The sequence below is a fragment of the Sanguibacter suarezii NBRC 16159 genome (genome assembly GCF_001552735.1).
In the GTDB taxonomy this organism is placed as follows: Bacteria; Actinomycetota; Actinomycetes; order Actinomycetales; family Cellulomonadaceae; genus Sanguibacter; species Sanguibacter suarezii.
On the sequence record NZ_BCRT01000016.1, the window covers coordinates 286403 to 344073 of the forward strand.

47 protein-coding genes and 2 riboswitches (2 of these 49 running past the window's edge) are annotated in these 57671 nt (G+C 70.1%); of the genes, 22 read left to right on the forward strand and 25 right to left on the reverse strand.

The features are described from left to right. Window positions 1–769, forward strand: the 3' portion of a protein-coding gene (locus tag SS2_RS11950) for an ABC transporter permease (RefSeq protein WP_245643543.1). 611 nt of this gene lie to the left of the window's left edge; only the last 769 of its 1380 coding nucleotides appear in the window; the start codon falls outside the window, past its left edge; it ends in the stop codon at window positions 767–769. A gap of 50 nt (window positions 770–819) precedes the next feature. On the opposite strand, the gene SS2_RS11955 is transcribed toward SS2_RS11950, so the two are convergent. The 7 genes from SS2_RS11955 to chvE form a co-directional block, all read right to left on the reverse strand. Continuing rightward, window positions 820–1620, reverse strand: a complete 801-nt coding sequence (locus SS2_RS11955) for an exodeoxyribonuclease III (RefSeq protein WP_066464338.1) — start codon at window positions 1618–1620, stop codon at window positions 820–822. Between the two features lie 46 nt (window positions 1621–1666). Beyond that, window positions 1667–2959 carry an MFS transporter gene (locus SS2_RS11960; RefSeq protein ID WP_066464339.1) on the reverse strand — a complete coding sequence of 431 codons (1293 nt, stop codon included), beginning with the start codon at window positions 2957–2959 and terminating at the stop codon, window positions 1667–1669. A gap of 99 nt (window positions 2960–3058) precedes the next feature. Continuing rightward, window positions 3059–3952, reverse strand: coding sequence for a bifunctional methylenetetrahydrofolate dehydrogenase/methenyltetrahydrofolate cyclohydrolase (locus SS2_RS11965; RefSeq protein WP_066464340.1), 894 nt, complete (start codon window positions 3950–3952; stop codon window positions 3059–3061). A gap of 68 nt (window positions 3953–4020) precedes the next feature. Continuing rightward, window positions 4021–5310, reverse strand: coding sequence for a serine hydroxymethyltransferase (gene glyA, locus SS2_RS11970; protein ID WP_066464342.1), 1290 nt, complete (start codon window positions 5308–5310; stop codon window positions 4021–4023). Window positions 5311–5427: 117 nt separating this feature from the next. Further along, a riboswitch (ZMP/ZTP riboswitch) is annotated at window positions 5428–5561 on the reverse strand. A gap of 101 nt (window positions 5562–5662) precedes the next feature. Beyond that, the gene (mmsB, locus tag SS2_RS11975) at window positions 5663–6835 is read right to left on the reverse strand and encodes a multiple monosaccharide ABC transporter permease (protein WP_066464344.1); all 1173 of its coding nucleotides are present in this window, start codon (window positions 6833–6835) and stop codon (window positions 5663–5665) included. After that, window positions 6835–8382: a multiple monosaccharide ABC transporter ATP-binding protein gene (gene mmsA / locus SS2_RS11980; RefSeq protein ID WP_066464346.1), complete on the reverse strand. Its 1548-nt coding sequence runs from the start codon at window positions 8380–8382 to the stop codon at window positions 6835–6837. Before mmsA ends, mmsB begins: the two co-directional genes overlap by 1 nt. Window positions 8383–8491: 109 nt before the next feature. Beyond that, window positions 8492–9619 carry a multiple monosaccharide ABC transporter substrate-binding protein gene (gene chvE / locus SS2_RS11985; RefSeq protein WP_066464348.1) on the reverse strand — a complete coding sequence of 376 codons (1128 nt, stop codon included), beginning with the start codon at window positions 9617–9619 and terminating at the stop codon, window positions 8492–8494. Window positions 9620–9839: 220 nt separating this feature from the next. Between chvE and SS2_RS11990 the strand changes: the two genes are divergently transcribed. Then, window positions 9840–11081 carry an ROK family transcriptional regulator gene (locus tag SS2_RS11990; RefSeq protein ID WP_439646309.1) on the forward strand — a complete coding sequence of 414 codons (1242 nt, stop codon included), beginning with the start codon at window positions 9840–9842 and terminating at the stop codon, window positions 11079–11081. Window position 11082: 1 nt separating this feature from the next. Further along, window positions 11083–11844 carry an ATP-binding cassette domain-containing protein gene (locus SS2_RS11995; protein ID WP_066464353.1) on the forward strand — a complete coding sequence of 254 codons (762 nt, stop codon included), beginning with the start codon at window positions 11083–11085 and terminating at the stop codon, window positions 11842–11844. Window positions 11845–11850: 6 nt separating this feature from the next. Here the strand turns inward: SS2_RS11995 and SS2_RS12000 are convergent, their stop codons facing one another. Next, window positions 11851–12390, reverse strand: coding sequence for a GNAT family N-acetyltransferase (locus SS2_RS12000; RefSeq protein ID WP_066464356.1), 540 nt, complete (start codon window positions 12388–12390; stop codon window positions 11851–11853). Between the two features lie 100 nt (window positions 12391–12490). On the opposite strand from SS2_RS12000, the gene purU reads away from it, so the two are divergent. From purU to SS2_RS12020, 4 genes are all read left to right on the forward strand, one after another. Beyond that, a complete protein-coding gene (purU, locus tag SS2_RS12005; protein ID WP_066464357.1) occupies window positions 12491–13372 on the forward strand; it encodes a formyltetrahydrofolate deformylase in 882 nt (293 codons plus the stop codon). A gap of 137 nt (window positions 13373–13509) precedes the next feature. Beyond that, a complete protein-coding gene (locus SS2_RS12010) occupies window positions 13510–14814 on the forward strand; it encodes an ABC transporter substrate-binding protein (RefSeq protein ID WP_066464358.1) in 1305 nt (434 codons plus the stop codon). A 45-nt stretch (window positions 14815–14859) separates the two neighbouring features. After that, complete coding sequence (locus SS2_RS12015; RefSeq protein WP_066464359.1) at window positions 14860–15762, forward strand: carbohydrate ABC transporter permease; 903 nt, start codon at window positions 14860–14862, stop codon at window positions 15760–15762. Further along, the gene (locus SS2_RS12020) at window positions 15759–16667 is read left to right on the forward strand and encodes a carbohydrate ABC transporter permease (RefSeq protein ID WP_066464362.1); all 909 of its coding nucleotides are present in this window, start codon (window positions 15759–15761) and stop codon (window positions 16665–16667) included. Before SS2_RS12015 ends, SS2_RS12020 begins: the two co-directional genes overlap by 4 nt. Window positions 16668–16674: 7 nt before the next feature. Here the strand turns inward: SS2_RS12020 and SS2_RS12025 are convergent, their stop codons facing one another. The 4 genes from SS2_RS12025 to SS2_RS12040 all read right to left on the reverse strand — a co-directional run bounded on the left by SS2_RS12025 (window position 16675) and on the right by SS2_RS12040 (window position 26007). Continuing rightward, window positions 16675–17151 carry a DUF2752 domain-containing protein gene (locus tag SS2_RS12025; protein ID WP_083942175.1) on the reverse strand — a complete coding sequence of 159 codons (477 nt, stop codon included), beginning with the start codon at window positions 17149–17151 and terminating at the stop codon, window positions 16675–16677. Window positions 17152–17156: 5 nt separating this feature from the next. Continuing rightward, window positions 17157–17630, reverse strand: coding sequence for a DUF4190 domain-containing protein (locus SS2_RS17775; protein ID WP_066464364.1), 474 nt, complete (start codon window positions 17628–17630; stop codon window positions 17157–17159). Window positions 17631–17747: 117 nt separating this feature from the next. Continuing rightward, window positions 17748–24503 carry a pullulanase-type alpha-1,6-glucosidase gene (gene pulA, locus SS2_RS17050; RefSeq protein WP_245643546.1) on the reverse strand — a complete coding sequence of 2252 codons (6756 nt, stop codon included), beginning with the start codon at window positions 24501–24503 and terminating at the stop codon, window positions 17748–17750. Window positions 24504–25020: 517 nt separating this feature from the next. Further along, window positions 25021–26007, reverse strand: coding sequence for a malate dehydrogenase (locus SS2_RS12040; RefSeq protein WP_066464366.1), 987 nt, complete (start codon window positions 26005–26007; stop codon window positions 25021–25023). Window positions 26008–26320: 313 nt separating this feature from the next. Between SS2_RS12040 and SS2_RS12045 the strand changes: the two genes are divergently transcribed. After that, window positions 26321–27433, forward strand: a complete 1113-nt coding sequence (locus SS2_RS12045; RefSeq protein WP_066464368.1) for an MIP/aquaporin family protein — start codon at window positions 26321–26323, stop codon at window positions 27431–27433. A 130-nt stretch (window positions 27434–27563) separates the two neighbouring features. On the opposite strand, the gene SS2_RS12050 is transcribed toward SS2_RS12045, so the two are convergent. Beyond that, entirely contained in the window at window positions 27564–27923 is a 360-nt protein-coding gene (locus SS2_RS12050) for a DUF3017 domain-containing protein (protein WP_157607320.1), read from the reverse strand. Between the two features lie 41 nt (window positions 27924–27964). Here SS2_RS12050 and SS2_RS12055 point away from each other — a divergent pair, with 41 nt between their 5' ends. Then, window positions 27965–29263 (forward strand): NAD(P)/FAD-dependent oxidoreductase, encoded by a 1299-nt coding sequence (locus tag SS2_RS12055; protein ID WP_066464371.1) that lies wholly within the window; start codon window positions 27965–27967, stop codon window positions 29261–29263. A 42-nt stretch (window positions 29264–29305) separates the two neighbouring features. On the opposite strand, the gene purH is transcribed toward SS2_RS12055, so the two are convergent. Continuing rightward, entirely contained in the window at window positions 29306–30973 is a 1668-nt protein-coding gene (gene purH / locus SS2_RS12060) for a bifunctional phosphoribosylaminoimidazolecarboxamide formyltransferase/IMP cyclohydrolase (RefSeq protein WP_083942178.1), read from the reverse strand. Window positions 30974–31039: 66 nt separating this feature from the next. After that, a riboswitch (ZMP/ZTP riboswitch) is annotated at window positions 31040–31156 on the reverse strand. Window positions 31157–31188: 32 nt separating this feature from the next. Next, window positions 31189–31878, reverse strand: a complete 690-nt coding sequence (gene purN / locus SS2_RS12065; RefSeq protein WP_083942179.1) for a phosphoribosylglycinamide formyltransferase — start codon at window positions 31876–31878, stop codon at window positions 31189–31191. Window positions 31879–31967: 89 nt separating this feature from the next. On the opposite strand from purN, the gene SS2_RS12070 reads away from it, so the two are divergent. Next, window positions 31968–32519 carry a hypothetical protein gene (locus tag SS2_RS12070; RefSeq protein WP_066464375.1) on the forward strand — a complete coding sequence of 184 codons (552 nt, stop codon included), beginning with the start codon at window positions 31968–31970 and terminating at the stop codon, window positions 32517–32519. A gap of 42 nt (window positions 32520–32561) precedes the next feature. Here SS2_RS12070 and SS2_RS12075 read toward each other — a convergent pair whose 3' ends face one another. The 4 genes from SS2_RS12075 to SS2_RS12090 form a co-directional block, all read right to left on the reverse strand. Then, window positions 32562–33872: a cell division protein PerM gene (locus SS2_RS12075; RefSeq protein ID WP_066464377.1), complete on the reverse strand. Its 1311-nt coding sequence runs from the start codon at window positions 33870–33872 to the stop codon at window positions 32562–32564. Between the two features lie 164 nt (window positions 33873–34036). Further along, window positions 34037–34927 (reverse strand): succinate--CoA ligase subunit alpha, encoded by an 891-nt coding sequence (sucD, locus tag SS2_RS12080; RefSeq protein ID WP_066464380.1) that lies wholly within the window; start codon window positions 34925–34927, stop codon window positions 34037–34039. 31 nt (window positions 34928–34958) lie between these two features. Beyond that, a complete protein-coding gene (gene sucC / locus SS2_RS12085) occupies window positions 34959–36131 on the reverse strand; it encodes an ADP-forming succinate--CoA ligase subunit beta (protein WP_066464382.1) in 1173 nt (390 codons plus the stop codon). A gap of 159 nt (window positions 36132–36290) precedes the next feature. Then, on the reverse strand, window positions 36291–36938 hold the full coding sequence (locus SS2_RS12090) for an AIM24 family protein (protein WP_066464506.1): 648 nt from the start codon (window positions 36936–36938) through the stop codon (window positions 36291–36293). Window positions 36939–37019: 81 nt separating this feature from the next. On the opposite strand from SS2_RS12090, the gene SS2_RS12095 reads away from it, so the two are divergent. Beyond that, complete coding sequence (locus SS2_RS12095) at window positions 37020–37535, forward strand: GNAT family N-acetyltransferase (protein ID WP_169796300.1); 516 nt, start codon at window positions 37020–37022, stop codon at window positions 37533–37535. A 13-nt stretch (window positions 37536–37548) separates the two neighbouring features. Here the strand turns inward: SS2_RS12095 and SS2_RS12100 are convergent, their stop codons facing one another. The 5 genes from SS2_RS12100 to SS2_RS12120 form a co-directional block, all read right to left on the reverse strand. After that, entirely contained in the window at window positions 37549–39189 is a 1641-nt protein-coding gene (locus SS2_RS12100; RefSeq protein ID WP_157607321.1) for an HNH endonuclease signature motif containing protein, read from the reverse strand. 509 nt (window positions 39190–39698) lie between these two features. Beyond that, on the reverse strand, window positions 39699–42347 hold the full coding sequence (gene pcrA, locus SS2_RS12105; protein WP_066464388.1) for a DNA helicase PcrA: 2649 nt from the start codon (window positions 42345–42347) through the stop codon (window positions 39699–39701). 59 nt (window positions 42348–42406) lie between these two features. Continuing rightward, window positions 42407–43990: a methyl-accepting chemotaxis protein gene (locus SS2_RS12110; protein WP_083942180.1), complete on the reverse strand. Its 1584-nt coding sequence runs from the start codon at window positions 43988–43990 to the stop codon at window positions 42407–42409. A 124-nt stretch (window positions 43991–44114) separates the two neighbouring features. Further along, window positions 44115–44597, reverse strand: a complete 483-nt coding sequence (locus SS2_RS12115; protein WP_066464390.1) for a DUF456 domain-containing protein — start codon at window positions 44595–44597, stop codon at window positions 44115–44117. Between the two features lie 28 nt (window positions 44598–44625). Then, window positions 44626–44976, reverse strand: a complete 351-nt coding sequence (locus SS2_RS12120; protein WP_066464391.1) for a hypothetical protein — start codon at window positions 44974–44976, stop codon at window positions 44626–44628. 377 nt (window positions 44977–45353) lie between these two features. Between SS2_RS12120 and SS2_RS12125 the strand changes: the two genes are divergently transcribed. The 7 genes from SS2_RS12125 (at window position 45354) to SS2_RS12155 (ending at window position 53049) form a co-directional block, all read left to right on the forward strand. Further along, on the forward strand, window positions 45354–47111 hold the full coding sequence (locus SS2_RS12125) for a nitrite/sulfite reductase (protein ID WP_066464392.1): 1758 nt from the start codon (window positions 45354–45356) through the stop codon (window positions 47109–47111). Window positions 47112–47245: 134 nt separating this feature from the next. Next, the gene (locus tag SS2_RS12130) at window positions 47246–47944 is read left to right on the forward strand and encodes a phosphoadenylyl-sulfate reductase (protein WP_439646310.1); all 699 of its coding nucleotides are present in this window, start codon (window positions 47246–47248) and stop codon (window positions 47942–47944) included. Next, entirely contained in the window at window positions 47941–48894 is a 954-nt protein-coding gene (gene cysD, locus SS2_RS12135; protein WP_083942181.1) for a sulfate adenylyltransferase subunit CysD, read from the forward strand. Before SS2_RS12130 ends, cysD begins: the two co-directional genes overlap by 4 nt. Further along, the gene (locus tag SS2_RS12140) at window positions 48894–50234 is read left to right on the forward strand and encodes a sulfate adenylyltransferase subunit 1 (protein ID WP_066464395.1); all 1341 of its coding nucleotides are present in this window, start codon (window positions 48894–48896) and stop codon (window positions 50232–50234) included. The genes cysD and SS2_RS12140 overlap by 1 nt, the downstream gene beginning before the upstream one ends. 7 nt (window positions 50235–50241) lie before the next feature. Then, window positions 50242–51345: an ABC transporter substrate-binding protein gene (locus SS2_RS12145; RefSeq protein ID WP_066464397.1), complete on the forward strand. Its 1104-nt coding sequence runs from the start codon at window positions 50242–50244 to the stop codon at window positions 51343–51345. Window positions 51346–51350: 5 nt separating this feature from the next. Then, window positions 51351–52163 carry an ABC transporter ATP-binding protein gene (locus SS2_RS12150; RefSeq protein ID WP_083942182.1) on the forward strand — a complete coding sequence of 271 codons (813 nt, stop codon included), beginning with the start codon at window positions 51351–51353 and terminating at the stop codon, window positions 52161–52163. After that, window positions 52153–53049, forward strand: a complete 897-nt coding sequence (locus SS2_RS12155) for an ABC transporter permease (RefSeq protein ID WP_066464400.1) — start codon at window positions 52153–52155, stop codon at window positions 53047–53049. The genes SS2_RS12150 and SS2_RS12155 overlap by 11 nt, the downstream gene beginning before the upstream one ends. A gap of 11 nt (window positions 53050–53060) precedes the next feature. On the opposite strand, the gene SS2_RS12160 is transcribed toward SS2_RS12155, so the two are convergent. Then, window positions 53061–54098: a LacI family DNA-binding transcriptional regulator gene (locus tag SS2_RS12160; protein ID WP_066464401.1), complete on the reverse strand. Its 1038-nt coding sequence runs from the start codon at window positions 54096–54098 to the stop codon at window positions 53061–53063. A gap of 175 nt (window positions 54099–54273) precedes the next feature. On the opposite strand from SS2_RS12160, the gene SS2_RS12165 reads away from it, so the two are divergent. The 4 genes in view from SS2_RS12165 to SS2_RS12180 are tightly spaced (at most 7 nt apart) and all read left to right on the forward strand, a layout consistent with a single transcriptional unit that may run on beyond the window. Beyond that, a complete protein-coding gene (locus SS2_RS12165; protein WP_083942183.1) occupies window positions 54274–55524 on the forward strand; it encodes an amino acid ABC transporter substrate-binding protein in 1251 nt (416 codons plus the stop codon). Between the two features lie 7 nt (window positions 55525–55531). Further along, entirely contained in the window at window positions 55532–56416 is an 885-nt protein-coding gene (locus tag SS2_RS12170; protein WP_066464403.1) for a branched-chain amino acid ABC transporter permease, read from the forward strand. Next, window positions 56400–57560, forward strand: a complete 1161-nt coding sequence (locus tag SS2_RS12175; RefSeq protein WP_245643550.1) for a branched-chain amino acid ABC transporter permease — start codon at window positions 56400–56402, stop codon at window positions 57558–57560. Before SS2_RS12170 ends, SS2_RS12175 begins: the two co-directional genes overlap by 17 nt. After that, window positions 57557–57671: the beginning of an ABC transporter ATP-binding protein gene (locus SS2_RS12180; RefSeq protein WP_066464406.1), read on the forward strand. It continues 632 nt past the right edge of the window; the window shows 115 of its 747 coding nt (coding positions 1–115); its start codon is at window positions 57557–57559; its stop codon lies beyond the right edge, outside the window. Before SS2_RS12175 ends, SS2_RS12180 begins: the two co-directional genes overlap by 4 nt.

Genomic DNA, 57671 nt, shown 5'->3' on the forward strand with positions numbered 1-57671 from the left:
CCGCTACTTCGACGACGGGCACAGCGAGCGGGCCGACCGCGTGGCGGTGCTCGGCGAGCGGGCCGCGGAGAAGCTGGGGATCTCCCGGGTGGAGAGCCAGCCGTCCATCTTCATCGGCGAGGACAGCTACACCGTCATCGGGATCGTCAACGCCATGGAGCGCCGCCCGGACATGCTCGACGCGGTCATCCTGCCGATGGGCACCGCCCAGGCCGACTTCGGGCTCACTCGTCCGGACGAGCTGCAGATCCAGATCGCCACTGGCGCCGGGCCGCTCGTCAAGGAGCAGGCGCCGGTCGCCCTCGACCCGAACGGACCGGAGAACTTCAAGGTCAAGGCACCGCCGGCCGGGTCAGAGCTGCGGGAGAACGTCCAGGCGGACATCAACGCGATCTTCCTCGCCCTCGGCGGCGTCGCGCTGCTGGTCGGCGGGCTCGGGATCGCCAACGTCACGCTCCTGTCGGTCATGGAGCGGCGCGGGGAGATCGGGCTGCGTCGTGCGCTCGGGGCGACCCGGCGCAACATCGCCTGGCAGTTCGTCGTGGAGTCCGTCGTGATCGGCCTGCTCGGCGGACTGATCGGGGCGTCGATCGGGGTCTTCGTCGTGGTCGGGGTGTCGATCATGAAGGACTGGACCGCGATCCTCGACATCAAGATGGCGCTCGGCGCCGCCGCGATGGGCGGGGTGATCGGCCTGCTCGCCGGTCTGTACCCGGCAATGAAGGCCGCCGCGATCGAACCGATCACCGCGCTGCGCGGGGGGATCTGACACCGAGGGCGGGCGACGCACGCATGCGCCGCCCGCCCCCAGTCACGCGGTCACAGCGCGTAGTCGACCAGCAGCGGGGCGTGGTCGCTCCACCGCGTCTCGTAGGAGTCGGCGCGGTCGACGCGGACGTTGGAGGCACGCTCGGCCAGGGCCGGGGTGGCCAGCTGGTAGTCGATGCGCCATCCGGAGTCGTTGGCGAAGGACTGGCCGCGGTTGGACCACCACGTGTACGGGCCGGGGCCGTCGCCGCCGTGCACCCGGCCGAGGTCGACCCAGCCCTCGGCGAACCACTTGTCGAGGTAGGCGCGCTCCTGAGGCAGGAAGCCCGCGCTCTTGAGGTTGCCCTTCCAGTTCTTGATGTCGTTGTTGGTGTGCGCGATGTTGAGGTCTCCCGCGACCACCACGTGCTGGCCGCTGGCCATGAGCTCGGTCAGCCGGGTGGTGACCTTCTCCAGGTGGGCGTACTTCTGATCCATCTTGGGCGTCCCGGCGGTGCCGGAGTGGATGTAGGTGGAGACCACGGTGAGGCGCTCCCCCGACGGCAGGTCCAGGTCCGCCTCGACCCAGCGTCCCGTGTCGACGGGGACCTCCGGCTCGCCGTTGCCCAGGCCGATGCGCACGGCGTGGAAGGGCAGCCGGGAGGCGATCGCGACGCCGGCGCGCCCCTTGATCTCGCAGGCTTCGTGGACGATCTGCCAGTCGTCGCCGAGCAGGCTGGCGACGATGTCGTCAGGTGCGCGGACCTCCTGGAGCAGGAGGATGTCGGGTTGGCGGTCGGCGAGCCAGGCGGCCATGCCGTTGCGGTAGGCGGCACGGATGCCGTTGACGTTAGCGGTTGCGATGGTGACCATGCCCCTATCCAACCCCATGCCACCGACGCTCTGGTCCACCCGCGGGTCAGGGCTGGACAGCAGCGTCCGGTGCCGCCGGCACCTCGGCCTCACGGAACCGGCGGGCCAGGACGGCGGAGACGAAGGCCAGCGCCGCGAGGACGGCGAACCCGGCCCGGTGGGCGTCGGCCGTCGCGAAGGCGCCGGTCAGCGCCCCGCCGAGGACCGCACCGAGGTAGGTGAAGATGTTGAGCCGCGCCACGGCCTGGTCGGTGACCGCCTCGACGGAGAGCCCGGTCCGTGATGCGTCGGCCGGCCTGGTCGAGCGCGCTGCCGCCTCGGTGGCACGGTCCCCCGCAGCCGAGAAGGCGAGCGGAGCGACGACGCCGAGGCCCAACCCGGCAGCAGCGAAGCCGAGCAGCGCGACCGGCCAGCCGGGGGCCAGCGCGACGGCCAGCAGCCCCACGGTGCCGATGGTCCCGCCCAGGCGCACCACCGTGACCCGGCCGGCGCGGGCGACCCAGGAGTCGGCGAAGAGCCGGGAGGCGATGAGGGTGGCCTGGTAGGCGGCGTAGCCGAGGGGGGCCACCGCCGTGCTGGCGTCGAGCACGTCCCGCAGGAACGGGGCGCCCCACGTCGAGGCGGCGGAGTCGGCCACGGGGAAGGCGAGCATCGCCGCGCCGAGCACGACGATGGTTGACAACGGCACCGATGCGGCAAGCCGGGCGGGCACCGCGCCCTGCGGCGAGACACCCGGGACCGGGTCCTCGCGGACGAGGCCGCGGGAGAGGACCGCCGTCGCGGCGATCACGACGAGGGCGACGAGCGGGAGCGACCGGTCGAGCTCCACGTCCAGCAGCGCCGCGCCCGAGACACTGAGCGCGCCGAGCACGCCACCGGCGGCGTTGGCGGCGAAGAACGAGGCGAGCACGCTGCGCCCGTAGCCGCGCTCGACGGTGATGCCCTGCATGCTCATCGAGGCGTCCACTGCTCCCAGGCACAGGCCGTAGGCGGCGAAGGCGACGAAGAAGGTGGGCCACGTCGTCGCGAAGCCGACCGCGAGGACCGTCAGCGCCACACCGACCAGCCCGCCCGTGACGACCCGGGCGGAGCCCAGGCGCGCGGCCAGCAGACCCGAGAGAGCGCTCCCAGCGCCGGCGAAGACGCAGACCCCCAGGACCACGAGGGTGATGACGCCGTCGTCCATGCCGAGCCGGTCCTTGTAGTTCGGCACGTTCGTCAGCATGATCGCGAAGGCCATGCCCTGGACGGCGTAGGCCGCGGTGACGCTCACCCGGGCGCGGCGCCGCTCCGCGGGCACGAACGGCGCGGGCGGGATGGTCCGGGGTGCGGAAGTCATGGCCGCACACTAGCCCCTCGACGCCGACGGGACCTCTCGAGTTCATCTCGAGAGCTCCCGTCGGTGCTGGTCACGTGCTGATCACACGGTCACACGGGGTCAGGCGCCCGTCGCTGCGAGCTGACGCTCGGCGCTGTCGACGACGTTCGCGAGCAGCATGGCGCGCGTCATCGGGCCGACGCCGCCCGGGTTGGGCGAGATCCAGCCCGCGACCTCGGCCGCGGCCGGGTCGATGTCTCCCACGACCACAGACTTGCCGGTCTCCGGGTCCGTCGCGCGACTCACGCCGACGTCGATGAGCACGGCGCCGGCCTTGACGTCCTCCGCGCGGACGATGCCCGGGACGCCCGCCGCCGCGACGATCACGTCGGCCGAGCGCAGGTGCGACGACAGGTCCGTGGTCCCGGTGTGGGTGAGGGTGACCGTGGCGTTGACCGCGCGGCGGGTGAGCAGCAGGCCGATCGACCGGCCCACCGTGGTCCCACGGCCGACGACGACGACGTGCTTGCCGGCCAGGTCGATCCCGTTGCGCTCGATGAGGTCGATGATCCCCGCCGGGGTGCACGGCAGCGAGGAGGTGATCGGCTCGTTGGTGCGCAGCACCAGGCGGCCGAGGTTCATCGGGTGCAGGCCGTCGGCGTCCTTGTCGGGGTCGATGAGCTCGAGCACCCGGTTGGTGTCGATGCCGGCGGGCAGCGGCAGCTGGACGATGTAGCCGGTGCAGGCCGGGTCGTCGTTGAGGCGGCGCACGGCAGCCTCGATCTCGTCCTGGGTCGCCTCGGCGGGCAGGTCCTCACGGATGGAGGCGATCCCCACCTCGGCGCAGTCACGGTGCTTGCCGGCGACGTACCAGGTGGACCCGGGGTCCGAGCCCACGAGCAGGGTGCCCAGCCCAGGAGTCGAGCCGGCCTCGCGCAGCGCGCTGACGCGGGCGGTCAGCTCGGCCTTGATCTGCGCCGCAGCGGCCTTGCCATCAAGAATCTGTGCAGTCATGACGTTCTCCTTCGTTCCACCGACCAGCCCCTCCCCCGCGCCCAGCGCGGGGGAGGGATCAGGTGGGGTCAGTACTGCTGGAGGCCGGGGTACAGGGGGAAGTCGGCCGTGAGCTTGTCCACGCGCACCTTGAGGGCGTCGACGTCGGTCGCGGCACCGTCCTTGAGGGCCGTGGCGATGATGTCGGCCACCTCGGTGAACTCGACGTCGCCGAAGCCGCGCGAGGCGAGCGCGGGCGTCCCGATGCGCAGGCCCGAGGTCACGCGCGGAGGGCGCGGGTCGAAGGGCACCGCGTTGCGGTTGACCGTGATGCCGACGGCGTGCAGGAGGTCTTCAGCCTGCTGGCCGTCCAGCTCGGAGTGGCGCAGGTCGACGAGCACGAGGTGCACGTCGGTGCCACCGGTGAGGACGGAGACGCCGGCCTTCGTGACGTCGTCGGCCACGAGGCGGTCGGCGATGATCTTCGCCCCGCGCAGCACGCGCTCCTGACGCTCGGCGAACTCGGCCGAGCCGGCGATCTTGAAGGCCACGGCCTTCGCGGCGACGACGTGCATGAGCGGGCCACCCTGCTGCCCGGGGAAGACGGCCGAGTCGATCTTCTTGGCGTACTCCTCCTTGGACAGGATGAAGCCGGACCGCGGACCACCGATGGTCTTGTGCACGGTCGAGGAGACGACGTCGGCGAAGGGCACCGGGCTCGGGTGCAGGCCGGCGGCGACGAGACCGGCGAAGTGCGCCATGTCGACCCAGAGCTTCGCACCGACCTCGTCGGCGATCGCCCGGAAGGCGGCGAAGTCGAGGTGGCGGGGGTAGGCGGACCAGCCACCGATGATGACGTCAGGGCGCTCGGCCAGGGCAGTCTCGCGGACCTTGTCCATGTCGACCAGGTGCGTGGTGGGGTCCACGCCGTAGGCGGAGACGTCGTAGAGCTTGCCGGAGAAGTTGATCTTCATGCCGTGCGTGAGGTGACCACCGTGGGCCAGCTCGAGGCCGAGGATCTTGTCGCCCTTGTTGATGAGGGCGTGCAGCACGGCGGCGTTGGCCGTGGCACCGGAGTGCGGCTGGACGTTGGCGTGCTCGGCGCCGTAGAGCGCCTTGACGCGGGCGATCGCGAGGTTCTCGGCGATGTCGACCTGCTCGCAGCCGCCGTAGTAGCGGCGACCGGGGTAGCCCTCGGCGTACTTGTTGGTCAGCACCGAGCCCTGGGCCTCCAGGACGGCGCGCGGGACGAAGTTCTCGCTCGCGATCATCTCGAGGGTGTCGCGCTGGCGGGCCAGCTCACCGTCGAGGACGGCGGCGATCTCGGGGTCGACCTGGGCCAGGCCCTGGTTCATAACGGTCTCATTCTGGGCGGTCATGCTTCTCCTTGCAGCGGGAGGCGGCAGGCAGACCCCGTGCGGGACCTGCTCAGTCGAAGAGCCTGCTGTGCGAGAGGCCCAGATGCGCTCATCCGGGCACCGCACACAGAGGTGGGTGACCGGGGCCCAGGCGAACGACCCGAAGTCGGAAAAACGTGTCGCTCCCCGGTGGTGGTCCACCATGCGATCCGCGGTTGTCCCTGTCTCCAGGTCCGACCACCGGTTCGGCTGCGCCAGTCACGACGTGGGAGAGCCTAACGCATGAGGTCCCGGCCACGCCAGAGCCCCCAGAGGATGGGACGCCCAGCTGCGGCGTCCCCCCTCCAGGGGCTCGAGTGCGCGCGTCGGCGGGTCAGCCGAGGCGGGTGCGGCGCTTGTTCACCATGTCGAAGGCGACCGCGGCGAGCAGCACCATGCCCTTGATGGTCTGCTGCCAGGCGGAGTCGACCGCCATGATCGACAGACCCATGTTGAGCACGCCCATGATGAGCGCACCGATCATCGCGCCAGAGATCTTGCCGACGCCGCCGGTCACTGCGGCGCCGCCGATGAAGCACGCTGCGATCGCGTCGAGCTCGTAGTTGTTCCCGGCGGTGGCCACACCCGCGCCGGCACGGGCGGTGGTGACGATTGCCGCGACACCGGCGAGCGCGCCCATGTTGACGAAGATGCCGAAGTCCACCCGGCGGGCGTTGACCCCGGACAGCACCGCCGCGTGACGGTTGCCTCCGACGGCGTAGATGTGACGACCGAAGACGCTCCGGTTGAGCATGAAGGAGTAGGCGATGATGAGGAACCCGACGATGAGCAGCACGATCGGCGTCCCACCCGAGCTCAAGGACAGCCAGTAGGTGAAGACACCGATGATCACCGCGGTGACCGCGATCTTGAGGACGAAGGCCGGCATCGGTTCGACAGCGAGGTCGTGCTTGCGCAGCGAGCTCCGAGAGCGCCACTGGGTCACCGCGAAGGCCACGATCCCGATGCCACCCACGCACAGGGTGACCACGTCGAGATCACCGACGAAGCCGAACCAGTTGGGCAGCGACCCGCTGGAGATCGAGTTGAAGTCCCTGGGCAGCCCCGCCACGGTGGTGCCGACGAGGACGATCGTCAGGCCGCGGAAGATGAGCATCCCGGCAAGGGTCACGATGAACGCTGGGATGCCGACGTAGGCCACCCAGAATCCTTGCCACATGCCCACGAGGGCGCCGATGACGATGGTGAGCAGACATGCCAGCAGCCAGGGCATGTCCCAGCGGGTGAGCATGATGGCGCACAGACCGCCGGTGAAGGCCACGACCGAGCCGACCGAGAGGTCGATGTGGCCCGCGATGATCACCATCATCATGCCGATCGCGAGGATCATCACGTAGGCGTTCTGCTGGAACAGGGCTGCGACGTTGTCCGGGTAGAGGAGCCGACCGTCGGTGAGCACCTGGAAGAACACGACGATGACGATCAGAGCCGCGACGATCCCGTACTGGCGAAGGTTGCGACCGAGGTATTCACGGACGGCGTTCATTAGACTGCGGCTCCCTTGCCCATGGTCATGTACTGCATGAGGGTTTCTTGTGTGGCATCTGCTCGAGCCACCTCTCCGGTGATCCGACCCTGGCTCATCGCGTAGGTGCGGTCGCACAGCCCGATGAGCTCGGGCAGCTCGGAGGAGATGACGATGACGGCCTTGCCCAGGTCGGCAAGAGCGTTGATGATGCCGTAGATCTCGTACTTTGCGCCCACGTCGATACCGCGGGTGGGCTCGTCGAGGATGAGCACGTCAGGGTCGGAGTTCACCCACTTGCTCAGCACGACCTTCTGCTGGTTGCCGCCCGAGAGCTTTCCGACCACGGCCTCGACCGTGGGTGACTTGATCCGGAAGTCGCCGCGGTACTTCTCGGCCACCTTGATCTCGGCTTCGGTCCCCACGATGCCCCAGTGGGCCACCTTGCCCAGCGCGGAGGCGGAGATGTTCTCCCGGATCGTCTGGATGAGGTTGAGCCCGTAGCGCTTGCGGTCCTCGGTCGTGTACGCGACGCCGTGCCCGATGGCCTCGGAGACGGTGCGCATGCTCACCGGCTTGCCGTCCTTGTAGACCGTCCCGGAGATCCGAGAGCCGTAGGAGCGTCCGAACACGCTCATCGCCAGCTCCGTGCGCCCGGCCCCCATGAGTCCTGCCAGGCCGACGATCTCTCCGGCATGAACGGTGATGTTCGCGTCCTGGACGACGAGCCGCTCGGAGTCGATGGGGTGGTGCACCGTCCAGTTCTCCACGCGCAGCACCTCGGCGCCGATCACGGGGGTGTGGTCGGGGAACCTGCTGTCCATGGACCGCCCGACCATGGACCGGATGATGCGGTCCTCGGTCACCGGCTCGTCGCCGTGGAGGTCGAGGGTCTCGATCGTGGCGCCGTCCCGGATGATCGTCACCCGGTCGGCGATCGCGGAGATCTCGTTGAGCTTGTGGGAGATGATGATGCAGGTGATCCCGTTGTCGCGGAACTGAGCGATCAGAGCGAGCAGGTGGGCGCTGTCCTCGTCGTTCAGGGCGGCCGTGGGCTCGTCGAGGATGAGCAGGTCGACCTTCTTGGACAGGGCCTTGGCGATCTCCACGAGCTGCTGCTTGCCGACGCCGATGTCCATGGCCTTGACCTGCGGGCTGTCCGTGAGGCCGACGCGGGCGAGGAGCTCGCTGGCGTCACGCATGGCGAGGTTCCAGTCGATGATCCCCGCCGCCGACCGCTCGTTGCCGAGGAAGATGTTCTCCGCGATGGACAGGTACGGGATGAGGGCCAGCTCTTGGTGGATGATCACCACGCCGCGTGCCTCGCTGTCCCGGATGGACCGGAAGTCGCAGTCCTTGCCGTTGAGCACGATCGTGCCGTCATAGCTGCCGTGGGGGTACACCCCGGACAGCACGTTCATGAGGGTCGACTTCCCGGCCCCGTTCTCCCCGCAGATCGCGTGGACCTCCCCACGCCTGACGCTCAGCGTGACGTCGCTGAGCGCCTTGACGCCGGGGAACTCCTTGGTGATCTCGCGCATCTCGAGGATGTAGTCGTTGTCACCCATCCGTGCTCCTCACTCATTCCTGCTCTGCTGCTGTTCTGCTCGGCCGCCACTCGGGCGCGGCGCCGGTCCTGGGTGGCCGCCAGACCCCCACGACCGACGCCGCGATGAGTCAGAGGCCGAGCTGGTCGGCCGTGTAGAACTCGGACTCGACGAGCATCGACTCGATGGTGTCCGGGGTGACGACCTGCGGCGGGAGGAGGAAGGACGGGACAACCTTGACGCCGTTGTCGTACGTCTCCTCGTCGTTGACGGTGACGTCCTCGCCGTTGACGATCTGGGTGACCATGGTCGCGACCTGGTCGCCCAGGGTGCGGGTGTCCTTCCACACGGTCATCGACTGCATGCCGGCGATCATGTTCTTCACGTTCGGCTCGTCAGCGTCCTGACCGGTGATGAGGGGCCACTCCTCCGTGGCGTAGCCACCGCTGGTGAGGGCCTGCTCGATGCCCAGGGCGAGCGAGTCGTTCGGGGAGAGCACGACGTCGACCTTCTTGTCCGTGTAGAAGGAGTTGAGCCGGTTCTCCATCTCCGACTGGGCCGTGGCGGACTCCCAGCCCTGGACGCCGATCGTGGTCCAGTCCTCGACGGTGGCCGGGGCCTTGCCGGACGGGACGACCAGCTGGCCCGAGGCGACGTAGGGCTGGAGCACGTCCCAGGCGCCCTTGAAGAAGAACTTCGCGTTGTTGTCGTCAGGGGACCCGGCGAAGGGCTCGAGGTTGAACGGGCCGGCGCCGTCAGCGAGCCCGAGCTGCTCCTCGATGAACTGGCCCTGGAGGGTCCCGACGAGCTCGTTGTCGAAGGTCGCGTAGTAGTCGACGTTGGGCGAGTCGTTGATGAGGCGGTCGTAGGCGATGACGGGGATGTCCTTGGCTGCGGCCGCCTCCAGGACCGGTCCGAGGGCAGTGCCGTTGATCGAGGCGATGACCAGGACGTCCGCGCCGTCGTTGATCATGTTCTGCACCTGGGTGATCTGCGTGTCCACCTTGTTGTCGGCGTACTGCAGGGTCGTGGTGTAGCCCTCCTTCTTGAGCAGCTCTTCGAGGTGAGCACCATCCTTGTTCCAGCGCTCGAGGCTCTTGGTCGGCATGGCGATGCCGATGGTCGTCGAGTCGGATCCAGAACCCGAGCCTGAGGTTGAGGCGGAGTCGCTGTCACGCTCGGAGCTACATCCAGCAAGGGCTCCGAACAGCAGCGCCGAGCCCGCGAGGGCGGCAACCGTTTTGCGCAGTGACGTCATCGTCATGTCCTTTTCACCGTTGAATAGGGGTGGACGTCGCCGATGCGTCGTCCGACGGCCGGGTGGATCGTTCCACCGTGGCCGGTGTCGAGAAAACTATGACCTCTGAGTTTGACCGTCAACTCCAGAAACCACTTCGTTACCATTTTGTGTTTGAGCCTCAAACTCAAGGAGGTGGCTTGGATCACAGCCGGCCCGCTGAGGTAGGCTCTGCGGCGTGATCATCGACCGATCCACGCCCGGATCGCAGGCGTCTCTCCGAGAAGCGAACAGAGCGCGCATCGTCGACGCCGTGAAGCGCTTCGGTGGACTGACGCAGGTCGAGCTCGCGGAGGCCACTGGGCTGTCGACCGCGACCATCTCCACCATCGTCCGAGAGCTCACCGGCGCAGGAGTCGTGGACACCCGCCCCACCTCACGGTCTGGGCGCCGCGCACTCAAGGTCACCCTCGCCAGACAGCTCGGCCTCGTCGCCGGGATCCAGTTCGGCCACCGCCACCTCAAGGTGGCTCTGGGCGACTTCGGCCGCACGATCGTCGCCGAGCAGCAGATGCCGCTCCCCCTCGACCACCGTGTCGACACGGGGCTGGACCGAGCCGCGCTCCTCGTCGTGGACCTGCTGGAGCGGGTGGGCGCCTCGATGGACGAGCTCCTGACGATCGGCGTGGCACTGCCCGCTCCCGTCGACACCGCGACCGGCATGATCTCGGTGCGCGGGGTGATGCGCGGCTGGGACGACCTGCACATCGGCCAGACCATGTCCAAGCGGCTCGCGCGCCCGGTCATCGTCGACAACGACGCCAACCTCGGCGCCCTCGCCGAGCACGAGCTGGGCGCCGGGCGCGGCTACCGCGACGTGGTCTTCGTCCGGGCCTCCTACACCACGGGCGCCGGCATCATCCTCGGCGGGCACCTGCACCGCGGGTACGCAGGCACCGCGGGCGAGATCGGGCACGTCCAGGTGGATCCCATGGGCGACATCTGCCGGTGCGGGAACCGCGGCTGCCTGGACACGGTGGTGGGATCGAGCGCGCTGCTGGACCTTGTGCGGTCCAGCCACGGCGACCTCACCCTCCGGGACATCATCCTGCGGGCCCGCGACGGCGACCCCGGCTGCGGACGCGTCATCGCCGACGCCGGTGAGCGGATCGGCAAGGTCGTGGCGCAGGTCGTCAACACGCTCAACCCCCAGCTCGTGGTGGTCGGTGGGGAGCTCGCCGCGGCCGGGGAGATCCTCGTGGCGCCGCTGCGCGAGGAGGCGCTGCGCCACACCGCGCAGAACACCATCGCGCCGGTTGAGGTCGTGCTGGGCGAGCTCGGCCCCCAGGCCGAGGTGATGGGCGCCCTCACCCTCGCGCTGCAGTCCACCGAGGTTGCGACGGACCACCAGACCATCACCGCGCTGACCGACGACTCCATGGCCGCACAGAGACACCTCGACGCACTCCGAACGAAGGATTGACGTGAGCGATCCCACCTCCACCCCAGCACTGTCGCTGCGGGGCATCAACAAGTCCTACGGCGCGGTCCGCGCACTCTCCGAGGTCACCTTCACGGTCCATCCGCACGAGGTGGTCGCCGTCGTCGGCGACAACGCCGCGGGCAAGTCGACCCTCGCCAAGGTCATCGCCGGGGTGATCACCCCCGACTCAGGGATCATCGAGTCCGAGGGCGTGCCCGTCACCATCCCGACGCCGGCCAGCGCCCACGCCCTGGGCATCGCGACGGTCTTCCAGGAGCTCGCCCTGTGCGACAACCTCGACGTCGTCTCGAACCTGTTCCTGGGCCGCGAGCTGCGTCGCGGGCGCCACATGGACGAGGCGGCGATGGAGGAGATCGCGCGCAAGATCCTGCGCGACCTCACCTCACGGATCCCGTCGGTGCGGTCGCTGCTCTCGTCCCTGTCCGGCGGGCAGCGCCAGTCCGTCGCGATCGCGCGGACACTGCTGGGCAACCCGCGGATCGTCGTGCTCGACGAGCCCACCGCCTCCTTGTCCGTCTCCCAGACCGCTGAGGTCCTCACGCACATCGAACGGCTGCGCGACCTCGGCCACGCCGTGGTGCTCATCAGCCACAACATGAACGACGTGCGCTCGGTCGCCGATCGCATCGAGGTGCTGCGTCACGGACGCAACAACGGCAGCTTCCCCGGGCACTCGACGAGCCACGAGGAGATCATCGCCGCGATCACCGGCGCCGGCGACTACTCGATGCCGGCGCACTGACCGAGGTCAGTCCCGCGCGTCGACCTCGTCGCCGTCAGCGTCGCCGTCAGGGTCGACGTCGGGCTCGGTGTCGCCCAGGATCCGGCGCAGGTAGGCGAAGGTCAGGTCCCCGGCCACCTGGTCGTACTGGTGCTCGTAGCCCTGCTTCTGGTACATCGCGAGGTTCTGCTTGGAGTCCTTGCCGGTGAAGACCCAGATCTCCTTGGTCTCCTCAGGCAGGTGCGGCAGCACCGCGAACATCATCTGCGTGCCGATCCCCTTGCCCTGCAGGTCGGGGGCGACCGCGAGGCGTCCGAGCGTGGCCTTGTCGTCCTCGATCTCCACCCGGACCGAACCCACCAGGCGGTGCCCGGACCAGGCGCCGAGGGTGACGACGCCGGGCGCGGACAGGTCCGCGCGCAGCTCACCCAGGGTCTGGGTCAGCGGCGGGATGTTCGGGTCCCCGTAGACCTGCGCCTCGGTGACGAAGGCCGCCCGCCGCAGCGTGAGCAGCTCGCCGGCTGCCTCGTCGGTCACCAGGCCGATCGTGATGTCTAGGTCGCTCATGCACGTATCGTCTCAGACTTCAGGGGGGTGCTGGGCACCGGCACGCAGGTCCGGACGGACGGCTGCCCCTGTCGCCGACCACCTGGACTAGCCTGGGCACGTGACCACCACGCCGACTCCCGCGACAGATCCCGACGTCTCCCAGCACTGGGTCCTGACCCTGTCCTGCCCGGACGGTCCCGGGATCGTGCACGCCGTCGCCGGTCTGCTCGCCGAGCACGGTGGCAACATCACCGAGTCCCAGCAGTTCGGCGACCCGGACACGCACCTGTTCTTCATGCGGGTCCAGGTCGAGTCGGCCGCCTCGCGCGAGGAGCTGGCCACCGCGCTGGAGGCGCTGGCAGCCGACTTCGACATGACGTGGACCCTCGACGTCGTCGGCCGCCCGGTCCGCACGCTCATCCTCGTGAGCACCGCCGCGCACTGCCTCAACGACCTGCTCTTTCGCCAGCGCTCGGAGAACCTGCCGATCGACATCGTGGCCGTGGCCGGCAACCACCGCGACCTCAAGCCGCTGACGGAGTTCTACGGCAAGACCTTCCACCACATCCCCGTCACCAAGGACACCAAGCCTCAGGCCGAGGCGCGTCTGCTCGAGCTGGTGCGCGAGCTCGACGTCGAGCTCGTCGTCCTGGCCCGCTACATGCAGGTGCTCTCCGACGACCTGTGCCGCCAGCTCGAGGGTCAGGTCATCAACATCCACCACTCCTTCCTGCCAAGCTTCAAGGGCGCCAAGCCCTACCACCAGGCGCACGACCGCGGCGTCAAGCTCATCGGAGCGACCTCGCACTATGTCACCGGTGACCTCGACGAGGGACCGATCATCGAGCAGGACGTCGAGCGGGTGGACCACTCCCGCCACGTCGGCGAGCTCGTCGCCCAGGGCCAGGACGTGGAACGACGTGTGCTCGCCCGCGCCGTGCGCTGGCACGCCGAGCACCGGGTGCTGCTCAACGGGCACCGGACCGTCATCTTCCGCTGAGCACGTCGGCGCCCGACACCTTTTGACAGGGTGGCTGGGCGGGCTTTTGATGAAGGTGGATCGACATGGGGCGCACCGTAGCTCTCCACTGTCGCGACCGCGGCGTCGATCACGACGGCAACGGAGGCGTATTCACCATGACGCGCAAGCACACCCGAATCATGGGGGTGGTGGCCGCCCTCGCGGCAGCCACCCTGGCCCTGAGCTCGTGCGGTTCCGACGACGGCGGGAACGACGGCGGCACCGATGGCGGGACCTCGAACAGCGCCGGCCAGGTCGAGGTCTTCACCTGGTGGGCCTCGGGCTCGGAGAAGCTCGGGCTCGACGCCCTCGTGGAGGTGTTCAACACCCGGCACCCTGACGTGGAGTTCGTCAACGGGGCCGTCGCCGGCGGCGCCGGCTCGGCAGCCAAGGACCTGCTGCAGTCCCGGCTGCAGACCAACGACCCCCCGGACACCTTCCAGGCCCACGCCGGCGCAGAGCTCACCGACTACATCAACGCCGCGCAGATCGAGGACGTCTCCGACCTCTACGAAGAGTTCGAGCTGACCGAGGCCTTCCCCGAGGACCTCATCAGCCGGCTCACCGTCGACGACAAGATCTACTCGATCCCGTCCAACATCCACCGTGCCAACATGACCTGGGCGAACCCGACGGTGCTCACCGAGGCTGGGCTCGACCCGACGGCCACCTACGCCACCCTCGACGAGTGGTTCCCGGCCCTGGACGCCGTCCAGGCCACCGGCAAGACCCCGCTGTCGATCGCGACCACGTGGACCCAGGTCCACCTGCTCGAGACGGTGCTGCTGTCCGCACTCGGCGACGAGGCGTACTCCGGGCTGTGGGACGGCACCACGGACTGGAACAGCCCCGAGGTCACCGCAGCGCTGGAAGACTTCGAGAAGCTCATGAGCTACACCAACACCGACCGCGACGGTCTGGACTGGCCCGACGCCACCCAACAGGTGATCGACGGTCAGGCGGCCTTCAACGTCATGGGCGACTGGGCGGTGGCGGCCTTCGAAGAAGCCGGCCAGGAGGCCGAGACCGACTTCATCTACTTCCCGGTGCCGGGCACCGACGGCGTCTTCGACTTCCTCGCGGACTCCTTCACCCTGCCGGTCGGCGCACCGAACGCGGACGGCGCCAAGGCCTGGCTCGAGACCGTCGGCTCCCTCGAAGGCCAGACGGCCTTCAACCAGGCCAAGGGCTCCATCCCCGCACGCACGGACGCCGACCCGGCGGACTTCAGCGAGTACCAGCAGACGGCCATCACGTCCTTCGCGGACGACACGATCGTCTCCTCCCTCGCCCACGGCGCGGCCACCCCGGTGGCCACGCTCAACGCCATCACGGACGCGACGAGCAAGTTCACCTCCGGGGGCTCGGACCTGGCCTCCTTCCAGAGCGAGCTGGCCGCAGCGGCAGGCTCAGGCAGCTGACACGAGCGCGCCGTCCCCCGTCCCGCTCGAGGAAGAGGCACCGACGTGTTCCGAAAGTTCCGGCACTGGGGACCGCCCCTGCTGCTCATCTCCCCGACGCTGATCGTGCTGGGGATCTTCGTCTACGGCCTGATCGCCGTCAACATCAACACCTCGCTCACCGACGCCAACGACGCCGCGCGCTCGGTGGGCAGCGAACCGTCCACCTTCGTCGGGCTGGACAACTACGCCGAGCTGCTGGGGTCGCAGGACTTCCAGCACTCCCTGCGCAACCTCGTGCTCTACACGGTCGTCTTCCTCGTGGGGACGATGGCCTTCGGCTTCCTGTGGGCCTGGCTGCTCGACCGGCCGGTGCGGTTCGAAGGCTTCTACCGCTCCATCTACCTCTTCCCCATGGCCGTGTCCTTCATCGCCTCGGGCGTGGTCTGGCGGTGGCTGCTCAACTCCAACCAGGGAGAGTCGGCCCTCGGCCTCAACCGGCTCTTCCAGATGGTCGGCCTGGGGTTCTTGCAGAACAACTGGTGGAACAACATCAACGTCGGCATCGCCGCGATCGCCATCCCCGCCATCTGGCAGCTGTCCGGCTACGTCATGGCCCTGTTTCTCGCCGGCTTCCGGGGCATCCCCGATGAGCTGCGGGAGGCAGGGCGCATGGATGGTGCCTCGGAGTGGAAGCTCTATCGCTTCGTCATCTTCCCCCAGCTCGGCCCTGTCGCGCTGGCTGCGGTCATCATCATCGGTCACATGTCGCTCAAGGCCTTCGACCTCATCATGTCCATCTCCAAGCCGGCGAACTATCAGACCAAGGTTCCCGCGGTGGACATGTACATCCTCAAGTCGAGCTTCGACTACGCGAGCGCGGCGGCCGTGGGCACGATCCTGCTGGTCATCGTCGGGGTGCTGGTGGTCCCCTACCTCATCCACAACCACCGGGAAGGCCGGTCATGACCACCGCCGCCGCTGCTGCCGCTGCCGCTGCCGCGGAGCTCACCACCCCGATCAGGCCTGCCAGCCGTGCCAAGGCACCCGTCGGCCGGTTCTCGGCCGGGCGCACCATCCGGTATGCGCTGCTGCTCGTGTTCGTCATGATCGTCCTCGTCCCGGTGTACGTGCTCGTCGTGACGAGCTTCAAGGGCGCCGGTGACGCGAGCCCGGCGCGCGCCTGGAACCTCCCGCAGATCTGGACGACGGAGAACTGGCGGACGGCGTGGGAGACGCTCTCCCCCGCGCTCGGTCGCACCTTCCAGATGGTCATCCCGGCCGCGATCATCTCGTCCGTGCTCGGCTCGCTCAACGGGTTCGTGCTCTCGCGGTGGCGCTTCCGCGGCGCGGACATCGTCTTCACCCTGATCCTGTTCGGGATGTTCATCCCCTACCAGGCGGTCATCATCCCGCTGTCCCAGATCGTGGTGCAGGTCGGCCTGCCCAGCGGCGTGCCGACCCTGATCTTCCTGCACGTGATCTACGGGCTGCCGATCACCACGCTGATCTTCCGCAACTACTACCAGTCGATCCCCCACGAGCTCATCGAGGCGGCCCGGATCGACGGGGCCGGGATGCTGCGGACGTACTACTCCGTCGTGCTGCCCATCTCGGTGCCGAGCTTCGTCGTCGTGCTCATCTGGCAGTTCACCTCGGCGTGGAACGACTTCCTCTTCGCCGTGTTCTTCTCCTCCAGCCAGAACGGACCGGTGACGCTGGCCCTGAACAACCTCGCCAACGGCGCCATGCTGCAGAACTACGGCGTGTCCATGGCCGGGGCGCTGCTGGCCAGCTTCCCCACCCTGCTCGTCTACATCCTGCTCGGCAGGTACTTCATCGGCGGGCTGATGTCTGGCTCGGTCAAGGGCTGAGGCCGGCTCAGGGCAAGACGCCGCCGGGCGCCAACCAGGGCGCCAGCGCGGGCACGTTGCGCAGGACCGCATAGGCGAGGACGACGGCGAGCGGGGCCGCCCACATCCACGCCGCGACCTGGAGGTCGAGGCGTCTGCCCCGCCACGCGCGCAGGAGCCACGCGACCCATGCCAGGACCAGGACGGGGACCACCAGGACCCACAACGGGTTCATGGACCAGGCGCTCACGAGGTCGAGGTGAGCCAGGTCGGCGGTGGCACGCAGGGCACCGCAGCCGGGGCAGTAGACGCCCAGCAGCCACAGGCTCGGGCAGGTGCCGTACTGCCCGGGGGTGTGCGGGCTGACCGTGGCCAGGAGCGTCGTCGCGCCTGCCACGGCGGCTGCGGTGAGCAGCGGCGGACGCAGCCGGCGCCACCGACCGTGCTCCGCGCGGGCTGGTGAGAGCCCGCTGGAGCGGTCGGTGGCGCCGGGTGCGTGGTGCATGAGCGTCAGAGGTTGTCGAAGGCCGAGAACCCGGTCGAGGCCTGGACGATGAGCCCGATGATCGAGAAGGCGATGGAGATCCACCCCATGACGATGCCCGCGGTCGCCATGGTGCCGTTGTTGGCGAGCCCGGCGGCCACAGCCTGCTTCGACTTGTTGCCCAGGATCACCGCGGGGATGCCGGCGAACAGACCACAGCAGACGAGGGAGACGATGCCGAGGATCATCGACCACAGGCCGAGGTTGTTCTTGGAGACGTTGCCGCCGTAGGGGAAGTCCTGGCCGCCATAGGGCGGCTGACCACCGTACGGGGGCTGGCCACCATAGGGCGGCTGGCCGCCGTAGGGAGGCTGTCCACCATAAGGTGGCTGACCACCGTAGGGGGGCTGACCGTCGGCGGGCGGCTGCTGGCCTCCGTACGGTGACGAGTCACCGTCTTGAGGGCCCTTGGAGAACGGGTCTTGCGGCGGGTACGTCATCGTCGCGATCCAGTCGTTCGGTGATCGCCCGGGCGATCAGGTGATGGAGAGGACGGGACCGCACATCGCAGCCCGTCGGGACCCTCGTATGGTACGCACTATGGGTCGTCTTCACGATCAGCACACGCTCCGCGCACGGGAGGCCGCAGACCGACGTCGCGCCACGAGGTAGACGCCCGCGCCTGCCACGAGCAGGAGCCCGCCGAGCAAGGCGATGACCGGGGAGAACCCGGTCGCTCCGAGGCCTCCTGGGCCCCCGACGACGGCGACCACCCGCAGCGGGGCGCTGGCCTCGCGGGCGGACGTCAGGCCGACCACCCGGATCGAGTGCTCTCCGACCTCCGTCCCGAGCGGGACGGTGACCGTCACGGAGATGGAACCGTTCGCGTCCGCGACCTGCGCCACGAGCAGCTGCGGGGTGGAGCGGATCCACACCTGCACCGTCTCCCCCGGAGCGAAGCCGGTCCCGGACACCGTGATCGAGTCACCGGGACGGACCGACGACTCCGAGAGGGAGATGCTCGCTTCAAGGTCGGTCGGGTCGGTCGGTGTGGGCGGGTCGACGGGAGTCGTCGCCTGCGCCTCGTCGAGGACCGCAACCGTCCGCGCCGGCACGGTGACCTGACCGGTCGAGGCGTCCCAGGTGGTCGAGCGGACCACCGGGTCCGCGCCGTCGGCCTGCACCTGCGAGAGGGTCAGCTCGTGGCCGATCAGCGGCTCGACGGTCTCGGTGACAGCCTCCGGGCTGGCGTTGAAGACGACGAGCATGCCAGCCAGCGCGGGGTCGACGTCGGCCCCGACGGTGTCGTCGACGCGCATGACGATCACACCCGGCGTCGCATCAGCACCCGAGCCGGGGAAGGTGACCTTCTCCTGGATCAGCGCACCCGTCCCGAGCCGGAACAGCGGCGTGGAGTACCGCAGCCGCAGCAGATCCTGGGCGCTGGCGGTCGCGGCCGTGATGTCCGCGGTCGCCGGCTTGAGCGCCGGGTTCGCCAGCAGCGGTCCCTGCACAGCCCACTTGTCGCCGTTCTTGCCCTCCCCCGGGAGCCCCACCCCGAAGTTGTTCTGGGTGCCGGTCCAGTCGATCGCGTTGAAGTGGTCACCGGAGTTGTAGCTGTCCCGGTCCAGGGACTTGCTGCGCAGCAGGTCCGTGCCCGCGTGCCAGAACGACGGCGTCTGGGACAGCGCCGCCGTCGCCAGCGACAGCGTGTTCATCCGCACCCGGTCCGCCATGGACGTGTCCACCGGCAGCTTGAGCGTGAGGATGTCGAAGAGCGTCTCGTTGTCGTGGGCGTCGACGTAGGTGACGACCTCCTCGGGCGAGTCGGCGTACCCGGCCGGGGCACCGCGGTAGTCGATCTCGTCACCGCGCTGCACCTGCCCCGACGACGTCTGGAAGGAGAACTCCCGCAGGTTCCCCGCGAGGCCCAGACGGACCAGGTCGCTCTGGTGGGCGAGGCCCTCGAGCTCCTCGGCCGACCCGTCGTTGACCGTCGACTCGTCACCCTGGCGGGCCGGCCGCCCGTTCGGGTCGGTGCCCAGCCCCGTGCCGAAGCCCTGCTCGAACAGCGAGGCGCCGTCGACCGGGCTGCCGCCGTGCACGGCGTCGCGCAGGCGGTCCGAGAAGGTCCCGATGCCGGTTCCCCCGAGCTGGCCCTGGGTGGCCTGGGTGAAGCGGGCGTTGTCTGCGATCTCCCCGAAGTTCCAGCCCTCGCCGTAGAGGTAGATCGAGGCCCCGTCCACGCCGTCGTCGGCGAGGGTCAGCGCGTCGAGGGCGGCCCGGACGGCGAGCATGTTCTCCCGGGAGTGGTGACCCATGAGGTCGAAGCGGAACCCGTCCACGTGGTAGTCGCGGGCCCAGGTGACGACAGAGTCGACCATGAGGCGTTGCGCCATGGCGTTCTCGGTCGCGACGTTCTCGCAGCACGTGGAGGTCTCCACGGTCCCGGTCGCGCTGAGCCGGTGGTAATACCCGGGGACCACCCGGTCAAGGACCGACCTGGCGACCTGGCCGCTCGCCGCGGTGTGGTTGAACACCTGGTCGAGAACCACCTGCAGGCCGCTGCCGTGCAGCGCACCGACCATGGAGCGGAACTCCGCGGTGCGAGCGCCACCCACCTGGTTGCCCGCGGTCGCGTAGGACCCTTCGGCCACCTGGAAGTGCAGCGGGTCGTAGCCCCAGTTGAAGCCGTCCTCGTCCGCGATCGCGGCGACCGCCGCCTGCTGCTCGGTCGAGTCCGGGGCGAAGCCGCTCAGGTCCCCGGTCACCGCCTGAGCCGCACGGTCCTCCTCGATCGTGGCGATGTCGAAGGTCGGCAGCAGGTGGACCGTGTTGAGGCCCGCCTCCGCGAGGGTGCGCAGGTGCTTCATCCCGGCAGAGTCGCGGGTGAAGGCCTTGTACGTGCCGCGCTCGGCCTCGGGCACCGACTCGTCGGTGATGGAGAAGTCCCGCACGTGCAGCTCGTAGATGCTGCGGTCCACGTCGCGCTCGATGATCGGCGCAGGCGTGCCGGACCACACCGTCGGCGCGAAGGCCGGGTCGGCGAGGTCCACCAGGACGGAGTGCGTGGAGTTGACCGTCAGACCGGTCGAGTACGGGTCGGTGACCACGTTGTGCTCGACCGCCCCGGTGGAGTGGACGAACACCTCGACGTCGTAGACGTAGGCCGCGTCCTTCCAGCTCGCCTCGCCCGGGGTGGACCAGGTGCCGTCGCTCGCACGGGTGGCGGCGACCCGGACCGGGTCGCCGGTGACCGCGCCGTCGCCGTCGGGCCAGACGGTCGTGGTCACGGACTTCGCCGTCGGTGCCCACAGGGTCAGGCTCGGCGTCCCGGCGGACCAGGTCGCTCCGAGGGTGCGGTCCGCGGAGACTGCGAACACGTCGTCGACCACACCGGCGATCTGCACCCCGGTGGAGAACTCCAGCCCCTGCGGCCCCGACTGGGTCACCCGCAGCTGGCCGGTGAGCAGCTCGGCGACCGCCGCAGCGTCCACCTCGCCACCCAGACGCAGCGCCAGGTAGCCCGCCACGTGCGGGAAGGCCTCGCGCAGGTCGGCGGGCAGGCCGCCGTCGAGCAGGGTCAGCGGCAGGTCGGCGCCACCGGCCGGCGTGGTGACCACGCCGTCCGCGACCGTGATGCCACCGGTCGGGGCGCCGTGCAGGGTCCACGTCCGGGTGGCGAGGTCAGCACCCGCCGGGAGCGCCGACGTCGGGACGGCCAGGGTCTGTGCGTCGAGCCAGTAGGCCTGGTCGCCGTCGCCGGGGACGGAGTCGTCGGCAGCGACGGTGAACAGCCCCGTTGCGGAGTCGAAGCGGAAGACCATCGTCGCCCAGTCGGTGGGGACGGTGAAGACGACGTCGTCGCCCGGGTAGGCCTCGTCCCAGCTCAGGCCGAAGGCGGCCTTGGCCTCGTAGGTCCCCTGCGGGAGACGGTCGGTCTCCAGCTGGTAGACGCCGCCGTCGCGCTCGTAGTTCTGCAACCACGACGCCAGGCACGCGGGATCCCAGTCGGCGGCGCAGCCCAGCTCGCTCTGCATGCTCCCGGCGACCACGGCGATCCGGCCCTGGGTGCTGCCGGGGAAGAAGTGCGTGACGAAGTGCGAGGAGTCGTCGTAGACGAAGGTCACCGTGGCGGCGGCCGGGAGGGTGAAGGAGATGTTGTCCCCGCCCGAGACCCGCGTCACGCCGTAGTTCTCGTTCCAGGAGTGGTCGATGACGGCCTTGTACTCGTAGGTGCCGGCCGGCAGGTCGAAGGACTGGGAGAACACCGACCCGCTGCGCTCGGTCAGCTCTGCCGCGACGCAGGTCTCCTGCCAGTTCGCCGAGCAGCCCATCGCGAGGTTGACGGTTCCCGCGACGGAGACGGTGACGTCACGCAGCGGGGTGGGGCCGTCCGTGACCGGCGGGGCGGCCGTCGCTGCGGTGAGCACCCCGGACAGCGGATCGAAGGTGAAGGTGACCAGCGGCGACTCCGCGGTCACCGTGAAGGTCACGTCAGCCCCGGACGCGTCGCCGTAGCTCGTGTCCCAGGACAGGTCCCGGATCGCCTTGACCTTGTAGGGCCCCGGAGCGAGCGCGTCGGTCGCATAGGTGTACGTGCCGTCCGCGGCTGCCAGGAGCTGGGCCCCGAGGCAGGCGTCGGAGAAGTCCGCCGCGCAGCCCAGCTGCGTCTGGAAGTCCCCGGCCAGGGTGTAGAGCGGCGCCCCGGCGGGCACGCTCGCCCCGAGCTTGGTCGCCGGGTCGAAGTAGAAGGTCCGGTCTCCCCCGGGGTGGGTGTAGCTGTAGTTGCCCGTCGTGGAGTTGTGCACGCCGCCGACGCCGTAGTTGTCGCTCCAGTCCCCACCGAAGGCGTACTTGTGCTCGTAGGTCCCCGCCGTGATGGCGAAGGTGCCCGAGTAGAGACCGTTGGCACCCTGGACGAGCTCTCCACCGAAGCACCCGGGGGCCCAGCTCGCACAGCCCATGGAGGCACCGTGGCTGCCCGGGACGGTGAGCCGGTCGCTCGGGTCGACCACGACGGGAGTGCCCGCGCCGTGGTCGTCGCCGATGCTCGCCGAGACGACGGTCTGGGTGAGGGCGCCTGCGGCGTCGCGCACGACGGCGCGGTACTCCACGAGGGTGCCGGCGGCCAGGGAGCTGACGTCGTGGAAGAGGCGCGGGGTGGCGGTGTCCACGGTGCCGAGCAGGGTCCAGCCGGCGGCCCCGGCGACGCGGTAGGAGATCGAGGTCTCCGCGTAACGCTCGGTGCCGAGGTCGACGGCGATCTCCTGGAGCCCAGCCAGGCCCTGACCGAGGGCCGGGGTGGTGAACTCCGGCGTGATCGGCGCGGCGTCCGCGGTGAGCGGCGAACCGGCCACCAGGACGACGGCGGACAGCGCCGGCACGGTCACCGAGACGGTGCCGTCGGCGGCGGAGGTGACCGCGTCGGCGGTCCCGTACAGCGGGGTGAAGCTGGCCGACGGCGTCAGGGCGGTCAGCTCAGCCGTCGTCGCCTCGGTCGCGTTGTTCACCGCGACGAGGTACTCGACCGGTGCGGTGGCGGCGGTGTCCACGCGGGAGAATGCGTAGACGCCGGTGCCCGCGGAGACGAACTGCTCGATCTGCGCGCCGTCGGACAGCGCCGGGTGGGCGGTGCGCAGCGTGGCAAGCTCGGCGATGTGGGTGTAGAGCGGCGCCGTCGTGGAGTAGTGGTCGCCGGCGCCTGAGGAGCCGTCCAGCAACAGCTGGTCGCGGAACTCAGGGACCTGGGAGTCGAAGAGGGACTGGCGGGCGTTCTTGTCCTTGCCGTCGCCGCCGCTGCCGATGAAGCCCTGCTCGTCGCCGTAGTAGACGACAGGCTGTCCACGGGTGAGATACATGAGGGAGTGCGCGAGCTCGCTGCGCTGGAGCGCGTCGGGCTGGTCCTTGATGACGTAGCCGAGCCGGCCCATGTCGTGGTTGCCCAGGAAGGTGGGCAGCGCGTGGGCGTTCTTCGTGGCGGTCGTGTAGTAGTCGTCGCCGGCGAACAACAGCTGCAGGCCCTTGGCGGTGTTGCCGTTGGCGTAGGAGGAGGCGGCCGACTGGTAGGTGAAGTCGAGCACGGAGTCCATGTCCGTGGTGCGCACGTAGGGCGAGAGCTTGGTCGGGTCGGCGTCGTAGATCTCGCCGAACATGAAGAACTCGGGGTTGCCCGTGGCGGCCTTGATCCCGGTGGTCCACTGCTCCCAGAAGGAGAAGTCCACGTGCTTGACCGTGTCGATGCGGAAGCCGTCGATCCCGGACTTCGCCCAGAAGGAGTAGATGTCGACGAACCCGTCCACGACGCTCTGCTGGGAGGTGTCGAGGTCGTCGAGGCCGTCGAAGTCACCGAGGATGACCGACGGGCCGTCCCAGGTGGAGTTGCCGCGGTTGTTGTAGTGGCTCGGGTCGTTGAGCCACGCCGGCTGCTTGACGTTCTCGAGGCCGATCGGGATGAACGGGGTGTACGGCCCCTCCGGCGGGGCGCGGAAGGTGTAGATGCCCTCGGTGTAGTCGATGATGTCCGCGGTGTGGTTGGCGATGATGTCGAAGTAGACCTTCATGCCCTTCGCATGGGCCTCGTCGATGAGGAGGTCCAGCTCTGCGTTCGTGCCCAGGTGCGGGTCGATCTGCGTGAAGTCGGTGACCCAGTAGCCGTGGTAGCCGGCGGACATGTCCGCACCGGTGCCCTGGACCGGGTTGTTCTTGAAGGACGGCGTCAGCCAGATGGCCGTCGTGCCCAGGCCTTCGATGTAGTCGAGGTTGTTGCGCAGGCCCGCGATGTCACCTCCGTGGTAGAAGCCCTTGTCTGCGGGGTCGAATCCGGTGACCGCGCGATCCGTCGACGGGGCGCCGCCGGAGGTGACATAGCCGTGGTCGTTCGCCGTGTCGCCGTTGGCGAAGCGGTCGGTCAGGACGAAGTAGAACTGCTCGTCGCCACCCTGCTGGCGCACGGGATCCGGGGCGTCTGCCTCGGCCGGCGCGGCGACGGGATCGACGGGGACGATGCTCGTGCGGCCGGTGGCCTCGTCGAAGACGACGGTCAGCCTCGCATCCCCGGCGAGGGTGAGACGGATGTTGGCGGCGTCCGGTCCGGTCGCGCCGGCCCGTCCCCAGGCCTGGTCGTCCCAGGTCCCACCGGAGAGCACCTTGAACTCGTAGGCACCGCCGGGCAGGTCGACCTCCCCGGTGAACAGGCCATCGACGCCGCTCGCCACCAGCTCGCCGTCGGCGCAGCCCGGGAGCCAGTCGTCAGCGCAGCCCAGCTCGCTCTGCAGGTCTCCCACGAGGCGGTAGACGGGCGGCGCGGCCGCGGCCGGGGAGGCCGCAGGGAGCGCCACGAGGCTCGTGCCCAGCAGCGCGGTCGCTGCCAAGAGGGCGGGGGCTTGACGGGATGACCTTCGACACAGCGTGGAGAGACGGAAACCTGGCTGGGACATGCACGACCCCTTCGTCGGCGCGCGCAGCTCTGCGCGCAGCAAGTGTGGGCCAGACAGTACGCGTTGCTGCAAGTTGCAGCAACTAGGACATTTCTCGTTGCAGCCGGGTGAGAAAGTGGGTGAAAATATGCGGTCATACCCACGCGAAAACGGACCTCATTCTTGCAGACCGACGGGGGGTGGTTTCGGGGGTTCCCAGTCCGGGCCGAGGCGTGCGCGCGCTCGGGCCAGAGCCCCCGGGGACGCCGTGGCGACCGAGCCGCTCGTGAATGGGGACGTAGGTGGCACCCCACGCCTCAAGCTCACGGACTGCCGAGAAGTGCGTCGTGGCCCGCGCTCCCGCGAGGAGCCCGGCCGCACCGAGCAGCAGGGAGCCGGTGCACACCGACGTCGTCCACGATCCCGGGGGCGGCCGCGACGAGCACCACCTCCCCCGGGATCGACAGCCGGGTCAGATGAGCCCGAGGGACCGCACAGTCTCGCGTTCCTCAACGAGCTCGGCGACCGAGGCGTCGATGCGCTCGCGTGAGAACTCGTCGATCTCCAAGCCCTGGACGATCGTCCACGACCCGCCGTCGGAAGTCACCGGGAAGGAGGAGACCAGCCCCTCGGGCACGCCGTAGGACCCGTCCGAGACGATGCCCGCCGACGTCCAGTCCCCCTCCGGCGTGCCGTGCACCCAGTCGTAGACGTGGTCGATCGCCGCGTTCGCGGCCGAGGCCGCCGACGACGCGCCCCTGGCCTCGATGATCGCCGCGCCGCGGGTGGCCACGACCGGGATGAAGTCGTGGGAGAGCCAGTCGACGTCGTCGGTCAGCGCGGTCGCCGGGGCGCCGGCGATCTGGGCGTGGAAGAGGTCGGGGTACTGCGTCGCCGAGTGGTTCCCCCAGATGGTGAGGCGGCGCACCTCGTCCACCCCGACGCCGGCCTTCTTGGCCGCCTGGGTCAGGGCGCGGTTGTGGTCCAGGCGCGTCATGGCGCTGAACCGGTCCTTGGGGACGTCCGGGGCGTTGGACGCGGCGATGAGCGCGTTGGTGTTCGCGGGGTTGCCGACCACCAGGACACGGATGTCGTCCGCGGCCATCTCGTTGATCGCTGCGCCCTGCGGCCGGAAGATGCCACCGTTGGCCTCGAGGAGGTCGCCGCGCTCCATGCCCTTGGTCCGCGGCCGGGCACCGACCAGCAGGCCGATGTTCGCTCCGTCGAAGCCCTCGCGCGGGTTGTCGAAGATGTCGATCGCGTCGAGCAGCGGGAAGGCGCAGTCGTCGAGCTCCATCGCCGTGCCCTCGGCGGCCTTGACCCCCTGGGGGATCTCCAGCAGACGCAGGCGCACCCGGGTGTCGGGGCCGAGCAGCTGTCCGGAGGCGATCCTGAAGAGGAGGGCGTAGCCGATCTGGCCGGCCGCTCCGGTGACGGTCACGTTGACGATGGCACTCATGTCACAACTCCCTTGTTCGTGGACACTGCTTCATAGTGGCCCATCGCGCTGGTCGTCGCCGGGCCGACGCGCGGCGACCGCGTGAGGCATCAGGCGTCTGGTGATTGCTTGCGACAACGCTACTAGGTTTCTCGACGTCAAGATATCTTTGTCCGCGTGGCCCTGACCACGTCCACGTCGTGGTCAGCCCCGTGGACTGTCATGTGTTTCACAGGTGATCATGGAACTATTCACGGCGAAGCGGATGTATGCGCATCGACGTCCCACCGCTACCGTTCATCCCACAAGCCCTCCTCCACACGACAGGATCACCATGTCTCAGGACGCCTCTGCGCAGCAGACACCCATCACGGAGACCGTGGTCATCGACCACGCCCGCGACGCCCACTCCTCCCAGCCGGCCACGGTCACCTCCTCGCCCTTCGCTCTCATCGGCGCCGAGCTGCTCGGCTCCTTCCTGTTCGTGTTCGTCGGCCTCGGCGTGGCGCTCTACGCCTCGCTCCAGGGTGCTGGCCCGCTGGAGATCGCCCTCGCCTTCGGCATCGCGCTGATGGCCGCGATCGCCGCCGTCGGGCACGTCTCCGGCGGTCACTTCAACCCCGCCGTGACCTTCGGCTCGGCCCTCGCCGGTCGCACGCCGTGGAAGCTCGTCCCTGTCTACTGGATCACCCAGGTCGTCGGTGCAGCCGCAGCCGCCGCCGCGCTCTTCGCGACGATCCCCAAGGCGCTCCACAGCGGCGACACCGCGGTCTTCTCCAGCCTGCGAGACGTCTTCTCGGTGACCGCGAACGGCTTCGGAGAGCACTCCGCCGCGTACGCGAACGCCCAGAACACCTTCTTCGCCACCTACCTGTCCCAGGGCGCCACCCAGGCACAGATCGACGCCGCGATCGACGCCGGCCAGCTCGTGGTGCCGACCTTCACGCAGTTCGACCTCGCCGCAGTCGCGATCATCGAGGTCATCGCGACCGCGCTGTTCGTCGGCATCGTGCTCGCCGTGACCGACCGCCGTGCCAAGGCCCGGTTCGCCCCGGTGATCATCGGTCTGTCCTTCGCCGCGCTGCTGCTCGTCGCCGCCCCCTTCGACGGTGGCTCGATCAACCCGGCCCGTTCCCTCGCCGCCGCGGTCTTCTCTGACAGCTGGGCGCTGAGCCAGGTGTGGATCTTCTGGGTGGCTCCGCTCGTCGGCGCCGCGATCGCCGCGCTCTTCTACCGCGGATTCGCCTCCGAGGAGACCGTCGTCGACTACGTCTACTACGGCGAGGCAGACACCACGGACGACCTCGAGCTCGACGAGGTCGCGGTCGAAGAGGTCGCAGTCGAGGAGGTCGCTGACAAGGACACCACTGTCGTGGTCGACGACACCGCCACCGACAAGCCCGTCACCCTCGACAAGCCCGAGAGCGACGAGCCCACCACGAAGTAGCACCACCCGTCCGGTCGGCCCAGTCCGGCCATCCTCGAGGTCGTCTGTTGGGGGCGAGGTCGTCTGTCTGAACAGACGACCTCGCACCTGATAGACGACCTCGTCGGCGTTGTGGGGCGGCCGGAGCGGGCTAGATGTTGGGGGCGGTCTGGGCCAGGAGGGCGACGGCGGCAGCGAGGCCGAGGTACATCGCCGCGTCGACGGTGCGGGAGCGCACCACGATGCCGACCAGCCCCGGGTCCGGGACCACGAGCCGCGCGACGCCCGCACCTGCCAGGACGGTGGCCACACCGAAGGCTCCGACCTGGGCGCCCTGCCAGACCGTGACGACCGCCACGATCACGAGAGCGACGAGGATCGTCCACATCGCGGTGCTGCGCCGCGCCGCAGGTGGGCGGGGGCGCGGGGACGCGGGAGGGGTCGGCAAGCCGTCGGCGCCCTGGGGGGCCGATACCTGAGTTCCGTTGTCGACCATCACGCTGCCTGTCACGTCCACGAGCCCTTCACCGGACTGAGACTACCGTTGCGACCATGGAACCGACGCACGGCACGACTCCTCTGCCCACCACCAGCCCGCTCCCCCGCCCACGGTCCGTGGTGATCGTCGGTGCGGGCCTGGCGGGCGCGCAGACCGCAGCCGCCCTGCGCACGCACGGCTTCACCGGCCACGTCACCGTCCTGGGCGCGGAAGGGCTCGCGCCCTACGACCGCCCTCCGCTGTCCAAAGAGCTCTTCTCCCGCACGTCGCCCGCCTGGCTCGCCGACGAGCTCGGCGTCGATCTCTCCACCCTCGCCGACGAGGTGGTGCTCGACGACGCCGTGACGAGTCTCGGTCCCGCACCGGCCGGCGGTCCCGCCGTCGTGACCACGAGCGGCCGCCGGATCACCGCGGACGTCGTCGTGCTGGCCTGCGGGTCGGTGCCGGTGCGTCCGGCCGGCTGGGAGTCCGCGGTCACTCTGCACACCGCAGCCGACGCCGACCACCTGCGCACGGCTCTCACCTCCGGCGCGCACCTGGTGTGCATCGGTGCCGGGTGGATCGGTGCCGAGGTCGCCGGCGCGGCGGCGGGAGCGGGCTGCGAGGTGACGGTCGTGGAGGCGGCGAGCGTCCCGCTGCACCGCCAGCTCGGCCCTGCCGTCGGAGCGCACCTGGCCGGCTGGTACGCAGCCGCCGGGGTGACGCTGCTCGCCGGCACCCCGGTGGTCGGGGTCAGTGCCAGCCCGGGCGCCGGCCGGACGGCGCAGGTGCTGCTCGGCGCGCCGGACGGGCGCGCTCTGCCGGCCGACGTCGTCCTGGCGGCTGTCGGCGCGCGTCCGGCCACCGACTGGCTGGCCGGTGCGGTCCCGCGCGACGCCCGCGGCGCGATCCTCGTCGACTCCCGCGGCCGGGTCCCGGAGCAGCCCGCTGTCTTCGCGGTCGGCGACTGTGCCACCCGCACGGACCCGGTGTGGGAGCAGGTGCCGGGAGGTCACTGGTCCGCGGCGCTGCTCGACCCCGACGCCGTGGCCCGCGAGATCCTCGGCCTCGAGCCGGGCCCCGGCCACGCCCCGTACGTCTTCTCCACCCAGCTGGGCCACGACCTGGCGCTCTTCGGCCTGCCCGACCCAGCCGCCGACGAGGTCGTGCTGCGCGGTGACCCGGACGGCACTGCGGCCGGCGGCTGGGCGGCGCTGTACGTCTCAGGCGCCGGCCTGGTGACCGGGATCTTCGTGGTCGACTCCCCCAAGGACGTGGCCGCGGCACGAAAGATCATGGCCGGCGGGCCGGTCAAGCTCGACCTCGCCCGGGCCGCGGACCCTCAGGTCCCGCTGCGCACCACGCTCGTGTGAGACGCCGACGGCGCCGCACACGAGCGCCGGTGGCGCCGTCGGTCAGTGTGCGAAGTGCCGCGTACCCGTCAGGTACAGCGTCACGCCCGCCTCGCGGGCCGCGGCGATGACCTCGTCGTCGCGCACGGAGCCGCCGGGCTGGACGACGGCGCGCACGCCGGCGTCGAGCAGCACCTGGAGACCGTCGGCGAAGGGGAAGAACGCGTCCGAGGCCGCGACCGCTCCGCGCGCCCGCTCGACGCCGCCGGTGTTGGCCCGCTCGACCGCGAGCTTGCACGAGTCGACCCGGTTGACCTGGCCCATGCCCACGCCCACCGACGCGCCGCCGGAGGCGAGGAGGATGGCGTTGGACTTCACCGCGCGCACCGCGCGCCAGGCGAACTCGAGGTCGGCGAGGGTCTCGACGTCGGCTGCCTCACCGGTCGCCAGGGTCCAGTGCTCAGGCGAGTCGCCACCCGTCTCGGAGGCGGCGTCGATCCGGTCGACCGCCTGCATGAGCAGGCCGCCGCTGATCGGGCGCATCTCCACCGCAGCCGACGGCGCACCCTCGACCTGGAGCAGGCGGATGTTCTTCTTGGCGGTGAGGATCTCGATCGCCTCAGGCTCGAAGCCCGGCGCGACGACCACCTCGGTGAAGATCGGGGCGATCTGCTCCGCGGCCTCCTTGGTGATGATCCCGTTCGCGGCGATGACCCCGCCGAAGGCGCTCATCGGGTCGCAGGCGTGCGCCTTGGCGTGGGCGTCGGCGATGGACTCCCCCACCGCGATGCCGCACGGGTTGGCGTGCTTGATGATGGCGACCGCGGGACGGGTGTGGTCGTGCGCGGCACGCCAGGCGGCGTCGGCGTCGACGTAGTTGTTGTAGCTCATGGCCTTGCCGTGCAGCTGGACGGCCTGGGCCAGTCCCGCCGGGCCGTGGCCGGTGGTGTAGAGCGCGGCGCGCTGGTGCGGGTTCTCGCCGTAGCGCAGCACGTCGGAGCGGTTCCAGGTGGCACCGACCCAGGCCGGGAAGCCGGTCGAGACGGGGCCGTCGGAGGTCTCGACGACGTCTGTCGGGGAGACGACCGAGCTCATCCAGCTCGCCACGGCCACGTCGTAGCTCGCGGTGTGCACAAAGGCCTGGGCGGCGAGGGCCTTGCGCTGGGCGTAGGTGAAGCCGCCCGCGGCGATGGCCTCGGTGACCTCGGGGTAGCTGGCCGGGTCGACGACGACGGCCACGCTCGGGTGGTTCTTCGCCGCGGCACGGACCATGGACGGCCCGCCGATGTCGATCTGCTCCACGCACTCGTCGGGGCTGGCGCCGGACTCGACGGTCGCGGTGAAGGGGTAGAGGTTGACGACGACCAGCTCGAAGGTCTCGATGCCGAGGTCGGCGAGCTGGGCGAGGTGGTCGGGCTTGCGGGTGTCGGCGAGGATACCGGCGTGCACGCGCGGGTGCAGCGTCTTGACGCGGCCCTCGAGGCACTCGGGGAAGCCGGTGAGGGTCTCCACGCCGGTGACCGGCACGCCTGCGGCGGCGATGGTCGAGGCGGTCGAGCCGGTCGAGACGATCTCGATGCCTGCGGCGTGCAGCGCCTGGGCGAGCTCGGTGAGGCCGGTCTTGTCGTAGACGCTGATCAGGGCGCGGCGCACGGGGCGGCGGGCGTCGTCGGCGATCGCTGTGATCTCGGTGATCTCGGTGATCGGCGCGGAGGACTGAGAGGCGGACATACGGGGTGTTCTCCTGTCGGGGCGGTTCGAGCGTGACCCGCATCTGCGGTGCGTCACTTCGGTGAACCCAGGCGCCCAGGCGGACGGCGCCACGCAGCCTCACCGAGACCGGTGAGCCTGCACAGGGACTTCCTGGTCGCTCCCCGGTGGTGAACCCCACCCTCGCCAGTCGCGACCGCTGCCGATCCTACCGGTTCTCTCGCCGGCCTCGAGGATCAGCCGGGGATGACCCGCACGTGGCGGCCGTCGACGGTCAGCGTGCCGGTGGCGATCCGGCTCACCCAGTCGACGAGCAGCTGCCGCTCGACGGCCTTGATCCGCTCGTGCAGGGTCGCCTCGTCGTCGTCGTCCTCGACGGGCACGGCCGCCTGGGCGATGATCGGGCCCGTGTCGACGCCCTCGTCGATGAGGTGCACCGTGCACCCGGTGACCCGCACCCCGTAGGCGAGGGCGTCACGCACACCGTGCGCCCCGGGGAAGGCGGGCAGCAGCGCGGGGTGGGTGTTGATGATCCGGCCACCGAAGCGACCGAGGAAGCCCGCACCGAGCAGCCGCATGAAGCCCGCGCTGACCACGTAGTCCGCGTTGAACACCGCGACGGTCTCGGCCAGGGCCACGTCCCATTCCGCCCGGGAGTCGAAGTCGGCCATCTGCACCACCGCGCAGGCGATCCCGGCGTCGTGGGCGACGGTGATCGCGCCGGCCGTCGGGTTGTCCGTCACCACGGCCACCACCCGCGCGCCGTAGCCCGGCGCGTCGTGCGCCGCGAGCAGCGCGGCGAGGTTGCTCCCGCCTCCTGAGGCGAGCACGACGACGCGCGCGGCGGCGTCGGGACCGCGTCCCACGACGGCCACCGGGTGACCGGAGGGGGTGCGGGCGGAGGGGTCCTGAGAGCGAGAAGTCACGGACGGAACAGTAACTCCTCATGCCCGCCGGGCCGAGGGCGTTTCACCCCTCGTGCACGACGGGTGGCGACATGCGAGATGATGGGGCCATGGGAAACCCGTACGCCCCGAAGCCGCCGGGCACCCCGCCGCCGGACCCGCGCCGCTTCCAGCCGCCGGCACCCGCCCCCGAGGACGGCGCGCACCTGCCCCTCGCAGGCGACCAGGCCACCTCCCCCGCACCCCAGGGCACCCCGCGCACCCCACGACCCCCGGTCGATCCGGACGCCGCCCGGCTAGCCACCCGGTCCGTCATGCACTTCGGCCTGCTCATGCTCGCCACGCTGCTGACCAGCACCATCGCGCTGCCGTGGCGGCTGGTGAGCGTCGCGATCGGCCTGCTGGCCCTCGTGGTGGGCATCCGCGCGCTGCGCCGCATCTGGCGCGCCGGTCTGCGCGGCTTCCTCGTGGTGGCGATGTCCGCCGGCGTGATCATGACCTTCGCCCTGGCGCTGACCACCCTCGCGGTCATCCCCGTGTGGCAGATCGAGATGGACCGCCAGTCCTGCCTCAACCAGGCCATCACGCTGTCCGCGACGTCCACCTGCGAGTCGGACTACCAGAGGGCGATCACCGAGTACCAGAAGTCCCTCACCGACTGAGCACCGGCTGAGCACCGCGTGACCGGGTCCGCCGGCAGCCGGCTACGACTCGTCGGTCTCCGGTGTGCGGGCACGCTCGCTGAGGGAGCGACGCAGCGTCGTCCATCCTTGGCGTGCGGCGGACCACACCTCGTGGCGCACGGCCAGGAGCAGCACGAGAGCTCCGAGGCCGACCTGCGCCGCGATGGTCAGCCCGATGAACGTCCCCGACGCGCCCACCTCTGCCAACCGTCCAGGGCCGGCGACCCCTGAGGCGAGCCCGACGAGCGACCCGCAGGCCAGCCCTGCCCCCGCGGCGATCGTGCCGGCCAGGACGAAGACGTGCCACCAGGCGATGTGCTCGAACCTGCGGTGCACGAACCAGCCGCCCATCACGCCGGCACCGGCCATGAGCACCGGCGCCCACACGCCCAGCCCAGCGCCCGTGGTGGGTCCGGGGAGGGCGCCGAGCAGCGGCAGCGCGGGCAGCGGGGCCGAGGTCACCGCGTCCAGCCCGAAGTGCGTCCCGGCACCGACCGTGAAGCCAGGACCGGCCAGCCAGGCCAGCGCCCACACGACGAGGTTGGGGACCAGGGCGAGCTGCGCGATCGCGAGGGACACCCCGCTCGCGCTGTCCAGCGCGAGCCCGCGCACGACGTCGGTCACCGTCGTGTGCTCGGCGACGATCCAGGTGAGCGCGACGACGCCGGCCAGCACGACGGCGCTGGCGGCGGCGACCATCCCGCCGCGCAGCCCGACCCGGAGCAGCACCGGGACGCGCAGCACGAGGGCGTGCAGAGCGTCGGCGAGGTCGCCGGAGTCCGGCCGGGCGAGCGTCCCCCAGGACAGCCCGATCGCGGCGACGACCAGGGACCCCAGGACAGCGCAGGAGAGCTGGCCGGGGCTGACGGCTCCGGTCAGCAGCGCGACGAAGACTCCGCCGGCGACGTAGGTGCCCGTCCCGGAGGCCAGGGCCGACCAGTGCGGGGTCATGGTGCGCCGGGCGCTGACGTAGGCCCCGAAGACTGCGACGGCGCTCACTCCGAGCGGCACGATCGTCAGGTCGACCACGCCCGTGGCCAACGGGACCGAGTGCCCGAGCAGCCAGATGCGGGCAGCCATGCCCACGGCGCCACCCCAGCTCGTCTCCGCGCCAGGGATCTGCGCCGCTGCCGCCACGACCATCGCGATCGCGGGGATGACGACTGCCGCGAGGGAGAACAGCAGCGCCTGCGCGGCGGCCAGCATCCCGGAGACCCAGGGCGCGGCACCGTCGATGGAGGTGCGCGAGGAGTCGCCGGGCAGTCGCTGCTCGACGATCCGGCGCAGGGTCTGCAGGCGTCCGGGCTGGGTGGGTGGGGGTCCGACGGTCACGGCACCATCGTCTCCCGAAGGCCAGGGCTGGGCCGGGAGGAGGGACGGCGCGCCTGGCTGTGAGGCGCGTCGCGCTGGGAGACGGCGCTACGACGACGACGGCGCCCGCCCCGAGACCGGGACGGGCGCCGTCGTGCTGGTTTCGCGCGATCAGGTGGTGCGGATCAGGCGGAGAGGATCTCGCGCATGAGCTCAGCGGCCTCGGACGGCGTCTTGCCGACCTTGACCCCGGCGGCCTCGAGGGCCTCCTTCTTCGCCTGGGCGGTGCCCGAGGAGCCGGAGACGATGGCGCCGGCGTGGCCCATGGTCTTGCCCTCGGGAGCCGTGAAGCCCGCGACGTAGCCGACGACCGGCTTGGTCACGTTCTCCTTGATGTACGCCGCGGCACGCTCCTCCGCGTCGCCACCGATCTCGCCGATCATGACGATCGCGGCGGTGTCGGGGTCTGCCTCGAAGGCAGCGAGGGCGTCGATGTGCGTGGTCCCGATGATGGGGTCCCCACCGATGCCGATCGCCGTGGAGAAACCGAAGTCACGGAGCTCGTACATCATCTGGTACGTCAGCGTGCCGGACTTCGACACGAGGCCGATCTTCCCGGCGCCGGTGATGTTCGCGGGGATGATGCCCACGTTCGACAGTCCGGGGCTGATCAGGCCGGGGCAGTTGGGGCCGATGAGCCGCACGCCCTTCTCCTGGGCGAGCGTGAAGAACTCCGCGGTGTCCTTGACCGGGACGCCCTCGGTGATGATCACGACGAGCGGGATCTGCGCCTCGATGGCCTCGACGACGGCGGCCTTGGTGTGGGCCGGCGGGACGAAGATGACCGAGACGTCGGCGCCGGTGGCGGACATCGCCTCGGCGACGGAGCCGAAGACGGGGACGTCGACCGACGCCTCGCCCTGGGGGAAGGTGACGGAGGTGCCCGCCTTGCGCGGGTTCACCCCGCCGACGATGTTCGTGCCCGAGGCCAGCATGCGCGTGGTGTGCTTCTGGCCCTCGGAACCGGTCATGCCCTGAACGATGACCTTGGAGTCCTCAGTGATGAAGATTGCCATTGTTGTGTCGCTTCTTCTCTCTGGGTGCGGATCAGGCGGAGGCGTTGGCCAGCTCGGCAGCCTTGTCGGCGCCGCCGTCCATCGTCTCGGCGAGGGTCACGAGCGGGTGGGCAGCCTCAGCGAGGATGCGACGGCCTTCTTCGACGTTGTTGCCGTCGAGGCGGACCACGAGCGGCTTCGTCGCAGCGTCGCCGAGCACCTTGAGGGCGCCGACGATGCCGTTGGCGACAGCGTCACAGGCGGTGATGCCGCCGAAGACGTTGACGAAGACGGACTTGACCTGGGCGTCACCGAGGATGACGTCGAGGCCGGCAGCCATGACCTCGGCCGAGGCGCCGCCGCCGATGTCGAGGAAGTTGGCGGGCTTGACCCCGCCGTGACGCTCGCCGGCGTAAGCGACGACGTCCAGGGTGCTCATGACGAGACCCGCGCCGTTGCCGATGATGCCGACCGACCCGTCGAGCTTGACGTAGTTGAGGTCGTTCTCCTTGGCCTTGGCCTCGAGGGGGTCGGCCGCGGCCTTGTCCTCCAGCTCGGCGTGGTCAGGGTGACGGAAGCCAGCGTTCTCGTCGAGGGTGACCTTGCCGTCGAGGGCGACGATCTTCCCGTCTTCGGTGAGGACGAGGGGGTTGACCTCGACGAGCGTCGCGTCCTCCTCCTTGTAGACGGTCCACAGCTTCTGGAAGGCGTCGACGACCTGGTCCTTGATGGCGTCGGCGAAGCCAGCGGCCTCGGCGATCTCGATGGCCTTGGCCTCGTCGATGCCCACGAGCGGGTCGACGGCGACCTTGGCGAGAGCCTCGGGCCGCTCGACAGCGAGCTGCTCGATCTCCATGCCACCCTCGACGCTCGCCATGGCGAGGTACGAGCGGTTGGACCGGTCGAGGAGCACGGAGAAGTAGAACTCCTCGGCGATCTTCGCACCGGCGGCGATCATCACACGGTGCACCGTGTGACCCTTGATGTCCATGCCGAGGATCTGTGCGGCCTGCTCGGCTGCCTCGTCGGGAGTGTGGGCGAGCTTGACGCCGCCCGCCTTCCCGCGGCCTCCGACCTTGACCTGCGCCTTGACGACGACGGTTCCTCCGCCGAGCTCTTCTGCTGCTGCGCGAGCTTCTTCAGGAGTGGTGGCGACCACTCCACCCAGCACGGGCACGCCGTGCTTCTCGAAGATGTCGCGTGCCTGGTATTCGAACAGGTCCACCCTGCTGCGTCCTTCCGTCGACCGGTACACACATGTGTCTCGACGTCGAGACACTTTCTTACAGACTAGTGCCGATCTGGACAGACGGGCTCCTGACAAGGTGTCAGGTACACCACAGTCAGTGTCAGGTGCGCCACACTCGCGCTCCAGGTGATGGCCTCAGACCGACTCCGACGGCTGGACCACCACGAAGCCAGGACCGTGGAAGGAGTACTGCACGGCCTCCCCCGACCCACGGCCGATGAACGACATGGCGGACATCGAGCTGACGAGCGACGGCTTGAGGTTCGCCGACCAGCAGACTGCGGCGTCGGTGTCGACGAAGACGGGCTGCTGGGAGCAGTCGAGGATGAGCGGCTGGCCGTCCGAGGTGAGGGCGACCGTGCCGTGCCCGCCGACCGTGGTGTTGAACAACCCAGCACCGACCATCGCGGTCCCGGTCCGGTGGATGTCCCACTGCAGGGCAGCGTCGAAGGCGAGCAGAGAGTGCCCTCCGACGCTGATCCCCTCCCCCTCGAGCTCCATCGTGAACACGTGCGCGGCGCGCCGGGCGAGGTACACCTGGCCCTGGCCGGTCATCCGCATGAGCGGCTGGTCCTCCGCGGTGAGCACCCGCTTCATGACCTTCGCGACGCTGCCCGCGCCTTCGTGGCGGAACTGCACCTGCCCGGTGTAGGCGACCATGACGCCCTTCGCTGCGATGACGTCGGGGCCGAGGGAGACCCGGAGCAACCGCGGGTTCTGCAGGGTGTACCGCTCGCCGGAGTGCACCTCGTTGTGGGCCTGGCTGAAGAGTTCGCTGCGCATGGACGACAGTATGGCGGGCGACGTGTTCGCCGTCACATCGGCCACCATCGGCTCCTGTGGCTTCGAGGCACAATGGTCGCCATGATCGTCACGACGTCTCGGCTGCACCTGCGCGCCTTCTCAGCGACCGACTTCGCCTGGCTCCACCCCATCACGGCGAACCCTGCCGTGACGCGCTACACAGACTGGGGCCCGAACACGCCGGCGGACACGCAGGCCTTCCTGGACGAGGCGTCACGGACAGGCAGCGGGCCGGAGGAGTTCACGTGGGCGGTGACCCTGCCCGACGGCACGGGGATCGGGTCCGCCGGGTTGCAGGTCACCAGCCCCAGGAACCGCCGGGCCTCCTTCGGATACATGCTCGACCCCGCACGGTGGGGCCAGGGCTACGCCTCGGAGGTCGCCCAGACGCTGGTCGCGACGGCGCAGTCGCTGGGCATGCACCGGGTGGAGGCGACGTGCCATCCCGACAACGCTGCATCGGCGCGGGTGCTCGAGAAGGCGGGACTGACCTTGGAAAGCCAGCTCCGGGACCACCTGCTCGTCCGCGGCGCATGGCGTGACAGCCTGCTGTTCGCCGCCGTCCTGGCGGACTGAGCCGGCCTCAGAATCAGGCGGCGACCGCGCCGGGCTGGTAGGTGCCGGGCATGTGGACGGTCCAGCGGTCGTCATAGGTCATGGCGATGTTCTCGCCGTCGACGCGATGGTGGTGGTGTCGGCAGAGCAGTGCACCGTTGGACGGCGTGGTGTCGCCGTTGTCGGCCCAGTGGCGGATGGCGTGGTGGATCTCGCAGACGTGGGGTGGCGCGTCACAGCCGGGCCAGACGCAGGTTCGGTCGCGGGCGACGATGGCGCGGCGATGCTCTTTGGTGAAGGTGCGTCTGCTGCGGCCGATATTGAGGATCTGGGAGTCGGGCCCGAAGATGATCCGGGTGACCTCTCCGTCGCAGGCGATGCGTCGCAGGACCGCGTCGGGGATTGGGCCGGTGCCGTCTTCCCAGGTCGCGTAGCCGGCCCGGAGGCGGGCTTGGAGCGTCTTGGACGACCAGCTCTGGACGCCGGTGGTGGAGGTGGTGCCGTCTGCGTCGGTGCTGTCACTGTCACTCTCTGCGCCGTGGGTAGCCTCAAAGACCCGGGTGAACTCCTCCCAGCTGACGTGCACCGACAGGTGAGGGCGCACGTTGGCGCCTTTGCCGGCGATCCCGCCGTCCAGGGCCCGCTGGCACAGGTCCACCAGGGCGTCGACCTTACGCAGGTCCGCCGGGCGCAGGTCGTCGGCGGCAGGGACCCCGGCGATCGACCGCAGCGCCGTGGTGATGAGCTGGCCGTGCTCGGTGGTGACGAACCCGTTGATCGTCATCCCACCCAACGTCGGGGACACCCGCAAGTACTCCCGCTCGACCGCGTCCTTGAACGCCTTCTCCTGGGTTTCCGGGTCAGCGGAGACCGTGAACCGCTTGATCAGGGTGTTGAAGTCCTTGACCGACCAGGTCGCCGTGTGCGCCAGCAACGCCTGCTCACCCGTGCACACTCCAGCCTCAGGCGCCCCGTCCTCAGGCTCCGCGTCCCCAGGCACCGGGCCAGCCAGCGCCTGACACAACACCGGCGTCTTGGTCGCCTTGACCATGATCGCCACATGCTCGCTCGTGATCACCCCAGCCCGAGCCGCCACGCCCGTGGCGGGCAGGTGCTCACGCACCGCCCGCGCCGCAGCGACGGTCCGGGCCGCCGACGTCTCCGACAGGCCTTCCGCCTTCGCCAACCACGACGCGAAGGAATGCATCGTCTCGGCGCGCCACGACCCCTCAGCCTCAGCCCGTCCGATGCATCCCAACCGCTGGCCTTCCAACCGACCCAGCGAACCATGGATTCGCCGCGACACCTCCTGCGCAACCACCCCCGGCAACGACGCCGGATCTGTCGACGCGATCAGCTCGACCAACGCCTCCAGCTGGTCCAGCTGCGCGAAGACGTCCACCGGCGCACCCAGATCGGGACGATCGGTGACTACCGCAGGAGTCACTGGCCCCACGCACAGGCCGTCATCCGCAGGAACCGCCTGCGCACACATCTCGCCAGCCCCCGCCGGCCAGGCCGACCGGATCAGCTCCTCGAACGCCACCTCGACCCAGTCCTCAACCAGCGTGCTCACCGGACCGTCCGCCACATCAGCCCATACCCAAGGGGCTATTTCAATGCGCTCAACAACGGGTGCAGGATCACGCGTCAAGAATGAATTACCTGAATCCATGACACGCCTCCTCGCCTGTCGCGTTCCTTATGTGGCTTCGTACTCCATTCTATCTAGGGAACGCATGTTCGACAAGAGGAATAGCCATCAGATAATGCGACCTCAGATAGTTCAACTCGCACACGAGAAAATCGGCCATCAACCCTGTCGGTCCATTTCATCAGGAATTGCTACTCACCCGGTCAGTGGCGAACCATGCGCACTGCGCGCATTCCGCCTTCAACCGTGGTCCTGCCGTCTAGGGCCAATCCGTGCTTGCCATCCCCCGGGCCCGCGGGTTGAGATCCGCCACCCCCAGCCCTGTGCGCGCCGCCCGCGCGACAACTGCATCAAGCAGTGACACGCCGACGCCCGTTCCATGGACGACGACGGAGACGTACAAGACAAAAGCTGAGCGGACCGCTCGGCGTCGGATTCTGAGGAAGGTTTGGCCATTGCGATGCCAACCAACATGTCTCGCCACGACTGCACGTGCAACCGTGCCATCTGGGGAACGTTGTGAGGAGACCTCAGAGCTTGGTGACCGGCGCGAACCGCAGCAGCAGGCGCTTGGTGCCGTCCGCCCCAAAGTCGATCTTGGCCACGGACTTGGGCCCGGACCCCTCGACCGCGACGACCGTCCCCAGGCCGAAGGAGTCGTGGGTGACCCGGTCCCCCACCGCCAACGACGGGATGTCCGCGTCGGCCTTGCCGCCGCCGGAGCCGAAGCTCGGGCTGGCCGGCTCGGCCGCCTTCTTCCACGACCCGGCGCCCGACGACGAGGCCCCGGCGGACCGGGCACCCCGTTCGCTGCGGTAGCCGCCCGAGCCGATCGGCGGGGCGAAGTCGTCGTCGTCGGAAGACCGGCGGCGGTTGCCCGAGCCGTACCCACCTGAGCCCCAACCACCGGTGTACCCGCCCGGTCCGCGCAGCGTCGCCATGGACGACTCGCGCCGGCGCCAGTCCCACAGGTCCTCGGGGATCTCGTCGAGGAACCGGCTGGCCGGGAACTCGTTGGCCATCCCCCATGCCGACCGCACCGCGGAGCGGGAGACGTAGAGCCGCTCGCGGGCGCGGGTGATGCCCACGTAGGCGAGGCGACGTTCCTCGGCGAGCTCGACGTCGTCGTGCAGGGAGCGCATGTGCGGGAAGGTGCCGTCCTCCATGCCGGTGAGGAAGACCACCGGGAACTCCAGACCCTTGGCGGTGTGCAGGGTCATGAGGGTGACCACGCCCGGGTCGATGACCGGGGCGCCCTCGTGACCGGCGTCGTCGGCGCTGGGGATCTGGTCGGAGTCGGCGACGAGGGAGACCCGCTCGAGGAAGTCCGCGAGGGTCCCCTCGGGCTCGGACTCCTCGAACTCGCTCGCCACGGCGTGCAGCTCGGCGAGGTTCTCCACCCGCGACTCGTCCTGCGGGTCGTCGCTCGCCCGCAGCTCAGCGAGGTAGCCGGTGCGGTCGAGCACCTCCCCGAGGATCTCGGCGGGCCCGGCACCCTTCTCGGCGAGCTCGCGCAGGCCGTCCATGAGGGTGCGGAAGGCCTTGAGAGGGTTGAGGGCGCGAGCGGTCAGGCCCGGGATCTCCTCCAGATGGTCGAGGGCCTCGTTGAAGGAGGACCGGTTGCGCTCGGCCTGGGCCACGACCATCGCCTCGGAGCGGTCCCCCAGCCCGCGCTTGGGCACGTTGAGGATGCGGCGCAGGTTGACGTCGTCGTCGGGGTTGGCGACGGCGCGCAGGTAGGCGATGACGTCCTTGATCTCGCGGCGCTCGTAGAAGCGCGTGCCGCCGACCACCTTGTAGGGCAGCCCGACGCGGATGAGCACCTCTTCCAGGGCACGGGACTGGGCGTTCGTGCGGTAGAAGATGGCCACGTCACCGGGACGGACGCCCTCGGCGTCGCCCAGGCGGTCGATCTCCGCGGCGATGAAGCGGGCCTCGTCGTGCTCGTTGTCGGCGACGTAACCGATGATCTTCGCCCCCGCACCGGCGTCCGTCCACAGCCGCTTGGGCATGCGGTCGGTGTTGCGGGAGATGACGGCGTTGGCCGCGGAGAGGATGTTCTGGGTCGAGCGGTAGTTCTGCTCGAGCAGGATGGTGCGGGCCTCGGGGTAGTCCACCTCGAACTCGAGGATGTTGCGGATCGTCGCGCCGCGGAAGGCGTAGATGGACTGGTCGGAGTCGCCGACGACGGTCAGCTCCCCCGGCGGCAGCGCGCCCGCGGCGGCGGGGTCCTCGGGGTCGCCCGTGCGCACCCCGGTGAGCTCGCGCACGAGGGTGTACTGCGCGTGGTTGGTGTCCTGGTACTCGTCCACGAGCACGTGCCGGAACCGGCGCCGGTAGTGCTCGGCCACCGCGGGGTGGTCCTGGAGCAGACCGACCGTGGTCATGATGAGGTCGTCGAAGTCGAGGGCGTGCGCCTGGCGCAGCCGCGCCTGGTAGCGGGTGTACACCGACGACAGCGTCTGGTCGAACTCGTTGGCGGCGGTGCCGGACGGGTCTGAGGCGCCGGACTCCAGCGCGTACCGCTCCGGGGTGACGAGCTCGTCCTTGAGCGAGGAGATCTTGTGGGCGAGCTGCTTGACCGGGTACTTCTTGGGGTCCACGTCGAGCTCGCGCAGCACCATGGTGAGCAGCCGCTGGGAGTCGGCGGAGTCATAGATCGAGAAGGACTGGCGCAGCCCGAGGGCGGCGGCCTCCCGGCGCAGGATCCGCACGCAGGCGGAGTGGAAGGTCGAGACCCACATCCGTCCGGCGGCCGGTCCCACGAGCGCGGACACACGCTCGCGCATCTCCGCGGCGGCCTTGTTGGTGAAGGTGATCGCGAGGATCTCGCTCGGGCGGGCCCGGTGGGTGGCCAGCAGGTAGGCGATGCGGTGGGTGAGCACCCGCGTCTTGCCCGAGCCGGCCCCAGCGACGATGAGCAGCGGGCTCCCGCCGTGCACGACGGCCTCACGCTGCTGCGGGTTGAGCCCTTCCAGCAGCGCGTCGGCCGTGGCCGCGGAGGCGGCGCGCGCCTGGGCGGCTTCGCCCTCCCAGTCCTGCGGGTGGGCAGCGGCGACCCGCGCGAAGGCCGAGGCGGCGGGGCCCGGGTCGCGTGCGTCGTCGGGCACGGGCGCGGCGGGGGCCGGGGCTCCCGGGAGGCCGTCGAAACCGGGGAGGTGATCAAAGAGAGAAGTCATAGCCCACCCAGCCTAAGCGTCCCCACCGACACCCTGAGCACCCCGGGCCGAGCGCGCCCTCAGGCGGTGAACGCCGTCACCGTGGCCTGCAGCGTCCGCGACGTCTCCGCGAGCTCCGAGGCAGCCGACCGGATGGCGTCGATCTCCTGCGAGGTTGTCTCCGAGGCGACCTGGACCTCGCGCAGAGACTGCGCGATGCTGCGCCCACCATCGGCCACGGTGGAGACCGTCTGCGCCATCGCCGAGGTGGTCGCCGTCTGCTCCTCGACGGCGCCGGCGATGGTCAGCTGGAGGTCGCTGATCTGGGCGATGATGGAGGAGATCTCCGTGATCTCACCCGCCGCCTGCTCGACGGCGGCCTGGATCGCCTCGACCCGGTCGGAGATCCCGCCGGTGGCCCGGGCCGTCTCCTGGGCGAGTTCCTTGACCTCCCCCGCCACGACAGCGAAGCCCTTGCCGGCGTCGCCCGCGCGGGCTGCCTCGATCGTGGCGTTGAGGGCGAGCAGGTTGGTCTGCTCCGCGATCGAGGTGATGACCTTGACCACCGTGCTGATCTGGGCGGAGGACTGTCCCAGCTCCGTCACGGTGCGATTCGTCGCCTCGGCGGCGTCGACCGCGTCGGCGGCGATCTTGGCGACGAGGTTGGCGTTGCGAGCGATCTCCGAGATCGAGGCGCCCATCTGGTGGGTGCCTGCGGCGACGGTGTCGATCCCCGCGCTGACGGTCGTCGCCGACCCGGCGACCTGAGCGGTCTGGACGGAGGTGACCTGAGAGGACATCGCCATCTCCTCGCCGCTGCGCAGCAGCTGTGACGCAGCGCCCTCCAGGTGCGCGGCAGCCGTGGACACCTCGTGGGCGACCATGGAGGACCGGTCCAGCGTCGTGTTGAGCGAGGCGGCCAGACGCTCGAGCTCGGTACGGCCCCGACCGGTCTCGAGGCGCACCCGCAGGTCGCCGGAGGCCAGCACATCCGTGGCACGGCGGATGGGGCGCACGATCGAGCGTGCGATGACGACGCCGATGATCGCGCAGAGCAGCACGAGCCCGGCTGCCGCGAGGGCGACCTTGCCGGCGTCGGTCAGTGCGGTGCCCTGGACGTCGTCGACGTAGATGCCGGAACCGATGATCCAGCCCCAGGGTTCGTAGCCCTGGACGTAAGAGGTCTTCGGCTGGGGTGAGTCGGCCCCGGGCTTGGGCCACAGGTAGTCGACGAAGCCGGCCCCGGAGGACTGCACCACCCGGGTCATCTCCACGAAGATGAGAGTGCCGTCCGCGTCGGCGTTGGTGGACAGGTCGGTGCCGTCCATCTCCGGCTTGATCGGGTGCATGATCATCGACGGCGTCTCGTCGTTGATCCAGAAGTACTCCTGCGAGGAGTAGCGGAGCGCGCCCACCGCGGCGATCGCCGCGGTCTGCGCCTCGGTCGTGGTCATCTCCCCCGCCTCGGCGCGATCACCGTAGAAGGAGACGATCCCCGCAGCGGTCTCCACCACAGAGCGGGTCGCGGCCTGCCGCTCCTGCATGATCCGGTCACGTGCCACGCTCGAGGCGATGAGGGCGAGCAGCCCCATCCCGACTGCGGAGACGGTGACGATGGTGATGAGCCGGGTCATGATGGACGTCGAGCTCAGGCGTGACAGCATGGGCACTCGCAGAGGTCGCAGAGGTGGTGCCGGACGGAACCGACCCCCTATCGGCGGCCCACGGGCGACCATGAGTGATCCGGGTCACTATTCATCGCCTCGTGAGGCGCGATCCCCCGCCAGCTCACCAGATGACGACCGCGAGCAACCACGCCGTGCCCGCCAGGAGCGAGCCCGCGAGCTCGATGAGGATGGTCAGCCCGGTCGCGGTGAGCGCCGCCTTGGTCGCCGCCCAGGCCTGGATGTGGGAGCGGCGACGCGCCAGCTCGCAGGCGTAGACCCCGCCGACGAAGCCGACGAACAACCCGATGACCGGGATGACGAAGAAGCCGACCACCCCGACGACGAGGCCGACGAGGAGGGTCGAGCCAGGCACCTCGGCGCGGGTCATGTGCCGCCCGGCGACGATGTACTTCACCACTCCTGCCGCGACCAGCGCGGCCGTGGCGACGGCGAGGACGGTCCAGGCGAGGGCCCCGCCGGTCATCAGCGCCCACACGAGGATCGCACCGAAGACGATCACAGCGCCTGGCACGACCTGTGTGGTCCCGCCGACGATCCCGGCGACGATGACGAGGCCGACGACGAGTTCCTGGGTTGCGTTCACGCCGACACTGTAGGCGACGAGCGTCAGGTCAGACGAAGACCGCGACGATGATGTTGACCAGCGTCAGGGCGCCGATCGAGTGCTTGAGCGCGGGAGAGACCTTGTCGCCCTTCTTGACGGCGAGGAAGGCCAGGACCGCGATGATCAGCGAGATGACCAGCTTGATGCCGATCTTGGTCATCGACGGCCCGCCGTCGTCCCAGAGGCCACCCATCTCGGCGACGCCGACCATGAGGATCCCCGCGACGGCCGCCGTCGCGGCACCGTGGAAGACACCCTTGTTCAGGCCGGGCGTGCGCATCGAGACGAAGTAGCCACCCAGGACGATGGCCCAGCCGACAAAGTGCAGGACAGCGAAGGCGTGATAGAGGAATTCCATGCCTGCAGCGTAGATTTTTGGCCTCTGGTAAGCAATCAGGGCGGCGTGGCGCACCCGGCAAATCCGGATATCTCAGATCTCGACACGCTAGACCACCATGTGGACACCCTCGACAGGTGCCCGAATTGGCACGTACGGTCGTTGACATGACTACGGCTCGGAGCACCCAGGAAGCGACCTCTCGTCGCGCCCTGGTGACGTGTGCCCCCAGCAGCACCTGTTGTTGCTGTTGTTGATTCGCGCCTGAACCTGCCCTCCCCGGATCCCTTCGGCGGTGGGCACCAGACCAGGGCGCGTGAGGATCTCCAGCCCGGTCAGTCACTGAACCGCGACCTCCCGGCGACCCTCGCGTCCACGAACCACTCGAGGAAGTCACCATGTCGCCGTCGACCGCCCCCACGGCCGAGCTCTCCCCCGACGCCACCCCGGCCACCACGCCCGACGCAGCCGCATCACGCCCGGCACGTCCCGCCCGCGCAGCCCGGCCCAACGGCCAGTGGGCCGTGGACGGCACCGAGCCGCTCAACGGCAACGAGAGGTGGAAGCAGGAGGACGGCGGGCTCTCCGTCCGCGAGCGCATCGAGACGGTCTACTCCCGCGAGGGCTTCGACTCCATCACCGACGACGACCTCCACGGCCGTTTCCGCTGGTGGGGCCTGTACACCCAGCGCAAGCCCGGGATCGACGGCGGGCGTACCGCCCAGCTTGAGCCGCACGAGCTCGAGGACCGGTACTTCATGCTCCGAGTCCGCATCGACGGTGGCGGGCTGACCACCGAGCAGCTGCGGGTCATCGCCGAGATCTCCTCCGAGTACGGCCGCGACAGCGCAGACATCACCGACCGCCAGAACATCCAGCTGCACTGGATCGAGGTCGAGGCGGTGCCGGAGATCTGGCGCCGTCTGGAGGCCGTGGGCCTGCAGACCACCGAGGCCTGCGGCGACGTGCCGCGCGTGGTGCTCGGCAGCCCGGTCGCCGGGATCGCCAAGGACGAGATCATCGACCCCACGCCGATCATCGACGCGATCACCGAGAAGTACATCGGCATCCCCGAGCTCGCCAACCTCCCCCGCAAGTTCAAGACCGCGATCACCGGCCACCCCAGCCAGGACGTGGTCCACGAGATCAACGACATCGGCCTGGTCGCCCTGGTCCACCCCGAGCTCGGCGTCGGCTTCGACCTGTGGGTCGGTGGCGGGCTGAGCGCCAACCCACGCCTGGGCGAGCGCCTGGGCGCCTTCGTCACCGCCGAGCAGGCGCCCGACGTCTGGCACGGCGTGGTGCAGATCTTCCGCGACTACGGCTACCGCCGCCTGCGCAACAAGGCCCGTCTGAAGTTCTTGCTGGCTGACTGGGGACCGGAGAAGTTCCGTCAGGTCCTCCAGGACGAGTACCTCGGCTACGCCCTGCCCGACGGCCCGCCGGCCCCGCGGCCCACGAGCCCCGGCGACCACGTCGGTGTGCACGAGCAGAAAGACGGCGCCTTCTACGTCGGCGCCGCGCCCTACGTCGGCCGGGTCTCGGGCACGGTGCTCTCCGCGGTCGCCGACCTCGCCGAGTCCGCCGGTTCCGCCCGGGTGCGCCTCACCCCGCACCAGAAGCTCCTCGTCCTGGACGTACCCCCCGCTGAGGTCGACCGCGTCGTGACCGGGCTGCGCGACCTGGGCCTGGAGGCTGAGCCGAGCACCTTCCGTCGGTCGACCATCGCCTGCACCGGCATCGAGTACTGCAAGCTCGCGATCGTGGACACCAAGGACACCGCGAAGGTGGCCATCGACACCCTCGAGGAGCGCCTCGGGGACATCTCGCGGCTCAAGCCGATCACCTTGCACATCAACGGCTGCCCCAACTCCTGCGCCCGCATCCAGACCGCGGACATCGGCCTCAAGGGCCAGCTCGTCATGAACGACGACGGCGAGCAGGAGCCCGGGTTCCAGGTCCACCTGGGTGGCGGGCTGGCGAACCAGGACCGCGCCGAGGCGGGCATGGGACGCACTGTCCGCGGCCTCAAGGTCACCGCGGCGAACCTGCCCGACTACGTCGAGCGCGTGGTGCGCCGCTTCGAGGCGGACCGCACGGGCGAGGAGTCCTTCGCCGAGTGGGCCACGACCGCCGACGAGGAGGCGCTGCTGTGAGCGACGCACCCGTCGACCCGCTCGCCGCCCTGCGAGCCGCGGCCAAGGCGCGCACTGCGGCCCGCGACGCCTCCCGCGCCGCGCACACCGCCGACCGTGCGGCCACCGCTCGGCCCCGGCGCAGCGACGCCGAGCTGCAGGAGATCGTGGCCCGCGGCCAGGCCGAGCTGCACGGCTCCGGACTGGGTGCCCCCGACGAGGCGACCGCCGAGCAGGTCGTGGCATGGGCCGCGCGCGAGTTCGGCCACTCCATCGCCGTCGCCTGCTCCATGGCCGACGCCGTGCTCCCGCACCTGGTCGCCACGGCCGCCCCCTGGGTGGACGTGCTGTTCCTGGAGACCGGGTACCACTTCGCCGAGACCATCGGCACGCGCGACGCCGTCGCCCAGCAGATGGAGGTGACCATCGTCGACGTGCTGCCCCGGCTCACCGTCGCCGAGCAGGACGCCGCCTACGGCACCGACCTCTTCGCCCGTGACGCGGCCGCGTGCTGCGCCATGCGCAAGGTCGAGCCGCTCAGCCGCACCCTGGCCGGCTACGAGCTGTGGGTGACCGGCGTGCGCCGCGACGAGGCACCGACCCGCACCACCACTCCCCTGGTCACCTGGGACGCCAAGAACGGCCTGGTGAAGATCAACCCCTTCGCGGCGTGGACCTTCGACGACCTGCTCGCCTACGCCGCCGAGCACCAGGTGATCCTCAACCCGCTGCTCAACGACGGCTACCCGTCGATCGGCTGCGCACCGTGCACCAAGCGCGTCGCCCCCGGCGAAGACCCCCGCTCCGGACGCTGGTCCGGACTCGACAAGACCGAATGTGGGCTCCACGTATGAGTATCACCGACAGTTCCCCGACCGCCGCGGCCGCCTCGGCTGCCGACGCGACCGCCGAGCGCCGGCTCACCCAGCTGGAGTCCTTGGAGAGCGAGGGCATCCACATCATCCGTGAGGTGGTGGCTGAGTTCGAGCGTCCCGCGCTGCTGTTCAGCGGCGGCAAGGACTCCGTCGTCATGCTGCACCTCGCGGAGAAGGCGTTCTGGCCCGCGCCGGTCCCCTTCCCGCTGCTGCACGTGGACACCGGGCACAACTTCCCCGAGGTGCTCGCCTTCCGCGACGCCACGGTCGCCCGGCTGGGCGCCCGGCTCGAGGTCGCCTCGGTCCAGGACTACCTGGACGACGGCCGGCTCAGCGAGCGCGCCGACGGCACCCGCAACCCGCTGCAGACCCAGCCGCTGCTCGACGCGATCGCGGCGAACAAGTTCGACGCGCTCTTCGGCGGTGCCCGCCGCGACGAGGAGAAGGCCCGCGCCAAGGAGCGTGTGCTGTCCCTGCGCGACGAGTTCGGCCAGTGGGACCCGCGCAACCAGCGTCCTGAGCTGTGGAACCTGTACAACGGGCGTCACCGCCCGGGCGAGCACGTGCGCGCCTTCCCGCTGAGCAACTGGACCGAGCTGGACATCTGGCGCTACATCGAGCGCGAGAACATCGAGCTGCCCTCGCTGTACTACGCCCACCAGCGCGAGGTCTTCGAGCGCGACGGCATGCTGCTCGCCGTCGGGCCCTACTCCCAGCCGCGTGAGGAACGCGTCTTCACCGAGCAGGTGCGCTACCGCACCGTCGGCGACATGTCCTGCACCGGGGCCGTGGAGTCCGACGCGACGAGCGTCGCGGACGTCATCACCGAGGTCGCCGCGACCCGCATCACCGAGCGCGGCGCGACCCGCGCCGACGACCGCATCTCCGAGGCCGCCATGGAAGACCGCAAGAAGGAAGGGTACTTCTGATGAGCACTCTCGCACCCGCCACCCGCACCACCCAGCCGACGCTCTTGCGCCTGGCCACGGCCGGATCCGTCGACGACGGCAAGTCCACCCTCGTGGGTCGCCTGCTCTACGACTCCAAGTCCGTGCTGGCCGACCAGCTCGACGCCGTCGAGCGGGTCTCGCGCGACCGTGGCCTCGACGCCCCGGACCTCGCGCTGCTCACCGACGGTCTGCGCGCCGAGCGCGAGCAGGGCATCACGATCGACGTCGCCTACCGGTACTTCGCCACCGCCAAGCGCTCCTTCATCCTCGCCGACTGCCCCGGGCACGTGCAGTACACCCGCAACACGGTGACCGGTGCCTCCACGGCCGACGTCGTCGTGCTGCTCATCGACGCCCGCAAGGGGCTGCTCGAGCAGACCCGGCGCCACCTCGCGGTGGCGAGCCTGCTGCGGGTGGCGACCGTGGTCGTCGCGGTGAACAAGATCGACCTCGTCGACTACGACGAGGCCCGCTACCGCGAGCTCGCCGCGCAGATCAGCGCGGCCGGGGCGGACCTGGGCGTGGCGAGCCTCGTGACCATCCCGGTGTCCGCGCTGGAGGGCGCCAACATCGTGGACCGGTCGGCCAAGACCCCCTGGTACGACGGCCCGAGCCTGCTCGAGCTGCTCGAGGAGCTGCCGCAGGCCGACGAGCCGAGCACCGAGTCCTTCCGCTTCCCGGTCCAGACCGTCCTGCGCCCCCAGGGCGCGGCGCGCGACCCGCGCTACACCGACTACCGCGGCTACGCCGGGCAGATCGCGGCCGGCGTCGTGCGGGTCGGCGACGAGGTCGTGGTGCTGCCCTCGGGCCGGCGCTCGACCATCGAGGGCATCGACACCGCCGACGGCGAGCTGGCCGAGGCCTTCGCGCCGCAGTCGGTCACGCTGCGCCTGAGCGACGAGATCGACGTGACCCGCGGCGACCTCATCGCCACCGCGGCCGACGCCCCTGTGGTCACCCAGGACGTCGTGGGCACCGTGACCTGGCTGGCCGAGCGCCCGCTGCTGCCCGGCTCGCGGGTGCTGCTCAAGCACACGACCAAGACGGTCCAGGCCATCGTGCGGGACGTCGTCGGCAAGCTCGACCTCGACTCCGCGACCCTCGAGCCGGCCGAGCGGCTCGAGCTCAACGACATCGGCCGGGTCACGCTGCGCCTGGCCGCCCCGATCGCGGCCGAGGAGTACCTGCTCTCCCGGCGCACGGGGGCGTTCCTGCTCATCGACGCGGCCGACGGCGGCACCCTCGCCGCCGGCATGGTGGGCGACGCGCTGTCCGCCGCCCGCAACCCTGCGGACCGCCCCGTCCAGTACACGATCTGAGGACCCGGTGCCGCAGCTCGCCCCGGGCCGCTTGTCCGGGCTCGTGGCGGGCGTCCTCGTCCTCCTGCTCACCGCCTGCGCGACGACGGGGCGCCCGGCCAACGCCCGGGAGTTCACCGACCTCGGGCCGGCGGAGCAGGTGCGGATCGGCTACTTCGCCAACGTCACCCACGCCCCGGCGCTGGTGGCCGACGCCGAGGGGTACTTCCAGGAGGCGCTCGGCCCGGACGTGACGGTCACGGTGACGACCTTCAACGCCGGGCCGGCGGCCATCGAGGCCGTGCGCGGCGGGTCGATCGACGTGGCCTACGTCGGACCCAACCCGGCGATCACCGGGTACGTCACGACCAACGGCAGCCTGCTGCGGATCGTGGCCGGTGCCACCTCGGGGGGCTCCCAGCTCGTCGTCGACCCGGCGCTCACCACCGTCGCCGACCTCGACGGCACGCGGATCGCCACGCCCCAGCGCGGCGGCACCCAGGACGTGGCCGCGCGGACCTACCTCGCCGAGCACTGTCTGAGCACGGACATCACCGGCGGCGGTGATGTGGGGATCGTGCCGACCACCAACGCCCAGACCCTCCAGCTCTTCGCCGACGGGCAGATCGACGGCGCCTGGCTGCCGGAGCCGTGGGCCTCGCGCCTGGTGCTGGAGGCGGGGGCGTCCGTCCTCGTCGACGAGGCCGACCTGTGGCCGGGCGGGCAGTTCGTCACGACGAACATCATCGCCACCCAGGAGTTCCTCGGTGAGCACCCGGGCTCGGTCGAGGCGGTGCTGCAGGCCCACGTCCGCGCGGTGGAGCAGATCACCACCCACCCGGACGAGGCTGCGGCCGTCGTCAACACCGTCCTCGCCGACAAGGCAGGCAAGGCCCTGTCCGGCGAGGTCCTCGCGCGGTCCTTCGAGAACCTGTCCTTCACGACCGACCCCTTCGCCGCGACCCTGGGCACCTTGTTCACGGACGGGCTCGCCGCCGGGACCACCGAGCTGCCGCTCGGCATCTCCCCCGAGGGCGCCCTCGACGGCATCTACGACCTGCGACTGCTCAACTCGGTGCTCACGGCCCGCGGGGACACCCCCGTCTCGGCCGGCGGGCTCGGCAAGGAATGAGAGCCATGACCACCCTCAGAGCCGGCACACCCGCCGCCGACGCCGCGGCGTCGCCCGGGACGCCCGTGGCCGTCGCGCCGCGCCCCGCCGTCCAGGTGACCGACGTGACCAAGCGCTTCAGCCCCGCCGGCGCACCCGTGCTGGACGGCATAAACCTCACCATCGCCCCGGGCGAGTTCGTGTGCCTGCTCGGTGCGTCCGGCTGCGGCAAGTCGACCCTGCTCAACATCATGGCGGGCCTAGAGAAGCCGACCACCGGGCAGGTCTCGGTCGCGGGAGACGGAGCCGCGCTCATGTTCCAGGAGGCGGCGCTGTTCCCGTGGCTGACAGCCGGGCAGAACGTGGACCTCGCGCTCAAGCTGCGCAAGGTGCCCCGCGCGCAGCGCGCCGCCCGCGTGGGCGAGCTCCTCGAGATGGTGCACCTGGGCGGAGCCGCGGACAAGCGGGTGCACGAGCTGTCCGGCGGGATGCGCTCACGCGTCGCCCTGGCCCGGGCTCTCGCCCAGGAGCAGGACGTGCTGCTCATGGACGAGCCCTTCGCCGCCCTGGACGCCATCACCCGCGACCTCCTGCACGACGAGCTGGAACGGGTGTGGAAGGCGACCGGACGGACGGTGGTGTTCATCACCCACAACGTCCGCGAGGCGGTCCGCCTCGGGCAGCGGGTGCTGCTCATGTCCAGCCGGCCCGGCCGGATCGTGCGGGAGTGGGACGTGTCGGTGACCGGCGAACGCCGCATCGAGGCTCCCCAGGTCGCGAGCCTGGCGATCGAGATCACCGACAAGCTGCGCGAGGAGATCCGCCGCCATGCCCACTGACACCGGCAGCCCCTCTGACACCGGCAGCTCGCTCGGCACCCTCGAAGCTGGCCTGGACGCCCTGCAGACCGCGTCCGTGCGACCGGTCAGCCGCACGCGCAAGGCCGTGCGCGCAGTCCTGCCCCTCGTCATCTCCGTCACCGTGCTGCTGGCGGTGTGGGAGATCGCCTTCCGGCTAGGCCCCCAGGACGTCACGAGGTTCCCGCCGCCCGCGCTCGTCGGGCTGACCTTCCTGCACCTGTGGGAGGACGGCACCGCCGGTGAGGCGCTCGTGACGAGCGTGCAGCGCGGCGTCGTCGGCTTCCTGCTCGCGGCGGTCATCGGCACGCCGCTGGGGATCGTCGTGGCACGGGTGCGGTGGATCCGGGCGTCCTTCGGGCCGCTCATCACCGGGCTGCAGGTCCTGCCCTCGGTCGCCTGGGTGCCCGCGGCGATCATCTGGTTCGGGCTGAGCAACGCGACCATCTACACCGTCATCCTGCTCGGCGCGGTGCCCTCGATCATCAACGGGATCGTGGCCGGGGTGGACCAGGTGCCGCCGCTGTACCGGCGGGTGGGCCAGGTGCTCGGGGCCAACCCTGTCGAGATGATCGTCTACGTCATCCTGCCCGCCGCGCTGCCGGGGTACATCGCCGGGCTCAAGCAGGGCTGGGCCTTCTCGTGGCGCTCCCTCATGGCCGCAGAGCTCATTGCCGTCGGCGGGGACATCGGCTTCGGTCTGGGTCAGATGCTCCAGCAGGGCCGGGACCTCGGTGACATGTCACGGATCTTCGTCGGGATCATCCTCATCCTCGTCGTCGGGATCGCCGTCGAGCTGCTGTTCTTCGCCCCGGTCGAGCGCGCCGTCATGCGCCGCCGCGGCCTCGCGGTCGAGTCTGGGTCGTGACGGGGGCGCTCTCAGGCCGGCGGCGGCGCCGTCGAGGCCCGCACCACGAGCTCGTGCTCGACCTCCTCGACGCGCCTCGCTCCCGGGCCTGACTGCAGCGCGAGCAGCGCTGCCTGGCGCCCCATGCTCGCCATCGGCAGCCGGACCGTGGTCAGTGCGGGCGCGAGGTCCTGGGCGACCTGGATGTCGTCGATCCCCGTGACCGAGACCGCCTGCGGGACCCGGATGCCCCGCTCGCGCAGCACCGACAGGGCGCCGATCGCCATGGTGTCGTTGAGGGCGATGACGGCCGTCAGGTCGCTGCGCTCGGCCAGCAGCCGGATCGTCGCTGCGCGGCCGCCGTCGCGCGTGAACGCGGCGTGCGCCCAGGCGATGTCGGTGATCCCTCCAGCCGCGGCGGCGTCCTCGATCCCCCGCCCCCGGTCCACCACGGTGGTGAGCGTCTCTGGGCCGGAGATGACGCCGATGCGGCGGTGCCCCAGGGCGATGAGGTGCTCGGCCACCACCCGGGCAGCACCGACGTTGTCTGGCACCACGGCGTGGCAGTCGAGGTTGCGGTGCCCGATCGCCACCAGCCGGCCGCCCGAGGCCGCATAGGCCTCCAGCTCGGTGTTGACGGTCGCGTTCTTCCCCGCGTCCCGATACCCCGACCCCGCGATGACGATGGCTCCCACCCGCTGGCCTCGCAGCAGGCGCACCCCTGCCAGGTCGCTCGTGTGGGTGCGGTCCTGGTGGCTGACCTGCACGCTCCAGCCGTGCCCGCCGGCCACCTCGACCACGCCGCCGGCGATCTCGGCGAAGTAGGGATCGTCGATCTCATAGACCATCAGGCCGATCACCGAGGTGAGCCCTCCGGCCAGCGAGCGGGCGTGCGGGTTGACGGTGTAGGCGAGGGCGTCCGCGGCCTCCAGGACGCGCCTGCGCAGGTCCGCGGACACCGCGCGCGAGCCGGACAGCGTGCGTGAGGCCGTCGCGATGGAGACCCCTGCTCGGGTGGCCACGTCGGCCAGACGTGGCGTGCCATCGGTGTCCCGCGCTCGGACTGTCATCGGCTGACCTCTTCACCGTGGAGGAACTTCATGTCGACACCCTGGGTCTTGCGCAGATCGCATCGGGCGCATACTGTGCGGTAACCGCTTACCGAATGCGCTTTCCACAATAGCCCCATACAGCGCGGCGGCCCCCATTGGATGACCTTCTTACAACGAAGTAGGAGATACACCCGTGGCACAGACGACCCGCCGCACCCGCGGCACCACCCACCGAGGCCAAGCCCTCGTCGCGGCAGCCAGCGCTGCCGCGCTCCTCATCCTGACTGCCTGCAGCGACGCAGACAGCTCCGGCGACGGGGGCGACGACGACCCCATCGTCATCGGCATCTCCCTGCCGCTCACAGGCGACTTCTCCGAGCCCGGCAAGGGCGTCCAGCGCGGCTACGAGGCCTGGGCACAGATGGTCAACGAGGACGGCGGCCTCCTCGGCCGTCAGGTCGAGCTCAAGATCCTGGACGACCAGTCCAACGCCGACCGCGTCGTGGCCGACTACGAGGCGCTCATCGCCAAGGACGAGGTCGACCTCGTCTTCGGCCCGTTCTCCACCCGCCTGGTGGTGCCCTCAGCACGCATCGCCCAGGAGTACGGGATGCTCTTCGTGGAGCCGGCCGGAGCCGCCGCGGAGGTGTTCGAGCAAGGCTTCGACAACCTCTTCTACGCTGCTCCCGCCATCGCCGACGACCACTACAACTACCTCGCCGAGCACATCCTGGCGATGCCCGAGGCCGAGCGTCCCACCACGGTCGCCGTCGCCTCGATGGACGACCCCTTCGCCCAGGGCACCGCCTACGGCCTGCGGGACAAGCTGGCCGAGGGCGGCCTGGAGGTGCTCGTCGACGAGGTCTACCCGCCCAACACCACCGACTTCTCCCCCATCGCGGCAAAGATCGCCGACTCTGGCGCCGACGTGGTCATCGGCGGCACGCAGTACCAGGACGCCGTCAACCTCATCGTGGCGCTGCAGCAGCTCAACTACCAGCCGCAGCTCGCCGCCTTCTCCACCGCCCCCACGAACCCGGAGTTCTCCGAGGCCATCGGCTCCAAGACCGAGGGGATCCTGTCGCCCACGGGCTACACCCCAGAAGCCGCGTGGCCCTCCAACGTCGACTTCGTCGAGCGGTACACCGAGATCCACGGCAACCCCCCGGGCGAGGACGAGGCCAACGCCTTCACCACCGGCCAGGTCGTCGCTGCAGCCGTCGAGGCTGTCGGTTGCGCCGAGCAGGGCGACTGCCAGCAGCAGCTCATCGACTGGCTGCGGGACAACGAGGTGGAGACCGTCGTCGGGCCGCTGTCCTGGGACGCGACCGGCAAGCCGCAGGGCGCGCACCTGATGCAGCAGTACGTGGACGGCAAGATCGCGATCGTCCTGCCGGAGGCCGCCGCCGAGGCAGCCCCCGTCTTCCCCAAGCCTGAGTGGTGACGCAGGCGTGACAGGATCCCTGCTCATCCAGAGCCTCATCCTCGGCGTGCTGCTGGGAGGGCTCTACGCCCTCCTGGCAGCGGGCCTGACGCTGTACTTCGGCGTCATGCGCGTCGTCATGATCGCCCACTCGGCGTTCCTCATCCTGGCGGCCTACCTCGCGTGGTTCGCCAGCTCCACGCTCGGCATCGATCCCCTGCTGACCCTCGTGGTCACCGTCCCGCTGTTCTTCGGGATCGGCGTCCTCATGCAGCGGCTGCTCATCCGGCGGCTGCGCCCGGCGACGCTGACCATGATGTCGGTGCTGCTCACGTTCGCCATCGCGCTGTTCATCGAGGGCCTCATCGGGTTCGTCTGGGGAGGCACGCAGCGACGCATCCAGCTGCCGTACTCCTCGGCGAGCATCGAGATCTTCGGTGCGCGGATCGCGGTGGTCAAGCTCATCGCCTTCGGCCTCGCAGCACTCTCGCTGCTGGTGCTCTACCTGCTCATGAAGCACACCCGCTTCGGTCAGGCGCTGCGCGCCACGATCCAGCACCCCGAAGCAGCTCAGCTGGTCGGTATCCGTACCGACCGCGTCGCCGGACTCGGCTTCGGCCTCGGTCTGGCCACGGCTGCGCTGGGCGGGACGGCCCTGTCGCTGGACGCCACGATCTATCCGTCGCTGCACTGGCACTGGATCGGTCCGCTCATGGCGATCATCGTCGTCGGGGGTCTCGGCTCGATCCCCGGCGCTGCCATCGCCGCTCTCGTCCTGGGGGTGGGTCAGAGCCTGCTGCAGGTCCCGCTCGGGACGACCTGGGCCCAGACCATCTTCTATGTCGCCCTGTTCGTGACGCTCATGGTGCGTCCGCAGGGGTTCTTCGGAGGTCGCCTTGCCCAACGCTTCTAGCACCCTCGCCACACGCTCGCGCGGCCCTGCCCAGACGCCGGCCGACGGCGCCCGCCGCAGCCGGCGCAACCGCCAGATCGCCTCGGCGCTGGCCCTCGTCGTCGGGGTCGCGGTCGTCGCGGTGTTCCCGTTCGCGGCACCGGACGCCTACGTGCTCTCCGCCGGAGTCGTCATCCTGTCCTACGCCTGCACGGCCACCTCGTGGAACTTCATGGGTGGCTTCACCGGCTACATCTCCCTCGGCCACGCCGCGTACTTCGGTCTCGGTGCCTACGGCACCGGCATCATCGTGCGTGACCTGGGGCTGCCGTCCTTCCTGGCGTGGGCCCTGGCGGGCCTGGCCGTGGCGATCATCACCATCCCGGTGGGCATCGCCGCCCTCCGGGTGCGCGGGGCCTCCTTCGTCATCGTCTCGATCGCCTTCGTGCTCATCCTGCTGCTGGTGTTCCAGGCCTGGGGCTCCTTCACCGGCGGGTCCAGCGGACTCGTGGTCCCCCGCCCCTTCCCGGACCTCATGCGACCCGAGCACCACCGCGTGTTCTTCTACCTCTTCGCGGCGCTGCTGGCCGTCATGCTCACGCTGTGGTGGGCGATCAGCCGCTCCCGGTTCGGCATCGGCCTCAAGGCGATCCGTGAGGACGAGGACAAGGCCGAGGCGCTGGGCATCCCCACCCGCAACTACAAGCTCGTCGCCTACGTCGTCTCCGCCACCCTCACCGGGCTGGCCGGCGGCATGTACGCCCTGTGGTTCGGCGACCTCGACCCGATCTTCCAGTTCTCGATCCTGCTGGGCTCCTACATGGTGCTGATGGCGCTCCTGGGCGGCATCCGCAACCTCTTCGGTCCGCTGGTCGGCGCCGTCATCGTCGGCGTCGCGCTGGAGATCTTCAAGCTCGAGTTCGGTGACACCCAGTTCCACCTGGTCGCCACAGGTCTCCTGCTCGCCCTCGTCGTGCTCTTCATGCCCGACGGCATCATCCCGGCCGTCCAGGCAGGTCTGCGGCGCTTCGGTCCGCAGTCCTCCTCGATCCGGGAGATGACGGCGGCCGAGCTCGCCGAGCGCAACGCAGCCGCCGGCGTCAGCGGGGACTCGGTGTTCTCCGGCGGCCCCACCCCGACCCCCACCCCCGAGGAGAAGCGATGACCGAGTCGACAGGGACGAACCTCGGCACCCGGGGCCTGACCAAGACCTTCGGCGGCGTCCACGCCGTCGACGGCGCCGACGTGACCTTCCACGACGGGAAGATCAACGCTC

What these genes read in the sequence shown, in the direction of transcription:
- pcrA (WP_066464388.1), bottom strand. Translation starts at nt 42,347, where the DNA reads ATGACTTCTCTCTTTGATCACCTCCCCGGTTTCGACGGCCTCCCGGGA.
- chvE (WP_066464348.1), bottom strand. Translation starts at nt 9,619, where the DNA reads ATGACGTCACTGCGCAAAACGGTTGCCGCCCTCGCGGGCTCGGCGCTG.
- SS2_RS12150 (WP_083942182.1), top strand. Translation starts at nt 51,351, where the DNA reads ATGACCACCCTCAGAGCCGGCACACCCGCCGCCGACGCCGCGGCGTCG.
- cysD (WP_083942181.1), top strand. Translation starts at nt 47,941, where the DNA reads ATGAGTATCACCGACAGTTCCCCGACCGCCGCGGCCGCCTCGGCTGCC.
- SS2_RS11965 (WP_066464340.1), bottom strand. Translation starts at nt 3,952, where the DNA reads ATGACTGCACAGATTCTTGATGGCAAGGCCGCTGCGGCGCAGATCAAG.
- SS2_RS12160 (WP_066464401.1), bottom strand. Translation starts at nt 54,098, where the DNA reads ATGACAGTCCGAGCGCGGGACACCGATGGCACGCCACGTCTGGCCGAC.
- SS2_RS12155 (WP_066464400.1), top strand. Translation starts at nt 52,153, where the DNA reads ATGCCCACTGACACCGGCAGCCCCTCTGACACCGGCAGCTCGCTCGGC.
- SS2_RS12095 (WP_169796300.1), top strand. Translation starts at nt 37,020, where the DNA reads ATGATCGTCACGACGTCTCGGCTGCACCTGCGCGCCTTCTCAGCGACC.
- SS2_RS12055 (WP_066464371.1), top strand. Translation starts at nt 27,965, where the DNA reads ATGGAACCGACGCACGGCACGACTCCTCTGCCCACCACCAGCCCGCTC.
- SS2_RS12110 (WP_083942180.1), bottom strand. Translation starts at nt 43,990, where the DNA reads ATGCTGTCACGCCTGAGCTCGACGTCCATCATGACCCGGCTCATCACC.
- SS2_RS12100 (WP_157607321.1), bottom strand. Translation starts at nt 39,189, where the DNA reads ATGGATTCAGGTAATTCATTCTTGACGCGTGATCCTGCACCCGTTGTT.
- purH (WP_083942178.1), bottom strand. Translation starts at nt 30,973, where the DNA reads ATGTCCGCCTCTCAGTCCTCCGCGCCGATCACCGAGATCACCGAGATC.
- SS2_RS12120 (WP_066464391.1), bottom strand. Translation starts at nt 44,976, where the DNA reads ATGGAATTCCTCTATCACGCCTTCGCTGTCCTGCACTTTGTCGGCTGG.
- SS2_RS11960 (WP_066464339.1), bottom strand. Translation starts at nt 2,959, where the DNA reads ATGACTTCCGCACCCCGGACCATCCCGCCCGCGCCGTTCGTGCCCGCG.
- mmsB (WP_066464344.1), bottom strand. Translation starts at nt 6,835, where the DNA reads ATGAACGCCGTCCGTGAATACCTCGGTCGCAACCTTCGCCAGTACGGG.
- SS2_RS12090 (WP_066464506.1), bottom strand. Translation starts at nt 36,938, where the DNA reads ATGCGCAGCGAACTCTTCAGCCAGGCCCACAACGAGGTGCACTCCGGC.
- SS2_RS12070 (WP_066464375.1), top strand. Translation starts at nt 31,968, where the DNA reads ATGGGAAACCCGTACGCCCCGAAGCCGCCGGGCACCCCGCCGCCGGAC.
- sucD (WP_066464380.1), bottom strand. Translation starts at nt 34,927, where the DNA reads ATGGCAATCTTCATCACTGAGGACTCCAAGGTCATCGTTCAGGGCATG.
- SS2_RS12025 (WP_083942175.1), bottom strand. Translation starts at nt 17,151, where the DNA reads ATGCACCACGCACCCGGCGCCACCGACCGCTCCAGCGGGCTCTCACCA.
- SS2_RS12000 (WP_066464356.1), bottom strand. Translation starts at nt 12,390, where the DNA reads ATGAGCGACCTAGACATCACGATCGGCCTGGTGACCGACGAGGCAGCC.
- SS2_RS12125 (WP_066464392.1), top strand. Translation starts at nt 45,354, where the DNA reads ATGTCGCCGTCGACCGCCCCCACGGCCGAGCTCTCCCCCGACGCCACC.
- SS2_RS17775 (WP_066464364.1), bottom strand. Translation starts at nt 17,630, where the DNA reads ATGACGTACCCGCCGCAAGACCCGTTCTCCAAGGGCCCTCAAGACGGT.
- SS2_RS12020 (WP_066464362.1), top strand. Translation starts at nt 15,759, where the DNA reads ATGACCACCGCCGCCGCTGCTGCCGCTGCCGCTGCCGCGGAGCTCACC.
- SS2_RS12140 (WP_066464395.1), top strand. Translation starts at nt 48,894, where the DNA reads ATGAGCACTCTCGCACCCGCCACCCGCACCACCCAGCCGACGCTCTTG.
- SS2_RS12045 (WP_066464368.1), top strand. Translation starts at nt 26,321, where the DNA reads ATGTCTCAGGACGCCTCTGCGCAGCAGACACCCATCACGGAGACCGTG.
- mmsA (WP_066464346.1), bottom strand. Translation starts at nt 8,382, where the DNA reads ATGGGTGACAACGACTACATCCTCGAGATGCGCGAGATCACCAAGGAG.
- SS2_RS12010 (WP_066464358.1), top strand. Translation starts at nt 13,510, where the DNA reads ATGACGCGCAAGCACACCCGAATCATGGGGGTGGTGGCCGCCCTCGCG.
- SS2_RS11955 (WP_066464338.1), bottom strand. Translation starts at nt 1,620, where the DNA reads ATGGTCACCATCGCAACCGCTAACGTCAACGGCATCCGTGCCGCCTAC.
- SS2_RS12040 (WP_066464366.1), bottom strand. Translation starts at nt 26,007, where the DNA reads ATGAGTGCCATCGTCAACGTGACCGTCACCGGAGCGGCCGGCCAGATC.
- glyA (WP_066464342.1), bottom strand. Translation starts at nt 5,310, where the DNA reads ATGACCGCCCAGAATGAGACCGTTATGAACCAGGGCCTGGCCCAGGTC.